General features: G+C 72.7%; 47 protein-coding genes (1 of these 47 running past the window's edge). 19 read left to right on the plus strand and 28 right to left on the minus strand.

The features are described 5' to 3' along the window. Nucleotides 1–112: 112 nt before the first annotated feature. Both ACZ6K0_RS17395 and pulA read left to right on the plus strand, forming a co-directional pair. A complete protein-coding gene (locus ACZ6K0_RS17395; protein ID WP_376412921.1) occupies nucleotides 113–1828 on the plus strand; it encodes a carbohydrate-binding module family 20 domain-containing protein in 1716 nt (571 codons plus the stop codon). An 82-nt stretch (nucleotides 1829–1910) separates the two neighbouring features. Beyond that, entirely contained in the window at nucleotides 1911–7202 is a 5292-nt protein-coding gene (gene pulA / locus ACZ6K0_RS17400; protein ID WP_469228426.1) for a pullulanase-type alpha-1,6-glucosidase, read from the plus strand. Here the strand turns inward: pulA and ACZ6K0_RS17405 are convergent. Next, entirely contained in the window at nucleotides 7189–7707 is a 519-nt protein-coding gene (locus ACZ6K0_RS17405; protein WP_469228425.1) for a GNAT family N-acetyltransferase, read from the minus strand. The two genes, pulA and ACZ6K0_RS17405, sit on opposite strands and share 14 nt — an antisense overlap. A gap of 66 nt (nucleotides 7708–7773) precedes the next feature. On the opposite strand from ACZ6K0_RS17405, the gene ACZ6K0_RS17410 reads away from it, so the two are divergent. Continuing rightward, nucleotides 7774–8106, plus strand: a complete 333-nt coding sequence (locus ACZ6K0_RS17410) for a 5-carboxymethyl-2-hydroxymuconate Delta-isomerase (RefSeq protein WP_469228423.1) — start codon at nucleotides 7774–7776, stop codon at nucleotides 8104–8106. Here ACZ6K0_RS17410 and ACZ6K0_RS17415 read toward each other — a convergent pair. Beyond that, complete coding sequence (locus ACZ6K0_RS17415; RefSeq protein WP_469228421.1) at nucleotides 8091–8831, minus strand: TetR/AcrR family transcriptional regulator; 741 nt, start codon at nucleotides 8829–8831, stop codon at nucleotides 8091–8093. The genes ACZ6K0_RS17410 and ACZ6K0_RS17415 overlap by 16 nt on opposite strands. A gap of 37 nt (nucleotides 8832–8868) precedes the next feature. On the opposite strand from ACZ6K0_RS17415, the gene ACZ6K0_RS17420 reads away from it, so the two are divergent. After that, nucleotides 8869–9315 carry a hypothetical protein gene (locus tag ACZ6K0_RS17420; protein WP_469228420.1) on the plus strand — a complete coding sequence of 149 codons (447 nt, stop codon included), beginning with the start codon at nucleotides 8869–8871 and terminating at the stop codon, nucleotides 9313–9315. A 13-nt stretch (nucleotides 9316–9328) separates the two neighbouring features. On the opposite strand, the gene ACZ6K0_RS17425 is transcribed toward ACZ6K0_RS17420, so the two are convergent. Both ACZ6K0_RS17425 and ACZ6K0_RS17430 read right to left on the minus strand, forming a co-directional pair. After that, nucleotides 9329–10381 carry a PDR/VanB family oxidoreductase gene (locus ACZ6K0_RS17425; RefSeq protein WP_376412903.1) on the minus strand — a complete coding sequence of 351 codons (1053 nt, stop codon included), beginning with the start codon at nucleotides 10379–10381 and terminating at the stop codon, nucleotides 9329–9331. Then, entirely contained in the window at nucleotides 10381–11265 is an 885-nt protein-coding gene (locus ACZ6K0_RS17430) for a metal-dependent hydrolase (RefSeq protein WP_376412900.1), read from the minus strand. Before ACZ6K0_RS17430 ends, ACZ6K0_RS17425 begins: the two co-directional genes overlap by 1 nt. Before the next feature lie 228 nt (nucleotides 11266–11493). Between ACZ6K0_RS17430 and ACZ6K0_RS17435 the strand changes: the two genes are divergently transcribed. Together ACZ6K0_RS17435 and ACZ6K0_RS17440 are read left to right on the plus strand one after the other, a co-directional pair. Next, entirely contained in the window at nucleotides 11494–12216 is a 723-nt protein-coding gene (locus ACZ6K0_RS17435) for a hypothetical protein (RefSeq protein WP_469228418.1), read from the plus strand. Nucleotides 12217–12305: 89 nt separating this feature from the next. Next, nucleotides 12306–13115: a hypothetical protein gene (locus ACZ6K0_RS17440; RefSeq protein ID WP_469228417.1), complete on the plus strand. Its 810-nt coding sequence runs from the start codon at nucleotides 12306–12308 to the stop codon at nucleotides 13113–13115. Between the two features lie 67 nt (nucleotides 13116–13182). Here the strand turns inward: ACZ6K0_RS17440 and ACZ6K0_RS17445 are convergent, their stop codons facing one another. From ACZ6K0_RS17445 to ACZ6K0_RS17455, 3 genes are all read right to left on the minus strand, one after another. Beyond that, the gene (locus tag ACZ6K0_RS17445) at nucleotides 13183–15519 is read right to left on the minus strand and encodes a hypothetical protein (RefSeq protein ID WP_469228416.1); all 2337 of its coding nucleotides are present in this window, start codon (nucleotides 15517–15519) and stop codon (nucleotides 13183–13185) included. An 84-nt stretch (nucleotides 15520–15603) separates the two neighbouring features. Beyond that, nucleotides 15604–16404, minus strand: a complete 801-nt coding sequence (locus ACZ6K0_RS17450) for a tyrosine-protein phosphatase (protein ID WP_376412894.1) — start codon at nucleotides 16402–16404, stop codon at nucleotides 15604–15606. Nucleotides 16405–16474: 70 nt separating this feature from the next. Continuing rightward, entirely contained in the window at nucleotides 16475–17488 is a 1014-nt protein-coding gene (locus tag ACZ6K0_RS17455) for an NAD-dependent epimerase/dehydratase family protein (protein ID WP_376412891.1), read from the minus strand. A gap of 327 nt (nucleotides 17489–17815) precedes the next feature. On the opposite strand from ACZ6K0_RS17455, the gene ACZ6K0_RS17460 reads away from it, so the two are divergent. Both ACZ6K0_RS17460 and ACZ6K0_RS17465 read left to right on the plus strand, forming a co-directional pair. After that, nucleotides 17816–18397, plus strand: coding sequence for a hypothetical protein (locus ACZ6K0_RS17460; protein WP_469228414.1), 582 nt, complete (start codon nucleotides 17816–17818; stop codon nucleotides 18395–18397). 49 nt (nucleotides 18398–18446) lie between these two features. Next, a complete protein-coding gene (locus tag ACZ6K0_RS17465) occupies nucleotides 18447–19883 on the plus strand; it encodes a PepSY-associated TM helix domain-containing protein (protein ID WP_469228413.1) in 1437 nt (478 codons plus the stop codon). A gap of 12 nt (nucleotides 19884–19895) precedes the next feature. On the opposite strand, the gene ACZ6K0_RS17470 is transcribed toward ACZ6K0_RS17465, so the two are convergent. The 4 genes from ACZ6K0_RS17470 to ACZ6K0_RS17485 form a co-directional block, all read right to left on the minus strand. Next, entirely contained in the window at nucleotides 19896–20474 is a 579-nt protein-coding gene (locus tag ACZ6K0_RS17470; RefSeq protein ID WP_376412882.1) for a winged helix-turn-helix domain-containing protein, read from the minus strand. Between the two features lie 384 nt (nucleotides 20475–20858). Next, nucleotides 20859–21890 carry a glutamine synthetase gene (glnII, locus tag ACZ6K0_RS17475; protein WP_469228411.1) on the minus strand — a complete coding sequence of 344 codons (1032 nt, stop codon included), beginning with the start codon at nucleotides 21888–21890 and terminating at the stop codon, nucleotides 20859–20861. Between the two features lie 137 nt (nucleotides 21891–22027). Further along, nucleotides 22028–23200, minus strand: a complete 1173-nt coding sequence (locus tag ACZ6K0_RS17480; protein WP_376412876.1) for an ARPP-2 domain-containing protein — start codon at nucleotides 23198–23200, stop codon at nucleotides 22028–22030. Beyond that, nucleotides 23197–24774 carry a hypothetical protein gene (locus ACZ6K0_RS17485; RefSeq protein ID WP_469228833.1) on the minus strand — a complete coding sequence of 526 codons (1578 nt, stop codon included), beginning with the start codon at nucleotides 24772–24774 and terminating at the stop codon, nucleotides 23197–23199. Before ACZ6K0_RS17485 ends, ACZ6K0_RS17480 begins: the two co-directional genes overlap by 4 nt. A 62-nt stretch (nucleotides 24775–24836) precedes the next feature. Between ACZ6K0_RS17485 and ACZ6K0_RS17490 the strand changes: the two genes are divergently transcribed. Further along, the gene (locus ACZ6K0_RS17490; RefSeq protein ID WP_376412870.1) at nucleotides 24837–25757 is read left to right on the plus strand and encodes a Gfo/Idh/MocA family protein; all 921 of its coding nucleotides are present in this window, start codon (nucleotides 24837–24839) and stop codon (nucleotides 25755–25757) included. On the opposite strand, the gene pdxR is transcribed toward ACZ6K0_RS17490, so the two are convergent. Both pdxR and ACZ6K0_RS17500 read right to left on the minus strand, forming a co-directional pair. After that, nucleotides 25733–27205, minus strand: a complete 1473-nt coding sequence (gene pdxR, locus ACZ6K0_RS17495) for a MocR-like pyridoxine biosynthesis transcription factor PdxR (protein ID WP_376412867.1) — start codon at nucleotides 27203–27205, stop codon at nucleotides 25733–25735. The genes ACZ6K0_RS17490 and pdxR overlap by 25 nt on opposite strands. 37 nt (nucleotides 27206–27242) lie before the next feature. Further along, nucleotides 27243–27602, minus strand: coding sequence for an arsenate reductase family protein (locus ACZ6K0_RS17500; RefSeq protein WP_469228409.1), 360 nt, complete (start codon nucleotides 27600–27602; stop codon nucleotides 27243–27245). 148 nt (nucleotides 27603–27750) lie between these two features. Between ACZ6K0_RS17500 and ACZ6K0_RS17505 the strand changes: the two genes are divergently transcribed. Then, on the plus strand, nucleotides 27751–28026 hold the full coding sequence (locus tag ACZ6K0_RS17505) for a hypothetical protein (protein WP_024758496.1): 276 nt from the start codon (nucleotides 27751–27753) through the stop codon (nucleotides 28024–28026). A gap of 85 nt (nucleotides 28027–28111) precedes the next feature. Here the strand turns inward: ACZ6K0_RS17505 and glnA are convergent, their stop codons facing one another. Further along, complete coding sequence (glnA, locus tag ACZ6K0_RS17510) at nucleotides 28112–29536, minus strand: type I glutamate--ammonia ligase (RefSeq protein WP_376412860.1); 1425 nt, start codon at nucleotides 29534–29536, stop codon at nucleotides 28112–28114. Nucleotides 29537–29757: 221 nt separating this feature from the next. On the opposite strand from glnA, the gene ACZ6K0_RS17515 reads away from it, so the two are divergent. Further along, the gene (locus ACZ6K0_RS17515) at nucleotides 29758–30225 is read left to right on the plus strand and encodes an RDD family protein (RefSeq protein ID WP_469228407.1); all 468 of its coding nucleotides are present in this window, start codon (nucleotides 29758–29760) and stop codon (nucleotides 30223–30225) included. Between the two features lie 71 nt (nucleotides 30226–30296). Here ACZ6K0_RS17515 and ACZ6K0_RS17520 read toward each other — a convergent pair whose 3' ends face one another. The 4 genes from ACZ6K0_RS17520 to lipB form a co-directional block, all read right to left on the minus strand. After that, nucleotides 30297–31001: a DUF4191 domain-containing protein gene (locus tag ACZ6K0_RS17520; RefSeq protein WP_376412854.1), complete on the minus strand. Its 705-nt coding sequence runs from the start codon at nucleotides 30999–31001 to the stop codon at nucleotides 30297–30299. A 10-nt stretch (nucleotides 31002–31011) separates the two neighbouring features. After that, a complete protein-coding gene (locus ACZ6K0_RS17525; RefSeq protein ID WP_141295984.1) occupies nucleotides 31012–31227 on the minus strand; it encodes an SCO2195 family GlnR-regulated protein in 216 nt (71 codons plus the stop codon). Nucleotides 31228–31479: 252 nt separating this feature from the next. Continuing rightward, nucleotides 31480–32448 (minus strand): lipoyl synthase, encoded by a 969-nt coding sequence (gene lipA, locus ACZ6K0_RS17530; RefSeq protein ID WP_469228405.1) that lies wholly within the window; start codon nucleotides 32446–32448, stop codon nucleotides 31480–31482. 113 nt (nucleotides 32449–32561) lie between these two features. Further along, nucleotides 32562–33377 (minus strand): lipoyl(octanoyl) transferase LipB, encoded by an 816-nt coding sequence (gene lipB / locus ACZ6K0_RS17535; protein WP_376412848.1) that lies wholly within the window; start codon nucleotides 33375–33377, stop codon nucleotides 32562–32564. A gap of 357 nt (nucleotides 33378–33734) precedes the next feature. Here lipB and ACZ6K0_RS17540 point away from each other — a divergent pair, with 357 nt between their 5' ends. Next, entirely contained in the window at nucleotides 33735–35285 is a 1551-nt protein-coding gene (locus ACZ6K0_RS17540) for a regulator (RefSeq protein WP_376412845.1), read from the plus strand. A gap of 1 nt (nucleotide 35286) precedes the next feature. Here the strand turns inward: ACZ6K0_RS17540 and ACZ6K0_RS17545 are convergent, their stop codons facing one another. Together ACZ6K0_RS17545 and ACZ6K0_RS17550 are read right to left on the minus strand one after the other, a co-directional pair. Beyond that, nucleotides 35287–36657: an NAD(P)/FAD-dependent oxidoreductase gene (locus ACZ6K0_RS17545; RefSeq protein ID WP_469228403.1), complete on the minus strand. Its 1371-nt coding sequence runs from the start codon at nucleotides 36655–36657 to the stop codon at nucleotides 35287–35289. Between the two features lie 347 nt (nucleotides 36658–37004). Beyond that, nucleotides 37005–37916, minus strand: coding sequence for a TIGR01777 family oxidoreductase (locus tag ACZ6K0_RS17550; protein WP_376412839.1), 912 nt, complete (start codon nucleotides 37914–37916; stop codon nucleotides 37005–37007). Nucleotides 37917–37962: 46 nt separating this feature from the next. Here ACZ6K0_RS17550 and ACZ6K0_RS17555 point away from each other — a divergent pair, with 46 nt between their 5' ends. After that, nucleotides 37963–38511, plus strand: coding sequence for a GNAT family N-acetyltransferase (locus tag ACZ6K0_RS17555; RefSeq protein ID WP_469228402.1), 549 nt, complete (start codon nucleotides 37963–37965; stop codon nucleotides 38509–38511). Here the strand turns inward: ACZ6K0_RS17555 and ACZ6K0_RS17560 are convergent. Next, entirely contained in the window at nucleotides 38500–39180 is a 681-nt protein-coding gene (locus tag ACZ6K0_RS17560; protein ID WP_469228401.1) for a TetR/AcrR family transcriptional regulator, read from the minus strand. The genes ACZ6K0_RS17555 and ACZ6K0_RS17560 overlap by 12 nt on opposite strands. A 120-nt stretch (nucleotides 39181–39300) precedes the next feature. Between ACZ6K0_RS17560 and ACZ6K0_RS17565 the strand changes: the two genes are divergently transcribed. Next, entirely contained in the window at nucleotides 39301–40095 is a 795-nt protein-coding gene (locus tag ACZ6K0_RS17565) for an SDR family NAD(P)-dependent oxidoreductase (RefSeq protein WP_469228400.1), read from the plus strand. After that, nucleotides 40095–40928 carry an SDR family NAD(P)-dependent oxidoreductase gene (locus tag ACZ6K0_RS17570; protein ID WP_376412825.1) on the plus strand — a complete coding sequence of 278 codons (834 nt, stop codon included), beginning with the start codon at nucleotides 40095–40097 and terminating at the stop codon, nucleotides 40926–40928. Before ACZ6K0_RS17565 ends, ACZ6K0_RS17570 begins: the two co-directional genes overlap by 1 nt. Before the next feature lie 101 nt (nucleotides 40929–41029). Here the strand turns inward: ACZ6K0_RS17570 and ACZ6K0_RS17575 are convergent, their stop codons facing one another. Next, entirely contained in the window at nucleotides 41030–41551 is a 522-nt protein-coding gene (locus tag ACZ6K0_RS17575; protein ID WP_376412930.1) for a DUF4240 domain-containing protein, read from the minus strand. Between the two features lie 110 nt (nucleotides 41552–41661). On the opposite strand from ACZ6K0_RS17575, the gene ACZ6K0_RS17580 reads away from it, so the two are divergent. Beyond that, nucleotides 41662–42591, plus strand: coding sequence for an SDR family oxidoreductase (locus tag ACZ6K0_RS17580; RefSeq protein WP_376412822.1), 930 nt, complete (start codon nucleotides 41662–41664; stop codon nucleotides 42589–42591). Here the strand turns inward: ACZ6K0_RS17580 and ACZ6K0_RS17585 are convergent. The 6 genes from ACZ6K0_RS17585 to ACZ6K0_RS17610 all read right to left on the minus strand — a co-directional run bounded on the left by ACZ6K0_RS17585 (nucleotide 42582) and on the right by ACZ6K0_RS17610 (nucleotide 52623). Then, nucleotides 42582–43550, minus strand: a complete 969-nt coding sequence (locus tag ACZ6K0_RS17585) for a helix-turn-helix transcriptional regulator (protein WP_469228398.1) — start codon at nucleotides 43548–43550, stop codon at nucleotides 42582–42584. The genes ACZ6K0_RS17580 and ACZ6K0_RS17585 overlap by 10 nt on opposite strands. Before the next feature lie 271 nt (nucleotides 43551–43821). After that, nucleotides 43822–46527 (minus strand): pyruvate dehydrogenase (acetyl-transferring), homodimeric type, encoded by a 2706-nt coding sequence (gene aceE / locus ACZ6K0_RS17590; RefSeq protein WP_376412816.1) that lies wholly within the window; start codon nucleotides 46525–46527, stop codon nucleotides 43822–43824. Between the two features lie 308 nt (nucleotides 46528–46835). Further along, nucleotides 46836–47459, minus strand: coding sequence for a GntR family transcriptional regulator (locus tag ACZ6K0_RS17595; protein ID WP_150271015.1), 624 nt, complete (start codon nucleotides 47457–47459; stop codon nucleotides 46836–46838). A 162-nt stretch (nucleotides 47460–47621) separates the two neighbouring features. Beyond that, nucleotides 47622–49364 (minus strand): 2-oxoglutarate dehydrogenase, E2 component, dihydrolipoamide succinyltransferase, encoded by a 1743-nt coding sequence (sucB, locus tag ACZ6K0_RS17600; protein WP_469228397.1) that lies wholly within the window; start codon nucleotides 49362–49364, stop codon nucleotides 47622–47624. Between the two features lie 62 nt (nucleotides 49365–49426). Then, a complete protein-coding gene (gene lpdA / locus ACZ6K0_RS17605) occupies nucleotides 49427–50815 on the minus strand; it encodes a dihydrolipoyl dehydrogenase (protein WP_376412808.1) in 1389 nt (462 codons plus the stop codon). Between the two features lie 299 nt (nucleotides 50816–51114). After that, on the minus strand, nucleotides 51115–52623 hold the full coding sequence (locus tag ACZ6K0_RS17610; protein ID WP_376395650.1) for a leucyl aminopeptidase: 1509 nt from the start codon (nucleotides 52621–52623) through the stop codon (nucleotides 51115–51117). Nucleotides 52624–52938: 315 nt separating this feature from the next. On the opposite strand from ACZ6K0_RS17610, the gene ACZ6K0_RS17615 reads away from it, so the two are divergent. The 3 genes in view from ACZ6K0_RS17615 to ACZ6K0_RS17625 are tightly spaced (at most 26 nt apart) and all read left to right on the plus strand, a layout consistent with a single transcriptional unit that may run on beyond the window. Beyond that, nucleotides 52939–55041, plus strand: coding sequence for a hypothetical protein (locus ACZ6K0_RS17615; RefSeq protein WP_469228395.1), 2103 nt, complete (start codon nucleotides 52939–52941; stop codon nucleotides 55039–55041). A gap of 26 nt (nucleotides 55042–55067) precedes the next feature. Beyond that, the gene (pelF, locus tag ACZ6K0_RS17620; RefSeq protein ID WP_469228393.1) at nucleotides 55068–56621 is read left to right on the plus strand and encodes a GT4 family glycosyltransferase PelF; all 1554 of its coding nucleotides are present in this window, start codon (nucleotides 55068–55070) and stop codon (nucleotides 56619–56621) included. Then, nucleotides 56618–57179: the beginning of a hypothetical protein gene (locus ACZ6K0_RS17625; protein WP_469228391.1), read on the plus strand. It continues 956 nt past the right edge of the window; 562 of the gene's 1518 nt are visible here — the first part of the coding sequence; it begins with the start codon at nucleotides 56618–56620; its stop codon lies beyond the right edge, outside the window. The genes pelF and ACZ6K0_RS17625 overlap by 4 nt, the downstream gene beginning before the upstream one ends.

The raw sequence follows: 57179 nt of genomic DNA on the forward strand, positions 1-57179 counted from the left end.
AGCGGCGTCCGGAGGGTTGACCGGGCGTCGGGGCACTCGTACGGTCACGGCTGAAAACAGTTGCTGATACTTTCGGCAACTTCTTGCGACAGTGAAGTCAGCAGGAGGAAACATGGCCAGAAAGACCGTGGCAGCTGCACTCGCCCTCGTGGCGGGAGCCGCTGTGGCCGTCACGGGCAACGCCCCCGCGCAGGCCACCCCGCCCGGCGAGAAGGACGTCACCGCGGTGATGTTCGAGTGGAAGTTCGCCTCGGTGGCCCGGGAGTGCACCGACCGCCTCGGCCCCGCCGGATACGGATACGTCCAGGTCTCCCCGCCCCAGGAACACCTCCAGGGCGGCCAGTGGTGGACCTCGTACCAGCCGGTCAGCTACAAGATCGCCGGACGCCTCGGCGACCGCACCGCCTTCAAGAACATGATCGACACCTGCCACGCGGCCGGCGTCAAGGTCGTGGCCGACTCCGTCGTCAACCACATGGCGAACGGCTCCGGCACGGGAACGGGCGGGACCCCGTTCTCCAAGTACGACTACCCGGGCCTCTACTCCGGCTCCGACATGGACGACTGCCGCTCCTCGATCAGCAACTACCAGGACCGCGGCAACGTCCAGAACTGCGAACTGGTCCAGCTCCCCGACCTCGACACCGGCGAGGAGTACGTCCGCGGGAAGATAGCGGGCTACCTGAACGACCTGCTCTCCCTCGGCGTCGACGGCCTCCGCATCGACGCCGCCAAGCACATGCCGGCCGCCGACCTCGCCAACATCAAGTCCCGGCTGAGCAACCCGAACGCCTACTGGAAGCAGGAGGCCATCCACGGCGCAGGCGAGGCCGTCTCCCCGAGCGAGTACCTCGGCACCGGAGACGTCCAGGAATTCCGCTACGCCCGCGACCTCAAGCGCGTCGTCCAGGGCGAGAAGCTCGCCCACCTGAAGAACTTCGGCGAGGCCTGGGGCTACATGCCCTCCGGCCAGTCCGGCGTCTTCGTCGACAACCACGACACCGAGCGCGGCGGCGACACCCTCAGCTACAAGGACGGCGCGAACTACACCCTCGCCTCCGTCTTCATGCTCGCCTGGCCCTACGGCTCCCCGGACGTCCACTCCGGCTACGAGTGGACCGACAAGGACGCCGGACCGCCCAACGGCGGCCAGGTGAACGCCTGCTACACCGACGGCTGGAAGTGCCAGCACGCCTGGCGCGAGATCTCCTCCATGGTCGGCTTCCGCAACGCGGCACGCGGCCAGTCCGTCACCGACTGGTGGGACAACGGCAACAACGCGATCGCGTTCGGCCGCGGCTCCAAGGCGTACGTGGCGATCAACCACGAGTCCTCGGCGCTCACCCGCACCTTCCAGACGCAGCTCGCCCCCGGCGCCTACTGCGACGTCCAGTCGAACACGCCCGTGACGGTGAACTCGTCCGGCCAGTTCACGGCCACCCTCGCCGCCAACACGGCCCTGGCCCTGCACGTGAACGCCACCGGCTGCGGAGGGGGCACCACCCCCACCACGCCGCCGACGACGCCCCCGGCCACCGCCGGCGCGTCCTTCAACGCCACCGCCACCACGGTGACCGGCCAGAACATCTACGTCACCGGCAACCGCGCCGAGCTCGGCAACTGGGCCCCGGCCTCCGCCCTGAAGCTCGACCCTGCCGCGTACCCCGTCTGGAAGCTCACCGTCGGCCTGCCCGCCGGAACGACCTTCGAGTACAAGTACGTCCGCAAGGACGCCGCCGGAAACGTCACCTGGGAGTCCGGCGCCAACCGCACCGCGACCGTCCCGGCCTCCGGCCAGATCGTCCTGAACGACACCTTCCGCAGCTGACTCTCCCCTCCTCGCAGGGTCGCCCCTCCAACGGGGCGGCCCTCCCACCCGTACCCCCGTCCCTCCTCCAGGGAGCACCCCCGTGACACCCAAGAGAACGGCGGTCGCGCTGGCCGCCGCCCTGTGCGCGGCCCTCGTGCCCGCCGTCCCCGCGGCCGCCGCGCCCCGGCCCCCCGCCCCGCCCTCCGACCGCGCGCTCGCGGCCGAGCCCGCCCGCCAGGACCTCACGCGCGAGCAGTTCTACTTCGTCCTGCCGGACCGGTTCGCCAACGGCGACACGTCCAACGACCGCGGCGGCCTCACCGGCAGCCGCACCCAGACCGGCTTCGACCCCACCGACAAGGGCTTCTACCAGGGCGGTGACCTCAAGGGCCTCACCCAGCGGCTCGACTACATCAAGGGCCTCGGGACCACCGCCATCTGGATGGCCCCGATCTTCAAGAACCGGCCCGTACAGGGCGAGGGCAAGGACGCCTCCGCCGGCTACCACGGCTACTGGATCACCGACTTCACCCAGGTCGACCCGCACTTCGGGACCAACGAGGACCTGGAGAAGCTGATCGCCGCCGCCCACGCCAAGGGCATGAAGGTCTTCTTCGACGTCATCACCAACCACACCGCCGACACCGTCGACTACGCCGAGAAGAAGTACGGCTACCGCCCCAAGGGCGCCTACCCGTACCTCGACAAGGACGGCCGCCCCTTCGACGACCGGACCGCGATCGGGAAGACCGACGCCGGCTCCTTCCCGTACACGCCCGTCGAGAAGGCGAACACCAAGGTCCCCGCCTGGCTCAACGACCCCACGATGTACCACAACCGGGGCGACTCCACCTGGGCCGGCGAGTCCGCCGAGTACGGCGACTTCGTCGGCCTCGACGACCTGTGGACCGAGCGCCCCGAGGTCGTCGAGGGCATGGAGCGGATCTACGAGAAGTGGGTCCGCGACTTCAAGATCGACGGCTTCCGCATCGACACCGTCAAACACGTCGACCTGGACTTCTGGACCCAGTGGGCCACCGCCCTCGACACGTACGCCAAGAAGCGCGGCCGCGAGGACTTCTTCATGTTCGGCGAGGTCTACTCCGCCGACACCACCGTCACCGCCCCGTACGTCACCCGGGGCCGCCTCGACGCCACCCTCGACTTCCCCTTCCAGGACGCGGCCCGCGCCTTCGCCTCCCAGGGCGCCGGCGCCGACCGCCTCGCGAAGGTCTTCGCCGAGGACTACCGGTACACCACCGACAAGGCCAACGCCTACGAGCAGGTGACCTTCCTCGGCAACCACGACATGGGCCGCATCGGCACCTTCCTCAAGCAGGACAACCCGAACGCCTCCGACGCCGAACTCCTCCGCCGGGCCGAGCTCGCCAACGAGCTGATGTTCCTGTCCCGCGGCAACCCGGTGATCTACTCCGGCGACGAGCAGGGCTTCACCGGCGCCGGCGGCGACAAGGACGCCCGCCAGCCCCTCTTCGCCTCCCGGGCCGCCGACTACCTCGACGACGACCAGCTCGGCACCGACCGCACCCACGCCACCGACGCGTACGACACGAAGCACCCCGTCTACGCCTCCGTCGCCGAACTGTCGCGCCTCACGAAGACGCACCCGGCCCTCCGGGACGGCGTCCAGCAGGAGCGGCTCGCCGAAGGCTCCGTCTACGCCTTCTCCCGTACGGACACGAAGACGCGGACCGAGTACCTCGTCGCCACCAACAGCGCCACCACCGAGAAGACCGTCACCGTCCCCGTCGACTCCGCGGCCTTCCACGCCCTGTACGGGGGTCAGGGCGCCGTCGCCGCGAAGGACGGCAAGGTCACCGTCACCGTCCCGGGGCTCTCCTCCCTGGTCCTCAAGGCCGACCGCGCCCTCCCGGCCCCGGCCACCGGGCCCAGCCTGACGCTGGACGCCCCGGCCGCCGGAGCCACCGGCACCGTCGAGCTCACCGCCGACGTCACCGGCGGCGGCCTCAACCGCGTCGTCTTCGCCGCCCAGGTCGGCAACGGCCGCTGGCAGACCCTCGGCACCGCCGACCACGCCCCCTACAAGGTCACCCAGCACGTGACCGCCGCCGCCGGCACGGCCCTGCGCTACAAGGCCGTCGCCGTCGACAGCGCGGGCCGCACCGCGAGCGCCACCGCCACCACCACCGCCGGACAGGTCCCCGCACCCGAGAAGCCCGTCGCCGTCGAGCGCACGTACGCCGTCGTCCACTACCAGCGGCCCGACGGGAACTACGACGGCTGGACCCTCAAGGCCGCAGGCCAGGAGAGCGCGTTCACCGGCCGCGACGCCCACGGCGCCTTCGCCTGGGTCAAGGTCCCCGACGGCGCGTCCACCGTCTCCTACACCGTCGAGAAGGACGGCGCCGCCGACGGCCCCCAGCGGAGCATCACCCTCGGCCGCACCGGCGAGGTCTGGATCACGCAGGGCCAGGACGGCCAGTCCGACACCGCCCCCGCCCCCGCCCCGCAGGACAAGACCAAGGCCGTCGTCCACTACCAGCGGCCCGACGGGAACTACGACGGCTGGGGCCTCCACACCTGGACCGGCGCCGCCCAGCCCACCGACTGGTCCAAGCCCCTCCTGCCGGTCCGCTTCGACGCGTACGGCGCCGTCTACGAGGTGCCGCTCACCGAGGGCGCGACCTCCCTCTCGTACATCCTCCACAAGGGCGACGAGAAGGACCTGCCCACCGACCAGTCCCTCGACCTCGCCACCTACGGCCATGAGATCTGGGCGCTCTCCGGCCAGCAGAAGTACCTGCTCCCGACCGTCGGCGGCGCCCCGAACCTCGACCTCACCAAGGCCGAGGCCCAGTGGATCGACCGGAACACCGTCGTCTGGAAGGTGAAGACCACCGACGCCACCAGCCAGCAGCTGGTGTACGCGAAGGACGGCGGGATCACCGTCACCGACGGGGCCCTGAACACCGAGGGCCAGTGGCTCCGGCTCACCCCCTCCTCCCTGAGCGACGCCCAGAAGGCGAAGTACCCGCACCTCAAGGAGTACCCGGCCTTCACCCTCGACCCGCGCGACGCCGACCGCGTCCGCGCCTCCCTCCGCGGCCAGCTCGTCGCCACCCAGCGCGCGGCCAACGGCGCCCTGCTCGCCGCCACCGGAGTCCAGACCGCCGGCGTCCTCGACGACCTGTACGCGACGAAGGCCACCGGCGCGAACCTGGGGCCGACCTTCCGCGACGGCCGCACCAGCCTCTCCCTCTGGGCCCCCACCGCCCGGTCCGTCAGCCTCGAACTCGACGGCCGGACCGTGCCCATGCGCCGCGACGACAGCTCCGGCGTCTGGTCGGTCACCGGCCCGAAGTCCTGGACCGGCAAGCCGTACCGGTATGAGGTCAAGGTCTGGGCCCCCAGCGTCCAGAAGGTCGTGGTCAACAAGGTCACCGACCCCTACTCCACCGCCCTCACCACCGACTCCGCCCGCAGCCTCGCCGTCGACCTCACCGACACCCGGCTCGCACCCCAGGGCTGGAAGAACCTGCGGAAGCCCGCCGCCGTACCGCTGCGGGACGCCCAGATCCAGGAACTCCACATCCGCGACTTCTCGATCGCGGACCCGACGGCGAAGGCCGACCACCGCGGCACCTACCTCGCCTTCACCGACAAGGGAAGCAAGGGCTCGCAGCACCTCCGCGACCTCGCCGCCTCCGGCACCTCCTACGTCCACCTCCTCCCGGCCTTCGACATCGGCACCATCCCCGAGAAGAAGTCGGACCAGACCACCCCCGCCTGCGACCTGAAGGTCTACGCCCCCGACTCCGAGGAGCAGCAGGCCTGCGTCGCCGCCGCCGCGGCCAAGGACGCCTACAACTGGGGCTACGACCCCCTGCACTACACCGTCCCCGAGGGCTCCTACGCCACCGACCCCGAAGGCACCCGCCGCACGGTCGAGTTCCGGCAGATGGTCCAGGCCCTCAACGGCAACGGCCTGCGCACCGTCATGGACGTCGTCTACAACCACACCGTCGCCGCAGGACAGTCCGACAAGTCCGTCCTCGACAAGATCGTCCCCGGCTACTACCAGCGCCTCCAGGCCGACGGCACCGTCGCCACCTCCACCTGCTGCGCCAACACCGCGCCCGAGAACGCCATGATGGGCAAGCTCGTCGTCGACTCGGTCGTCACCTGGGCCCGCGACTACAAGGTGGACGGCTTCCGCTTCGACCTCATGGGCCACCACCCGAAGGCCAACATCCTGGCCGTACGGAAGGCCCTCGACGCCCTGACCGTCGCCAAGGACGGCGTCGACGGCAAGGCGATCGTCCTCTACGGCGAGGGCTGGAACTTCGGCGAGATCGCCGACGACTCCCGCTTCGTCCAGGCCACCCAGAAGAACATGGCCGGAACCGGCGTCGCGACCTTCTCCGACCGCGCCCGCGACGCCGTGCGCGGCGGCGGCCCCTTCGACGAGGACCCGGGCGTCCAGGGCTTCGCCTCCGGACTCTTCACCGACCCCAACTCCTCGACGGCCAACGGCACCCCGGCCGAACAGAAGGCCCGCCTCCTGCACTACCAGGACCTGATCAAGGTCGGCCTGACCGGCAACCTTGCCGCGTACACCTTCACCGACACCTCCGGGCGTACGGTCAAGGGCTCCGAGGTCGACTACAACGGAGCCCCGGCCGGCTACGCCGCGGCCCCCGGCGACGCCCTCGCCTACGTCGACGCCCACGACAACGAGGCCCTGTACGACGCGCTCGCGTTCAAGCTCCCGGCCGGCACGCCGGCCACGGACCGGGCCCGCATGCAGGTCCTCGCCATGGCGACGGCCACCCTCTCCCAGGGCCCGGCGCTCTCCCAGGCCGGCTCGGACCTGCTGCGCTCCAAGTCCCTCGACCGCAACTCGTACGACAGCGGCGACTGGTTCAACGCGATCCACTGGGACTGCCGCGACGGCAACGGCTTCGGCCGCGGCCTGCCCCCGGCCCCCGACAACAAGGCCAAGTGGTCCTACGGGAAGCCGCTCCTCGTGAACCCGGCCCTGACGGCCGGCTGCGAGCAGATCGACGGCGCCTCCGCCGCCTACCGCGACCTCCAGAAGATCCGCACCACCGAGCCGGTGTTCTCCCTGGCCACGGCCGGTCAGGTCCAGTCCGCCCTGTCCTTCCCGCTCTCGGGCAGCGAGGAGACCCCCGGCGTCATCACCATGCGCCTCGGCGACCTGGTCGTCGTCCTCAACGCGACCCCGGGGCAGCGGACGCAGAAGGTCGCGGACCTGGCGGGCAAGGGCTACCGCCTCCACCCGGTCCAGGCGAACGGCTCGGACCCCGTGGTGAAGTCCGCGTCCTACGAGGCCGGTTCGGGCACCTTCACGGTCCCGGCCCGGACGGTGGCGGTCTTCACGGCCGGGTGAGCGCCTTCTCCCACAGGATGACCCCGTAGCGCGTGCCGTCGGCGGCGACCTTTCCCGGTTCCTCGCCGACGGCCCGGTAGCCCGCGGCTTCGTAGTAGGTACGGAGCCGCGGGTTGCTCGTCATGGAGTCGAGACGCGCGACCTCCCGCCCGCGGGCCGCGATCCGCTCCTCCGCGTGGGCGAGCAGCACCCGCCCGGCCCCGGCGGGCGCCGCCTCCCGGTCGGTCATCAGCCGGTGCACGTACCCGGCGACCGGCGGCTGCGGGCCCCAGGCCTGCTCGTCCTCCCACCACAGCTCGTACGCGCCGACCGCCCGGCCCCCGTCGAGGGCCAGCCACACCTCACCGTCGGCGATGCGCCCCCGGAAGTGCTCCGCGCCCTTCGCACCCGGTTTCCACTGGTCGATCCCGTTCCGCACCATCCAGTGGGCCAGTCCGTCGAACAGCCCCACCAGAAGGTCCAGATCGCCGTCGTCCGCCTGCCGGAAGGTCACTTGTGTCGTCATGCCGATCACCGTAAAGGTGTGGCCAGACATTCGACATCCGCACCCCTACCGTCCGGGAGTGACCCCATGCCGCAGATCACCGTGGACTACTCCGCGCCCCTCGACCGGCGCGGCTTCGCGCTCGCCCTGCACCCGCTCGTCGTCGAGACCGTGAACGCCACGCTCGACGCCTGCAAGACCCGCTTCCGCGAGGTCGAGGAGACGGTCGTCGGCGACGGATCGACCGAGGACGTCATCGTCCACGTCGAGATCGCCCTGCTGCACGGCCGCACCGACGACACCAAGATCCGGCTGTCGAAGGCCGTCCTCGCCCTCCTGCCGAAGTACGTCAAGGCGACCGAGAACGTCCGGCTCTCCGTCGAGATCCGCGACCTCGAAGTGTCCTACCGCAAGCGCTGATCGGGCACGGCGGACACGGCGGGCGCCGCCCCGGCCGCCGGCACGAGCGCGGCGAGCCGGGCCACCAGGTCCCCGAAGGGGCCGTCGGCCGGCTCGTCGGCGAGGATGCCGACCAGGATCTCCGCCATCTCCGGGTCGTACGCGGCGCTCACCGCGGCCAGCGCCGCGAAGTCGTGCACGAGCTGCAACTCCAGCTCCGCGCGCGGGATCCGGCGGCCGTCCAGCCAGAGCAGGGCCGTCGACTCGGCGAGCGACACCCAGGAGCGGACGACCAGTTCGAGCCGGGCCGAGGGCCGGTCGACCTTCAGATGGGCCAGGATCTGCTCGTACGCGGCCTGCCGCACCTCGTCGATCATCGCGTTCGTCGTGGAGGAGCCCACCGCGGGACCGCCGCGCATCAGCGCCGCGAAGCCCGGCCCGTGCTCGTCCACGAAGTCGAAGAACCGGCCCATCACCCGTAGCAGCCGCGCCCCCAGCGGGCCCTGCGGCGGCTCCACGAACCGGGCCGCCAGCTCGTCGGCCGCCCGCCGCAGCGCCGCCTCGTAGAGGCTCTGCTTCCCGGGGAAGTAGTGGTAGACCAGCGGTCGCGAGATCCCCGCGGCGGCGGCGATCTCGTCGATGGACACCTCGTCGGGAGAGCGGTGGCTGAAGAGTTCGAGAGCCACCCCGATCAGCTGCTGCTTGCGCTCCTCGACGCCCATCCTGCGGCGTACCCCGGTCGTCATACGAACAGCCTAACGGGGTCCGTTACGCTCCTGCTCCATGACCGCTTCCGACCAGGACACCCCGGCCGCCGAGGCCCCCGAGGCACCTGAGGCCCCCGAGACCGACGAGACCTCCGAAGAGGCCATCGAGGAGACCGACGAGGAGACCGACGAGATCCTCGAAGAGGACGCCGAAGAGGACGCCGACGAGATCCTCGACGAGGACGCCGACGAGGCGCCCTTGGCGGGCGGCCTCACGCCCAAGCAGGCGCGACGGCTCCGCGTGGCCGCCGCGTCCGTCCTGCTCGTCGCCCTCGCCGTGGTCCTGGTGATCCGCCTCGCGAGCCGTACGTCCGTCCTGGTCGTCGGCGTGTACGGCCTCGCGATGATCCTCTGCGGCGTCGTGATCGAGCTCTCCCGCAACGGCCGTACGCGACTGGCCACCTGGCTCCTGGTGAGCGGCCTGCTCGCCGCCCTCGCCTTCGACTGGCTGATCCTGCCGTAAGCCCTGAGAGGGCCTACAGGTCCAGGACGAGCCGCTTCCCCGCGCAGCGCGAGACGCAGATCAGCATCGAGTCGTCCCGCTCCGCGTCGGTGAGCAGCTCGTCCCGGTGGTCGATCTCCCCTTCCAGGACCCGCTGTTGGCAGGTCCCGCAGAAGCCCTGCCGGCAGGAGTACATGAGGCCGGGCACCTCCTCGCGGACCGCGGCGAGCACCGACTGGTCGGCCGCCACCGTCACCGTCCGCCCGGAGCGGCGCAGTTCGACCTCGAAGGCGGTGCCGCCGGCCGGCGCGGCGGCGGAGAAGCGCTCCAGGCGCGGCACCCGGCCCTCGGGCATCGCCGCGCCCACCGCGTCCATCAGCCCGTCGGGACCGCAGCAGTAGACGAGGGTCTCGACGGGCACGTGCGCGAGGAAGTCCAGCTCGGGAAAGCCGGACTCGTCCTCGGCGACGACCGTGACGCGGTCGCCCCCGAGCCGTTCGATCTCCTCCGCGTACGGCATCGTGGCCCGGCTCCGCCCGCAGTACACGAGCCGCCAGTCCGCCCCGGCCGCCTCGGCGGCGCGCACCATCGGCAGGACCGGGGTGATGCCGATGCCGCCGGCGAGGAAGACGTACGCGGGGGCGTCGACCAGCGGGAAGCGGTTGCGCGGCCCGCGGATCTCGACCTCCGTGCCCTCGTGGAGCTGCTCGTGGACCTCGCGCGAACCGCCCTGGCCGTCCTCGATGAGGCGCGTCGCGACCGTGTACGAGCCGGTGTCGGCCGGGTCGCCGCAGAGCGAGTACTGCCGCACGAGCCCGGAGGGCAGGACGAGGTCGACATGCGCGCCCGGCTGCCACGCGGGCAACCCGGAGCCCTCCAGGCGCAGTTCGACGACACCGTCGGCGGGCGTGGCGCGCCCGGTCACGAGGACCCGGCGGGGGACCGTGCTGCCCCGGCCGTACCCGGACACGGGCACGTCGAGGGCGGGCATCGGCCACAGCGGGGCCGTGGACATCCGGCTGCGCACGGCGCGCCGGACGAGCAGCGCGGCGCCGGCGACGAGGGCGACGGTGGCCAACCGCGGCATCAGTGGCCTCCGTTGGCGCCGGGGGAGGAGGCGAGGTAGGCCAGCGCCTGCGCGGTGTCACCCTCCTGGGAGGGGTGGTAGGCGCGGCTGAGGTAGCGGGGGACGGAGCGCAGCATGGACGGGGTGGAGGGCAGCATGCCCTGCCGGCCCTTGCGGTAGAACTGGCCGAAGGAGGCCTTGCCGTCGAGGAGGCTCGGGTCGTTCTCCATGAAGAAGCGGGCGCCCCGCTGCCAGAGGAAGACGAGCGCGGAGAAGGCCAGCGCCCAGGTGCGGGCGCGGCGCCGGTAGCCGCCGTCGAGGTGCATGAAGAGCTCGAAGGCGACCGAGCGGTGCTCGACCTCCTCCGCCCCGTGCCAGCGCAGCAGGTCGAGCATGACGGGGTCGGCGCCGCGCCGGTCGAGCTCGTCGGCGTTGAGGACCCAGTTGCCGAGGAAGGCGGTGTAGTGCTCGATGGCGGCGATGATCGCGACCCGCTCCATCAGCCACCAGCGGCGCGGCCGGCCGGGCGGCAGGGTCCGGTCCCCGAGGAGCTTCTCGAAGAACCAGTCGACCTGCGCGGTGTACGGGGTCGGGTCGAGGCCCAGCTTCCTCAGGTGGGGGAGGACGTCGTCGTGGGCCTGGGAGTGGATGGCCTCCTGGCCGATGAAGCCGATGACGTCCTCGCGCAGCCGGTCGTCGGTGATGTACGGCAGGGCCTGCTTGTAGACGTGCACGAACCACCGCTCGCCCGCCGGGAGCAGCAGGTGCAGCACGTTGATCGTGTGCGTGGTGAAGGGGTCGCCGGGAACCCAGTGGAGGGGGGTCTCCGCCCAGTCGAAGGAGACCTTGCGGGCCTTGAGCTCGACGTGTTCCGACGCCACCGGTGCAGGCTGCGTATTAGACATGCCGTCAATGTACTGAGGGGTAGGCGTTACGAGAAGGGGTGTGTGTCGAGTTGTTCGCGGCGGGCTGCCCGTGAGCGAACCAGTGCGGTTGCCCGACCGGGTGAAGCCGATGCCACACAGACGTCGGGCGGGGTGCGCCCGTCGAGCGGCGCCAGCGGCACACAAGTCCCTTCTATCTGGGCCAAGTTGTCGGTAGCTCGACAAGTCGCGCTCGGCTATCATCCGGGGATGTTGGGGGATCTGTTCGAGAACATCACGGGAGCAGTGGGGGACCAACTGCTTTCGCTGATCGTCGGCGGTGCTGCAGCCGCTGGGGTGGCCTACGTGCGGTGGCTGGTGCTCCGCCAATGGCCCGCCCGAAGGATCTGGCGATACGAGGACGGCAACAGGCTCGTGGTCGTCGTCGCGGCGTCCGCCGAGGTGCATACGGGAGAGTACTCGCGGCCGACCACGGGCATCGGTCAGGTGCGAGCCATGTCCCTGCTGGTACCGCTGCTCGCCCGGGCCTATCGGGGCATCGACCTGGAGCAGGTGCTGCTCTCGTCCCAGACGCCGGGAAGGGACCTCGAAGCGGACGTACTCACCCTGGGCGGGCCGAAGAACAACGCTGTCACCTCCAAGCTGTTGGAAGCCGTGCCGCAGCTCCCCTTCACCGTCGACGGCAGCTCGATCCGCTGGCAGGGAACCGTCTACGAAGGGCGTGCGATCGGGGAGCGGGTGGTGCACGACTACGGATACGTCGTGCGTGCGCCGAATCCGTTCGCCCACGACAAGCGCATCGTGTTGGTCGGCGGTTCTCATACCTTCGGCACGGTGGCGGCGGCGCGCTGGCTGGCGGAAAACGGTGACGCCAGGAGCTTGCCCGCCGACTTCGCGGTGCTCGTCGAGGCGGAGGTCCTGCAGGACGGTCACGTTGTCAGGCCGAGGATGCTGTACACCGTGGAGATCTGACTCTTTCCGTGCTGCACCACATCGGGGGGTGTGCCTGCGTACGGCAGGTATGCATGCCCGAAGGGTCCATCGGTGTCATCCTGTTCGGCGTGAAGATCCTCGAGCGGTCGGTGATTCCCAAGAGCGGCAACCTCGACGAATGCGAGGACGGCATCGTGGTCTGCGACGGGTACGTTGCCGTCATCGATGGCGCGACCGATAAGACCGGGACGCGATACCGGGGCCTGACGGGCGGCCGCCATGTGATGCTCGTCCTGGCCGACGTGATTCCTCGACTGCCTCCGTCTGCTGATGTGTACGCCGCGGCAGGAGCCCTCACCGCTGCCGTCGCCGATGGCCTTCCGCCGGAATTGGCCGCGGAGTTGCGTCCGAGCGCGTCGGTCACCCTGTTCTCGGCCGCGCGTCGACAGTTGTGGCAGATCGGTGATGTGGGGTTCTGGTATGAAGGCCTCGCTCATCGGCAGTCGCGCAAGCAGGTGGATCTGATCAATACGGCCATGCGCGTGGCGGTCCTCAAAGCGGAGATGCTGGGCGGCACCTCGGCGGAACAGCTGGCGGCACACGACCCCGGCCGTGAAGCGATCATGCCTCTCCTCACCCGACAGTCGCTGTTCGTCAACAACCTTCAGGCGGGGAATCTCGCCTACGGCGCGTTCGACGGTCGCCCCGTACCTCGTGAGTTGATCACGGTGGCCGACGTACCCTCGCGAGTCACGGACCTCGTCCTTGCCAGCGACGGCTATCCCGCGATCCTGCCGTCCCTCGCCGATTCCGAATCCCACCTCAAGACGCTCCTCACCGCGGACCCTCTGTGTGTCGACGAACTGGCGGGGACCAAAGCTGTCAAGCCTGGGCACAGCAGCTACGACGATCGTTCCTATCTGAGGCTGGAGCTCTGAAGGCGGTGAAACGAGCGGCGGTACGGGACGAACCGACTGCAGGTCCCGTCTGCCCTGGGTGCGCGCCCTAGCGCAGCGCGGCCACCCGCGTGCCGTCCCGCAGGGTGCCGTCCAGATCGGCCCGCGCCCCTGCCGTCGCCTTCACGGCGAGCACCGGACCGGCCGCACGGCCCTTCACCCCGCCGGAGGTCTCCAGGGAGGCGACGTCCGGGCTGCCCGCCGCCAGGACGTACCACCCGCCGCCCGGCGCCCGCCACAGCACGCCCGCGAGGACCCGGGGATCCCGCACCCCGCACGCGGGCGAACCCTCGGAGCGGGCCGCGAGCGCCGCCGGCGCCTTCGGCGACGGCACGAGGAACTGGGCGAGGACCCGGCTGCCCGTGCCGCGCCAGGTCTCGGCGCGCGTGCACACCCAGGTGCCGCGCCCGGCGCCCTCGGGCAGCGGCTGCGTCGCGAACCGCCAGGCGTTCACCGACCGCACCCCGTGCGCCCGTACGGCCGTCAGCTGGCAGGCCGTCCGCGCCCACGCCTCGCGCGCCTCCTTCGCCGTCACGTCCGCCGGCGCGTCCGGCGGCCCCCACAGGAGCCGGGCCGGCGCCAGCTCGCCCAGGTCCGTGAGCAGCCGGGTGCCCGAACCGTCCCGCACCTGGAGGGAGTTCCAGCGCTCGCACCCCTGCGCCTGCGCGGGACTCGGCACCGGCTCGGTCACCCCGTACGCGTCCCGGGCCAGCGGCCACGGCTCCTTCGCGGGCGCGAGCAGGTCCCGCACGCCCGCCTCCCGCACCCAAGGGGCCGTCAGATAGCGGACGTTGCCCGAGGCCCGGGAGACCACGAGAGCGGCCGCACCGACGGCGTCGGCCGCGTCCGTCCGCGCGAAGTCCAGCGCGGCGCCCGAGGCCCCCGCCACCGGCTCCGCGTACCGCACGGCCCGCAGCCCGTCGTGGAAGAGCACCACCCGGACCCCGTCCACCAGCCCCGCGAACAACAACTGCGGCGGCCCCATCGGCGGCCCCACGGGCGTCCCGGGCGTCGCCGAGGACTGCACGGAGAGCCCGGGCCGCGCCCACACGGCGAGCGCCCGCCGCAGCAGCGCACGGTCCCCGGTGAGACCGCCGCGCGCGGGCCACACCGAGAAGTCCTGCCGGGTCGACGCGGGCCAGGCGGCGGGCGGCACGCGCTTGACGGCACCCGGGTCGAGCGCGGCCTCGGCGGCGGGGTTACGGGCGTACGAGGGGGCGGCAGCACCGTTTCTGCCCCAGCCGTCCCCGGGCAGGCCGAGCAGCGTCCCGCACACGACGAGCGCGGCGACGGCGACGAGCGCGGCCCGCGCATGCTGCCGCCGCCGCAGCAGATCGGTCGGCCGGGCCTGCAAGGAGCAAGGGTCGAACTCGGCCGACTCCAACAGAGCGGCGCCGCTGACCCGCACCCCCCGCCGCCCGCCGTACCCGGCGGCGGCACCACTGCCGCCGTCCCTCCCGGAGGCTCCGGGCCCTCCGTCGTCCCGGGTGTCCTCGCCGTAGCCGGGCCCGTCGCCGGGCCCTCCGGCGGGGCCGTTCTCCTCGCGGCGCCAGGCGTCCGCGAGCCGGGCGCGGTCGCCCGGCCTGCCCGGGGTGCCCGGGGTGCCGGTCCTGCCGGGCCCGGCCTGCTCGCCGACCCTCTCGGCGCGGCCGTCCCCGCCGGGAAGGGCCGGTTCGCCGGGCCGGCGCGCGCTCCCGGATCCGGCCGGGCCTCCGGTCCCGCCCAGGCCTCCGGTGCCGCCCGGGCTCCCGGTTCCGCCCACGCGGCCGGTCCCGTCGGCGGTACCCGGCGAATCCGACGGGTCGTCGTCGTACTCCTCCGCCGCGTCGACCGCGTCCGCCTCCGCCAGGGCCGCCGCCGGGTCGGTGACGCCCGCCGCGGCCAGGACCCGCAGGACTTCCGGGTCGCCCTGGCGCTCCAGGCCGCGGAGCACGTACGCCGCCCGGCCGGCGCCCGAGAGGGCGGACAGGCGCTGGTCCAGGGCGAGTTCGTCCGCGCCGCCCACCCTCGGGAAGACCCGCAGCCCCCACACCTGCGGCAGCAGCGGCGGGAACTGGGCCCGGCGCGGCAGCGCGCGGCGCCGCAGCGGCAGCCCGGCGATCAGGGCCTGCCGCAGCACCTCGCCCCGCACGTACGCGTAGCCGGGATCGACCGCGTCCTCGGTGCGCCGGGGACCCGGGACCGCGGGACCCGGCACCCGGCGGCGCGGCAGCGAGCGCTGGACGAGCGCGTGCGCGGTCAGCACCCGGCGGTTGCGGCCGAGCGTCGGCGGCAGCACGAGATAGGCGATGCGCACGAGGCGCGGATACCGCTCGACGAGCGCGGCCTCGGCCTGCTCGACGTCGACGGGGCCCACGGGCGAGGGGTCGAGATCCTGGGTGCTCACGTTCAGCAGAACGAGCGATTCTTCCGATGGTCACCCCGGCGCCCGGTGCCGCCCGGAAGTCCCGGCGGCGGCCCGGGCGGCGGCTCAGGCCGAGTGGACCGTCAGTCGCTCGCGGATCAGCTCCGTCACCTCGTCCGGAACGCCCAGACCCTCCCGTACGTACTTCTCCATCGAGCCGTGCCGGACCGCCACCTCGTCGAGCCCCGCCGCCAGGTACTCCGGCAGGACGCCGATCAGGTCCAGCGCCAGCTCGGGGTCCCCGCCCTGGGCCGTGAACCCCTCGATCATCGGCGCGAACGCCTGCCGTACCGCCGTATTCACCGACAGGTACTCCGTCCGTACCGTCTCCTCGTCCGCGCCCAGCAGCGACAGGACGACCGTCGCCGCCCACCCCGTCCGGTCCTTGCCCGCAGAGCAGTGGAAGAGCACCGGCCCGGCCCCCGGCGTTCCCAGCTCCGTCAGCAGGGCGCGGTACGCGGCGCGGGCGGAGTCGCCGGACACGAAGGTCCGGTAGGTGCGCGCGAAGGCCGCCCGCACCCGGCCCCCGCCGAGGTGCTCCTCGGCGAGCGCGGGGTCGGTGAGCAGCATCTTCAGCCGCGCGGCGGGCGGCAGCCCGCTGACGGCCAGATGGTCGGCGAGGACGTCCGCGACGAGCAGCCGCGCGCCGGCCGGCAGGTGGTCCGGCCGGTCGCCGCGCTCGCTCTCCGTCCGGAGGTCGACGACCGTACGGATGCCGAGGTCCGCCACCACCGGCTCGGCCGGGTCGAGCCGGTCGAGCTGCGCGGAGCGGAGGGCGAGACCGGACCGGACGGCGCGCCCGTCACCGAGGGGCAGGCCGCCGAGGTCGCGGAGATTGGCGACGGAGGCTGCGGGGATGGCGGGCATGGGCGTCGACTCCTCCGATTCGTCCACTTTCCTGTCGACCGTAGTGGATCGTCCGAAGTGGGGCAGTTCGTCAGTGGCTTTCGACGCCGAGGGCGTGCTTCGCCAGGAACTCCGCCTCCCGCTCGGGGGAGAGTCCGACCTCCGGCCGGTCGGGGCGCCTCGGCGCGACACCGCCGAGCGATTCCAGCCACGCCCAGGTGTCCGCGACGGTCTCCTCGACCGGCCGGCAGCGCAGCCCGGCCGCGACCGCCCGGGAGACGTCGGCGGTGTGCATCGCGTCGTACATCTCGCCCGGCGGCAGCCACACGGGCAGCTCCGACCAGGGCTCGATCCCGGCCGCGAGGAGCGCCTCCGGCTCCGCCCACCGCAGCTCGACCTCCGCGCCCGTCGCCCGCACGCACGCGTCGAGCAGCTCGCCCATGGTGGTGTGCCCGGGCGGCGACACGAGGTTGTACGGCCCCGAGAGCCCGGCCGCCACCGCGTCGAGCGTCCACTCGGCGAGGTCGCGGGCGTCGACGTACTGGAGGGGGAGGGTGCTCGGCCCGGGCGCCAGGACCGTCCCGCCGCGGGCGATCCGGCCCAGCCACCAGGGGAGCCGGCCGACGTTCTCGTACGGGCCGATGATCAGGCCCGCGCGGACGTGCAGCGTCCGCTCCGCCCCGAAGGCGGCCGTCGCGGCGAGCTCGCCGCCCCTCTTGGACTCCGCGTACGGCATGTCCCCGTCGTCGGGCGATCCCTCCACCAGGGGGCCGTCCTCGCCGAGTCCGGCGGCCGGCGGCCAGGAGTAGACGGAGCGGCTCGACACGTACGCGTACCGCCCGACCCGGTCCGCGAGCAGCCGGGCCGCGTCCCGGACCGCCGAGGGCGCGGCCGACCAGGTGTCCACGACGGCGTCCCAGGAGCCGGTGGCGAGGGCGGCGAGACCGTCCGGTCCCGCGGTGCGGTCGCCGTGCAGGGAGTGGACTCCGGCCGGAGGCGCGTGGCGGCCCCGGTGGAAGACCGTCACCTCCCAGCCCCGGCCGAGCGCCGCCTCGACGACCGCGCGACCCACGAACTCCGTACCACCGAGAATCAGCAATTTCATGATCGAAGAGTGCCCGGCGGCGGCGGGCGGGGCCAGGGGATTCCGCTCCGGGAGGATTCCGCCGGGGGAGGAACGCACCGGACCGGGGGAGGAACGCACCGGGCGGGCGAGGAACGCAATGGGCCCACGAGGAACGCGCCGGACCGGGGGAGGAACGAGTCGGGCCCAGGAGGAACGCGCGAGCCCGGGGGGAGGGGGTCTGTTCGGCCAGATGGCGGGATGGCACCATGGCGGGCGATGACGGATGCCCGGTCGCCGCTGCGCGCCCTGCGAGCCGCGCTTTTCGCGGTGGTGTGCGTGACCTTGGCCGCCGTGGGGCATTCGTCCATGTCTGCGCATCAGCTCCCGGCGTCCGGCCTGCTCGGCGCCCTCGCCGCGACGGCCGTCGCCGCCTGGGCCGCCGCCGGCCGCCGCCGGGGCGTGCCGACGATCGCGGGCGCCATGCTCGTCCTCCAGGGCGCGCTGCACCTGCTCTTCTCGATGGCCGGTTCTCACCCGTCGGCGCACACCGCGAACGACGCGATGCACATGCCGGGCATGACGACCCCGCACGTCATGGCGGGCACGACAGGCGCCCATGACGCCGCCATGAGCGCGGGCGCGGCCATGGACTCCGACCCCGGCATGCTCGCCGTCCACCTCCTCGCCGCACTCCTCTGCGGCCTCTGGCTCGCCCACGGCGAAGCCGCGTTCTTCACGCTCGCCGAGGCGGCCCTCGCGTACGCCTTCACCCCGCTGCGCCTGCTGTGCGCGCGCGTCCGCGTCCCCGAGGCCCCGTGCGGCCCGGTCCGCAGGACGCGAGGCCACGCCCACCGTCCCCACACCGTCGTCCTCGCGCACACCGTCTCCCGGCGCGGGCCGCCCCGGCCGTCCGTACCCCGCGCCACGGCCCTCGGAGCACACGTCTGACACCGGGGGTCTCCTCCCGTTGTCCCACCGACTCCAAGGACGGTCAGCCATGACCATCGACGATCCCGCACGCCCCGACACCACCGAGGCGCCACCGTCGGAGACGCCCGACACCACCGCTCCGCGCAAGGCGGGCACCTGGAGCGCCCTGCGCCCCCTCGTCCTGCGGCTCCACTTCTACGCGGGCGTCCTCGTCGCCCCGTTCCTCCTCGTGGCCGCCGCCAGCGGCCTGCTCTACGCGCTCTCCTTCCAGGCCGAGAAGGTGATCTACGCGCACGAGCTGGAGGTCCCCGTCGGCGACACCGCCCTGCCGCTCTCGCAGCAGGTGAACACCGCCCGCAAGGTCAACCCGAACGGCACCGTCACCGCCGTCTGGCCCGGCGCCGAACCGGGCGCCACCACCCGGGTCCTGATGGCCGACCCGGATGTCCCCGAGGGCACCTCGCTCGCCGTCTTCGTCGACCCGTACACCGGGGACGTCCGCGGCCAGCTGCCCAGCTTCGGCAGCTCCGGCGCCCTCCCGCTGCGCACCTGGATCGACGGACTCCACGCCGATCTGCACCTCGGCGAGCTCGGCCGCAACTACAGCGAGCTGGCCGCGAGCTGGCTGTGGGTGATCGCCCTCGGCGGTCTGGCGCTCTGGCTCGGCCGCCGCAGGAAGAACCGCCGCGCGCTGTTCGTCCCCGAGGGCGGCCCGAAGTCCCGCCGCCGCACGCTCTCCTGGCACGGCTCGGTCGGCCTGTGGGCCGTGACCGGACTCGTCCTGCTCTCCGCGACGGGCCTGACCTGGTCGCGGTACGCGGGCGAGAACATCGGCACCGTGCAGGACGGTCTCGGCGGCGCGACCCCCACGCTCACCGCGACGCTCGACGGCGCGGCCGGCGCCGGCTCGGAGCACGCGGGCCACGGCGGCGGCCACCCGCAGGGCGGCACCACCGCCCAGGGCCCGGACATCGGCGTCGACAAGGCGGTCGAGGCGGCCCGCGCGGTCGGCATCGACAGCCCGAGGATCTCGGTCGTCCTGCCCGCCGAGGGCAAGGGGTACGTGGTCAAGGAGACCGACACGCAGTTCCCGCTGGAGCTGGACTCGGCGGCGGTGAACCCGGCGGACGGCACGGTCCTCGACCGCCTCGCCTTCGCCGACTACCCGCTCCTCGCCAAGCTGACCCGCATAGGCATCGACGCGCACACCGGAGTGTTCCTCGGCCTGTTCAACCAGCTGGCGCTCGCGGCCCTCGCGCTCGCCCTGATCCTGCTGATCCTCTGGGGCTACCGCATGTGGTGGCAGCGCCGCCCGGGCCGCCCGGTGGCGCGCGGGGCCTGGCGCAAGGTCCCGGTGACGATGCTGCTGCCGCTCGCGGCGGTCACGGCCCTCGTCGGCTGGTTCGTCCCGCTGCTCGGCCTCAGCCTGCTGCTGTTCCTCGCGGTGGACCTCACCCTCGCCCTCGTGGCGAGGCTGAGGGCGAGGTCCACGCGGAACGCCTGATCAAGTCCGGGATCAGGGCGTGTACTTGTAGCCGACCCGCCGCACGGTCTGGATCGTGTGGCGGTGCTCGGCGCCCAGCTTCCGGCGCAGCCGGGCCACGTGCACGTCGACCGTACGGCCGTCGCCCACGTGCCCGTACCCCCACACCGTCGTGACCAACTGGTCGCGGGTGTGCACCCGGTGGGGGTTCGCCACCAGATGGGCGAGGAGCTCGAACTCCAGATATGTCAGGTCGAGCTCCTCCCCGTCGACGACGGCGATCCGCCGGACCCCGTCGATGGTCACCGGCCCCTGCTCCTCCGCGGCCGAGGACGGCGCGGGGACGGGGGCGGCCACGGGCGCCGGGGGCTGCTGATCGGCCGGTACGAGCACGAGGTACCCGACCATCGGCGGGCGCCCCGGCAGCGTCGGCAGCGCGTGCTGCGGCGCGGGCAGCAGGGTGGCACCCGGCGGCAGCAGGTCGGCCACCTGGGAGAGCTGGGCGAGCGGCGAGAGCGGCGGGAGACCGACGACCTCGTTGGGGTCGACGGCGCGCAGCCGGTGGCGCCCGGGGCGGACGGCGGCGAGGGGGGCAGTCTGGATGTGGGCCATGGAAGGTCAGCTCTTTCGCGCGGAGAAACGAACGGACAGGCGTCGTACGTCATTCGTCGTGCGCGTCGGCCGAAGGCCGGGATCGGACCGAACCGATCGGGGGCTTTAGAGGGCCGACGCGTTCCTCGCGCGGCAACAGACTCGGTCGAAGTCGTCGTGCTGCCGGGAAGGCCAGAACGGCTCAAGGTCGCAGCGACCTGTCGCGGTCTCGTTCTTCATCGTGGCCATATCCCTATTGAACCAGAAGGGAATGCCCTCGACGAGTCATTCCCCGGCCAAACCCCGTGTCGTCCATCCCACATGACGGAAGAGGCGCCCACCGTACGAAACGGTGGGCGCCTCTCCGGAGGTGCGCGTGCGGCGGTCCGGGACGGGACCGGAGGGTCAGACCTGGCCGGCCTTCTCCAGGGCCTCGCAGCAGGTGTCCACCAGCAGGCGGGTCACCACGTACGGGTCCACGTTCGCGTTCGGGCGACGGTCCTCGATGTAGCCCTTCTGGTCCTGCTCGACCTGCCACGGGATGCGGACCGAGGCGCCGCGGTCCGAGACGCCGTAGGAGTACTCGTCCCACGGGGCGGTCTCGTGCAGGCCCGTCAGGCGGTCGTCGATGCCGGCGCCGTAGTTCTTGACGTGGTCGAGCGGCTTCGAGCCCACGCCGAGGGACTCGGCGGCGGTGATGATCGCGTCGTAGCCCTCGCGCATCGCCTTGGTGGAGAAGTTCGTGTGCGCGCCCGCGCCGTTCCAGTCGCCCTTCACCGGCTTCGGGTCCAGGGTCGCGGAGACCTTGAAGTCCTCGGCCGTGCGGTACAGCAGCCAGCGGGCCACCCACAGCTGGTCCGAGACCACGAGCGGGGAGAGCGGGCCGACCTGGAACTCCCACTGGCCCGGCATGACCTCGGCGTTGATGCCGGAGATGCCCAGACCCGCGGTGAGGCAGTTCTCCAGGTGCGCCTCGACGATGTCACGGCCGAAGATCTCGTCGGCGCCGACACCGCAGTAGTAGCCGCCCTGCGGGGCCGGGAAGCCGCCGACCGGGAAGCCGAGCGGACGCTCGCCGTCGAAGAAGGTGTACTCCTGCTCGATGCCGAAGATCGGCTCCTGCGCGGCGTACTTCGCGGCCACCTCGGCGAGCGCGGCACGCGTGTTGGAGTCGTGCGGCGTCATGTCCGTGTTGAGGACCTCGCACAGCACCAGGATGTCGTCGCCGCCGCGGATCGGGTCCGGGCAGACGAAGACCGGCTTGAGGACGCGGTCCGAGGCGTGGCCCTTGGCCTGGTTCGTGCTGGAACCGTCGAAGCCCCAGATCGGCAGCTCGTCGAGCGAGGCGCCGCCGCCCACGATGATCTTCGTCTTGGAGCGGAGCTTCGCGGTCGGCTCGGTGCCGTCGATCCAGATGTACTCAGCCTTGAAGGTCACGGGCGTCATCCTTTGTGCGTGCTGCTGCGGGTGCGCGGCGGCTCGCTGCGCTGCGAGAAGCTGCGGTGTCGGTGTCCGGTCGCAGCTTCGCAACACGGGATTTCCCGTCGGTTGCCCGTTTGTGAACCCCGTGTTACTCAGCCTTCCTCTTTTTCCCGCAGGCGCCGTGCGACGACGTGCGCGTCGAGCAGCGCCCCGAGCCCCGCCGCCTCGATCCGCCGCACCACCTCCGCGTACGAGGTGCCGAGGGCCTCCGCCGTCCGCTCCAGGTGCCAGTCGCGGTCCGCGAGCACCCGCAGCAGGTGCCCCTTGCGGATCTGCTTCTCGGAGAGCCGGAAGGTCTTCAGATAGGCCGCCCGCCCCTTGTGGTCGGTGATCAGCTCGCCGATGTGCTGCTCCCGCCCGTCCCGCAGGAACGGCGGCAGGAACCGGTGCAGGTCGAAGCCCCCCATCCGGTACACCCGCTCGAAGGCGTACGAGGTCTCCAGGAGGTCCCGCGCCATCAGCCCGTCGTGCGCCTCGACCCAGGCCCGCTCCTGCGCGCGCGCCGCCGCCCGCAGGTCCGCGAGCGTACGGATGCCGCCGGCGCCGTCCCGGATCCGCGCCGTGAACTCCGGCACCGGACCGCCGTAGTACGCGTACTGGTGGACCAGCTCCCCGTACAGGTCCTCCACGAGCGTCGGGTGCAGCAGGCGGTAGTCGTCCGGGTGCGGGACGACGAAGGCCGCGGCCAGGGCGTCGGCCACGTACAGGAGCAGCCCGCACTGGCCCGGATGGAGCTCGAAGATCCGCAGGGCCTCCGCGAGCCCGGGCACCGTCCACCCCGCGTACGCCGCCTCGGCGCGCGGCGAGAGACCGTGCCCGAGGGCCTTGCGCGACCAGTCGTCCCAGACCACGGACGGCCCGCCGAAGTGCAGCGCGAGATACCCCTCAAGGGCGAGGTGGAGCGGCAGGAAGCGCAGCCGCCGCTCGGCGGGCCGCCGCTTCGCCAGCCGGTGCAGGCGGCGCACGGGCACGCACGAGGACGGCGCGCCCTCGCCGCCGAGCAGGGTCCCGTACACGGCGGACTCCGCTCCGGCCCCGGCCGCCGCCCCCGGCGCCGTCCAGTCGGCGACGAAGCCGTGCGGGACGTACGAGGTGTACGTCGTCCGGTCGCCGAGGTCCACGGCGCCGAGGCCCGAGCCCTCGTACACCTCCCGGCGCAGCCGCAGCCCGGGCACCGGTTCGTCCCGCACCAGCGGCACGATCCGCACCCCGCCCCACACCTGCGCCGGCCGGACGTCGAGCCCGGTCAGATCGATCCGCGTCATCCCCCGGCCTCCTTCGGACCGGCCGGCAGGAACAGCTCCACGCGCCGGTCCAGATACGCCCGCAGCTCGGCGAACCCCGTCCGGCCCTCCGCGAACTGCGCGATCTCCACCAGGGCCGCCAGGTCCTCCGCGTCCCGGATCCCGGCCGTCGGCACGCTCGGCGCCAGCCGGCGCACGTCGAAGCCCTCCGCGTCGTATACGGGGTTGAGGTGCACGACGCTCGTCCGGCGCCCGGGATCGAGCCGCGCGCGCCACACCCGCAGGACCTCGCCCGCGAGCCCCGGCGGCGCGTTGTCCCAGCCGTCCGAGACGATCACGACCCGGTCGGGGCCGGTCTCCAGGGCGTCCAGGATCCGCAGGCCGAGCGGCGTCGGCCCGTACGGCCGGACCAGCAGCGGATCGGAGCCGCCCGAGGTCCAGAGCGCGGTGTACGCCCCCGGCGCCGCGAGGGCCTCCAGGAGGAAGTGGCAGCCCAGCGCGACGGCCAGCGGACGGCGCCGCTTCACCGTCGAACCGGACGACGAGAAGCTGTCGTCGAGCACGGCGGCGACCCGCCCCCAGCTCCCCGCGTACGGCCCGGCCGCACGCCGGGCGGCGGCCCGCAGCGCACCCGTCAGCTCGGCCCGCCGCGCCACCCGCTCGCCGAACGGCAGCGCGAGGACGTACAGCGCGAGCCGGGTGAGCGGCATGACGGACAGGTCGGCCCCCGCCCCGGTGACCGCGCGCGTCGTCCGGTCCGCCCGGAGCCGCTCCAGCCGGGTCATGCGGGGCGCGATCCGCTCCAGGAACACCGCGCGGGGCACCTTGTGCCGCGCGGCGAAACCCTCGGCGACCGTGAACGGCAGCTCGTACAGGGCGGTCTGCTCGTAGTGCGCGCGGCGGTACGCGTCGAGGGTGGCGCTCTCGTACCGGACGCGGCGGCCCGGCGCGAAGAGGAAGTCGCCCGTCTCGGGGTCGGCCGGCCGCCCGTGGACGTGCCGCAGGGCGGCCTTCATCCCGGGCCGGTACTTCACGGCGTCCAGCGTCGGATCGGGCCGCGCGGCGAGCCACGCGCGCACGATCGCGCGCGTGCGGCGGTTGTTGACCCCGGCGGCGCGCAGGGTGCGGAACAGCCGGTAGACGCGCTGCGGCGGCAGCAGCGCGAGCCGCGCGGCGATCAGCCGTCCCTCGGCCCGCTTCGCCTCGGGCCCGCCGGCGTCGTGGGGCGTGCGCAGGAGCTGCTCGACGATCAGGGCGGCGTTGTGGTGGTTGATGTCGAGGGCGAGCGCGGCGGCGTACACGGGCCGGTAGTTGACCCGTACGTACTCGTGGACGAACCGCAGCGAGAAGTGCTGCGCGGCGGCGGACGAGCGGAACTCGCGCTGGCCGGTGGCGGTCACGGCGGCGTTGACGAAGAGGAGCACGTCCTCGGCGGCGACGAGCTCGGACAAGGCTCTCCCCTTCTCGTGGGCGCCGGCCGGGGAATGGGGGCACGAACAGCGAAGACGTTGCTTCATAGGCAGGTTCCGGAAGTCGCACCGAAGTCCCGCGGCCGGCCGTCGAACGCTAACACCGGGGAGGGGGAGCCCCGCCAGCGGATTACGGGCCCGGGCGGCCCGGACCCCTCGCTGTCGGTGGCACCCGGCAGACTGGGGGCATGGCGAAGCACCCGGGCGCGAAGCCCCGTATCGGACTCCTCGGCACCGGCCCCTGGGCCGCCCGCACGCACGCGCCCGCGCTCGCCGGGCATCCGGGCATCGAGTTCAGCGGCGTGTGGGGCAGACGCCCGGAGGCGGCCGCAGGGCTCGCCGCCGCGTCCGGCACGCGCGCGTACGACGACGTGGACGCCCTCTTCGCGGCGAGCGACGCCGTGGCCTTCGCGCTCCCGCCGGACGTCCAGGCCCCGTTGGCGGTGCGGGCGGCGCGGGCCGGCTGCCACGTCCTGCTCGACAAGCCGGTCGCCACGACGGTCGAGGGGGCCCGCGAGGTCGCCGAGGCGACGGAGAAGGCCGGAGTCGCCTCCGTCGTGTTCTGCACCCTCCGCTTCGCGGAGACGACGGCCCGCTGGATCGAGGAGCGGGCGGCGGCGGGCGGCTGGTTCCTTGGCGAGGCGCACTGGCTGGGCTCGCTCTACGGCCCCGGCTCCGCCAGCGCGTACGCGGCCTCGCCCTGGCGGCGGGAGAAGGGCGGGCTGTGGGACGTCGGCCCGCACGTCCTCTCCGTCTACCTGCCGGTCCTCGGCGACGTCACCGCGATCACGGCCGTGCCGGGCCCGGAGGACACCCACCACCTGGTCCTGCGCCACAGCTCGGGCGCGAGCAGCACGGCCACCCTGACGCTCAGCGCCCCACCGGAGGCGGCGGAGGTGACGCTCTCCCTGCACGGCACCGCCGGCCGGGCCGAACTGCCCCGCTGGGGCGGCGCGGTGGACGCCTTCGGCGCGGCCGTGGACGCCCTGCTCACCGCGGCCCGCACCGGCGAACCGCACCCCTGCGACGCCCGCTTCGGCCTCCGGCTGACCGAGATCCTGACGGAGGCGGAGCGGCTCGCCGCTCAGAGCGCGGCGGACAAGGCCTGACAGAGCGCGTCCAGGGCGGCCGGGTACAGCCGGTCCGGGGGCGTGGCGTAGCCGACGACGAGGCCGTCGGGGAGGGCCGGGCCCAGGGCCTCCGGGTGCCGGTAGTCCGCGAGGCCCTCCACGGCGACCCCGTGCCGGGCCGCGGCGGCGACGGCCGCCCGCTCCGTGCCCGGGGGCAGTTCCACGAGCGCGTGCAGCCCGGCGGCGAGACCGGTCACCCGGACGGCCGGCACGCGCTCCGCGAGCACCGAGACCAGCCGGTCGCGCCGCACGCGGTGGTGCTGGCGCATCCGACGGACGTGCCGGTCGTACGCGCCGGAGTCGACGAACTCCGCGAGCGTGAGCTGCTCCGTCGCCGACGTGTGCGGTTCGCGCACGCCCTTCGCCTCGACGACCCCGTCCACCAGGGCCTCCGGCAGGCACATCCAGCCGATCCGCAGCGCGGGGGAGAGGCTCTTGCTGACGGAGCCGAGGAGGACGGTCCGGTCGGGGTCGAGGCTCTGGACGGCGCCCACCGGCCGCCGGTCGTAGCGGAACTCGCCGTCGTAGTCGTCCTCCACGACGAGCCCGCCGGAGCGCCGCGCCCACTCCAGGACGCCGGCCCGGCGTTCGGGGTGGAGCGGCCCGCCGGTGGGGAACTGATGGGCGGGGGTGAGCAGGACGGTGCCCGCCTCCGGGGGGATCTCCGCGACGCGCGCCCCGTCCTCGTCGACGCCCAGGGGCAGCGTGTGGATGCCCGCCTCGCCCAGCAGCCCCTGGTGGTAGGGGAGTCCGTAGGCCTCGACGGCCCAGGGACGGGGCGGCGCCTTGTGGGCGGCCGTCTGGCGGGCGGGTTTCTCGCGGGCGTGCGTCGCCAGGGGAACGCGCGCGAGGAGCCGCAGGGCGTGCGCGGTGCCGGAGCAGATCACGATCCGGTCCGGGGTGGTCCGTACGCCCCGGACCCGGGCCAGGTACGCGGCGAGGGCCCGGCGCAGTTCGATCCGGCCGCGCGGGTCCCCGATGCCGAAGGCCTCGTGGGGCGCGGCGGTCAGCGCCCGCCGGGCGGCCGCCAGCCAGGCCGCGCGCGGGAAGGCGCCGGGGTCCGGCTTGCCCTGGACGAGGTCGTACGGGAGCGCTGCCGGCGCGGCGGGCCGTGCCGGTCCGGGGGCCGGAGCGAGGACCCGCTCGGCCACCCGCGTCCCGGAGCCCTGGCGGGAGGTCAGCCAGCCCTCGGCGACGAGCTCGGCGTAGGCGTCGGCGACGGTGTTCCGGGCGATCCCGAGGTCGGCGGCGAGCGACCGGTAGGGCGGCAGCAGGGTCCCGGGCGCAAGGCGTCCGCCGCGGACGGCCTCGCGCAGCGCCTCGGCGAGCACGGCCCGCCGGCTGCCGCCCGCACCGAGCTCCAGATGCAGATCGACCCCGAGCCCGCCGGGCCCTCCGTCCACCGTCCCGCTCACCGTCCCGCTCACCGCACTCCCTCCCGGCCCTGCCCGTGTCCCCGACGGCTCAACGGGACAGGGCGTCCCGCACGGCCTCCTCCGACCGGCCCACGACGGCCGTGCCGTCCTCCGCCGTGATGATCGGCCGCTGGATCAGCTTGGGGTGCCCGGCGAGCGCCTCGATCCACCGGTCCCGGTTCGCCGCGTCCCGGGGCCACTCCTTCAGCCCGAGCTCCTTGGCGACGGCCTCCTGCGTCCGCGTGATGTCCCACGGTTCGAGCCCGAGCCGGTCGAGCACCTGCCGGATCTCCTCGGGCGAGGGCACGTCCTCCAGGTAGCGCCGCACGGTGTAATCGGCGCCCTCGGCGTCGAGCAGGGTGAGGGCGCTGCGGCACTTGGAACAGGCGGGATTGATCCAGATCTCCATGCCCCCACGGTACCCCCCAGGCCTCCCGCCACCACCCCCCAAACCCTGTCTGGCCAGGGGCGATTGTCAGTGGGGGCCACTAAAATAAGGGGTGAAGGTGAGGGTCCCGGGGAGGGCCCGCACCCCATCGTTCGCCAGGAGGTAGCCCATGGCTCTCGCCGTGATCCGGACACCGTCCCTCGAACCCTGGAAGCCCCTCCAGAGGAAGCCGCTCCCGGCGGGCCGCCCCCGCGAGTGGTACGTGACGCACAACCGCCGCCTCAAGGCCATGCGTCTCGCGATCGCCCTCCTCGACGCCGGCGTCTACGTCCCGTCGAAGGCCACGAACGCGACGATACGCACGACGGCCGCCGACATCGGCATCCACCCGCCCTCCGACACCACCTGCCGCATGGTCCGCGCCCTGATCCGCTACGGCCGCTGACCCCGGGCGGGACCGAGGAGACGGCGAAGGCCGTCGCACCCGGAGCTCCGGGTGCGACGGCCTTCGTACGTGAGGCGCGTCCGGCTTAGAGGTCGAAGTAGAGCTCGAACTCGTGCGGGTGCGGGCGCAGCTGGATCGGGGCGATCTCGTGGGTGCGCTTGTAGTCGATCCACGTCTCGATCAGGTCGGACGTGAAGACGCCACCGGCCTGGAGGTACTCGTTGTCGTCCTCGAGGGCGTGGAGGACGGCCTCCAGGTTGGTCGGGACCTGCTGGACGTTCGCGTGCTCCTCGGGAGCGAGCTCGTACAGGTCCTTGTCGATCGGCTCCGCCGGCTCGATCTTGTTCTTGACGCCGTCGAGGCCCGCGAGGAGCAGCGCCGAGAAGGCGAGGTACGGGTTCGAGGACGGGTCCGGCGCGCGGAACTCGACGCGCTTGGCCTTCGGGTTCGAGCCCGTGATCGGGATGCGCATGGCGGCGGAGCGGTTGCGCTGCGAGTACACCATGTTGACCGGGGCCTCGAAGCCCGGGACCAGGCGGTGGTACGAGTTCACCGTCGGGTTGGTGAAGGCGAGCAGCGACGGGGCGTGCTTGAGGATGCCGCCGATGTAGTAGCGGGCGGTGTCCGAGAGGCCGGCGTAGCCCGTCTCGTCGTAGAACAGCGGGTCGCCGTTGGCCCACAGCGACTGGTGGACGTGCATGCCCGAGCCGTTGTCGCCGAAGATCGGCTTCGGCATGAAGGTCGCGGTCTTGCCGTTGCGCCAGGCGACGTTCTTCACGATGTACTTGAAGAGCATCAGGTCGTCGGCCGCGGCGAGCAGCGTGTTGAACTTGTAGTTGATCTCGGCCTGGCCGGCGGTGCCGACCTCGTGGTGCTGGCGCTCGACCTGGAGGCCGACGTTCTCCAGCTCCAGGGAGATCTCGGAGCGCAGGTCGGCGAAGTGGTCGACCGGCGGGGCCGGGAAGTAGCCGCCCTTGTAGCGGACCTTGTAGCCGCGGTTGTTCTCCTCCGAACCGGTGTTCCAGGCGCCGGCCTCGGAGTCGATGTGGTAGAAGCCCTGGTTCGCCGAGGTCTCGAAGCGCACCGAGTCGAAGACGTAGAACTCCGCCTCGGGGCCGAAGTAGGCGGTGTCGGCGATGCCGGTGGAGGCGAGGTACGCCTCGGCCTTCTTCGCGATGTTCCGCGGGTCACGGCTGTACTGCTCGCCCGTGATCGGGTCGTGGATGAAGAAGTTGATGTTCAGCGTCTTGTCGCGGCGGAAGGGGTCCACGCGGGCCGTCGACAGGTCGGCGCGGAGCGACATGTCGGACTCGTGGATCGCCTGGAAGCCGCGGATCGACGAGCCGTCGAAGGCGAGCTCCTCCGCCGGGTCGAAGGCCGTCGCCGGGATCGTGAAGTGCTGCATCACGCCCGGAAGGTCGCAGAACCGGACGTCGACCATCTTGACGTCGTTGTCCTTGATGAACTTGTTGACCTCGTCGGCGTTCTGGAACCCGTGCTTCTCGGACATCCAACTCCTCCTACTCCCGGCCCGGGGAGGGGCGGGGTTGCAGCTCGGTCGTGCGGCCAGTGCGGTGGCACACGCTGGACCCGACCATAGGCAGACGGGATTTCTCAAGCATGACCCATTTGTTTCGTCGAAGTTAACCGGAGCGGGTGTGCGGCGCGCTGCGACGTGCCTGGGCCGACCCGGCCGGAAGTGATCGAAAACGGGCGCAGTACGGTGGTCGGGTGGACAACAGGCAAGCACTCGGATCGTGGCTCTCCGGCCCCCGCGCCGCGGCGGAGCAAGCAGGCGTGGACTTCGGATACCGGGGTCAGCAGCTGGGACTGCCCGAGGAAGGGCCCGGCTCGATCGCCCGCCCCGGCCGCCGGCTGGGCGCTCTCGCCGCCGACTGGGCCCTCTGCCTGTTGATCGCATACGGCCTGATCACCGACGGCTACAACCAGGCCACCGGCAACTGGGCCCTGGTGCTCCTGCTCGTCCTGAGCGTGCTGACCGTCGGCACGATCGGCTCGACTCCCGGCAAGCGCCTCTTCGGTCTGCGGGTCGTCTCGGCGAACGGCGGCCGGCTGAGCCTGCCGCGCGTGGCGATCCGCTCCGTGCTCGTCTGCCTCGCCATCCCGGCCCTCATCTGGGACCGCGACGGCCGCGGCCTCCACGACCGCCTCTCCGGCGCCGTCCAGGTCCGCATCTGAACCCCCGAGTACGTGAGAAGGGCCCCGGACCGTGTGGTCCGGGGCCCTTCTCACGTACGGGGTCGGGCGCGTCAGCGCGTCTTTCCGCCGCGCGGCATCCGCATGCCCTTCGGCATCGGACCCTTCGGCAGCGGCATGTTGCTCATGAGGTCGCCCATCGCACGCAGCCGGTCGTTGGCCGCGGTGACCTGCGGGCCGGTGAGCACGCGGGGCAACTTGAGCATGGTCGTGCGGACCTTCTTCAGCGGCACCTGGCCCTCGCCGTCGCCGACGATGATGTCGTGCACCGGCACGTCCACCACGACACGGCTCATGCGCTTCTTCTCGGCCGCGAGCAGAGTCTTCACCCGGTTCGGGTTGCCCTCCGCCACCAGCACGATGCCCGCGCGGCCGACCGCGCGGTGCACGACGTCCTGGCTGCGGTTCATCGCGACCGCGGGGGTCGTCGTCCAGCCGCGCCCGACGTTCTGCAGCACCGCCGCCGCCGCGCCCGGCTGGCCCTCCATCTGCCCGAAGGCCGCGCGCTCGGCGCGCCGCCCGAACACGATGGCCGCCGCCAGGAGCGCCAGGACGAAGCCCAGGATGCCCAGATAGACCGGATGACCGATGAGGAAGCCGATCGCGAGGAGGACACCGAGTACGACGATGCCCACGCCTGCGACGACAAGTCCGACCTTAGGGTCAGCCTTTCGGGTCATCTTGTACGTGAGGGCGATCTGCTTGAGCCGCCCCTGGTTCGCAGCGTCAGCGCTGCCCGTGTTTGCCTTCCTCGCCATGTCCTGAAGTTTACGTGGCTCGCGAGGCGTGGCCAGACGCGGCCTCCATCACATGCTGGGCCTCGACCCGGTCCTTGGCGTGGCGGCGGTCCTCCAGGACGGAGGTCCAGGCGTTGCGGCGGGCGGTGCGCTGCCCGGCGCCGAGCAGCAGGGCCTCCACGGCCTTCAGGGCGTCGGTGACGGACGGGATCGCGGTGACGCGGACGTGCGTCGATGCGGCCGGCATGTCGGGGTCCTCCCTCGATTGCGGATGAGAGGTGGGGGGATGCGAGCGGGTGGTGGCGGTGAGTGAAATCAGGCTCACAGATCGGTGTTACCAGGGCGTGACCCGCTGGTCAAACACTGATGAAACGTTGATGCGGCCATGTGCGCGACGCCGCATACGCCGACGCGGCCCGCACGTCCCCGCTGAGCTGCGGGGCCGTACGGGCCGCGTCGAATCCGGCCACTACCGGCCGGTAACTACTTGTGCTCCGATTCACACAGCCTGTGTGGCGTTGTCCACCGCGCCGCGCTTCTCGATCGCCTGCTGGAACAGACGCCCCGCACGGTACGACGACCGGACCAGCGGGCCCGACATCACACCGGAGAAGCCGATCTCGTCGGCCTCCTCCTTGAGCTCCACGAACTCCTGCGGCTTCACCCAGCGCTCGACGGGGTGGTGCCGGACGGAGGGGCGCAGGTACTGCGTGATCGTGATGAGCTCGCAGCCCGCGTCGTGCAGCTGCTGGAGCGCCTCGCTGACCTCTTCGCGGGTCTCGCCCATGCCGAGGATCAGGTTCGACTTCGTGACCAGACCGTAGTCACGCGCCTGCGTGATGACGTCGAGCGAGCGCTCGTAGCGGAAGCCCGGACGGATCCGCTTGAAGATCCGCGGCACCGTCTCGACGTTGTGCGCGAAGACCTCGGGGCGCGAGTCGAAGACCTCCTTCAGGAGCTCCGGCACCGCGTTGAAGTCGGGGGCGAGCAGCTCGACCTTGGTCCGGCCGTCGGCGCGCTCCGCCGTCTGCTGGTGGATCTGGCGCACGGTCTCCGCGTACAGCCAGGCGCCGCCGTCCTCCAGGTCGTCGCGCGCGACGCCCGTGATCGTGGCGTAGTTCAGGTCCATCGTGACGACCGACTCGCCCACGCGACGCGGCTCGTCACGGTCCAGCGCCTCGGGCTTGCCCGTGTCGATCTGGCAGAAGTCGCAGCGCCGGGTGCACTGGTCGCCGCCGATGAGGAAGGTCGCCTCGCGGTCCTCCCAGCACTCGAAGATGTTGGGGCAGCCCGCCTCCTGGCAGACCGTGTGCAGGCCCTCGCTCTTCACGAGGCTCTGCATCTTCGTGTACTCGGGACCCATCTTGGCGCGGGTCTTGATCCACTCGGGCTTGCGCTCGATGGGGGTCTGGGCGTTCCGGACCTCCAGGCGCAGCATCTTGCGTCCGTCGGGTGCGACTGCGGACACATCGGCTCCTGTAGCTTCGATTCTTCGGCGCACACCAGGGTACGCCCGTTGCTTCCCATGCCTTTACGTCTGGCCAACCTGTGGCCAGAGCCATGCATTCCTCGGGGGCGGTCTCAGGGCGAGACCGGCGCCGGCTCCGCCGGACGCTCGATCTCGCGGGGCCTCAGCTCCGCCTGCTCCAGGACCTCCCGCAGATGGCGCTCCACGACCGGGAGCACCTCCTCGATCGTGAGGTCCCGGCCCAGTTCGTTGGCGAGCGAGGTCACACCCGCGTCGCGGATGCCGCACGGGATGATCCGGTCGAACCACGCGTTGTCCGGGTTCACGTTGAGCGCGAAACCGTGCATGGTGACGCCCTTGGCGACCCGGATGCCGATGGCGGCGAGCTTGCGGTCCTCGCGGCGCTGGCCGGCGTTGGACGGGGCGTACTCGGGGCCGTTCAGCCGCGGATCGAACTCCTCGTCGGTGAGCCGGGGGTCGAAGTCGAGGGAGAGCCCGCCGAACGACGGCCGGTCCTCCACCGGGTCCCCGAGGACCCAGACGCCGCTGCGGCCCTCGACCCGGCTCGTCTCCACGCCGAACTCGGCGGCCGTACGGATCAGGGCGTCCTCCAGGCGGCGGACGTGCGCGACGACGTCCACCGGGCGGGGCAGCTTCATGATCGGGTAGCCGACCAGCTGGCCGGGGCCGTGCCAGGTGATCTTGCCGCCGCGGTCCACGTCCACGACGGGCGTGCCGTCCAGCGGCCGCTCGTTCTCCGCCGTGCGCCGGCCCGCGGTGTAGACCGGCGGGTGTTCGAGCAGCAGACAGGTGTCGGCGGTCTCGTCGGCGAACCGTGCGGCGTGCACTTCGCGCTGCTTGTCCCAGGCCACCTGGTAGTCGACGGCATCAGCGCCGAATCCAAGGCGGACGAATCGCAGCTCACTCACGGCCATGCCTCCTCCTGGGTGCCGCGGCCGGGTTCCGGGGATCATCCCGGGCCGGCGGGGCACCACGCGTCATTCGCGCCCATGCCACTGTACGGCGACACCACGGACACCTGTACGGGGGTGCCGGGGACGCGTGTAGATGCGCCGCCGGGGGTCCGTCTACGGGCGGTGCCGGGTCACCCCCTCCGTCAGATGGACCGAGACGGCTACGTCAGCGACGCCGTCAATCCTCACACGATCGGATGAATGTGGGGCGAAGGTGGCGGTACGGGCCGTGAGGACCGCTAAATTCGCGCCGTTCCATGAGGGTCCGAACGGGCTGCACCTGGGCCCGGAAGGCAGGAGACCGCACAGCTGATGACGGAACGACCACCGCAGCGCATCCCGAACCGCCAGCTCGCCGCGCTCATCGCCGAAGCCGGGTTCTCCAATGCGGGCCTCGCCAGACGGGTGGACCAGCTCGGTCTGGAACACGGCCTCGACCTGCGGTACGACAAGACCTCCGTGACCCGCTGGCTCCGCGGCCAGCAGCCGCGCGGCACCACCCCCGCCCTCATCGCCGAGGTCTTCACCCGGCGCCTCGGCCGCCGGCTCTCCGCGCAGGACCTCGGTCTCGACGCCTGCGCGCCGGTCTACGCGGGCCTGGAGTTCGCGGCGACCCCCGAGGAGGCCGTCGACATCGTCAGCGGGCTCTGGCGCAAGGACTCCGGCAGCCACGCCGAACTCCGCAAGATCGCCTTCACCCCGGCGGGACTCGTCGTCCCCAGCCGCGACTGGCTCATCGGCCGCGCCGACGACCGGGTGGCCCGCGGCGAGCTCGCCCCCGGCCCGCCCGGCTCCCGGGCGCCCGGCGGGGCGGCCGGAGACCCCCGAGCGCCGCACGACCTCCGCTCCCCGCACGAACCCCGCGTCCCGCACGACCCGCGGATCACCGGCGACCCGCGCGTCCCGACGCAGGGCCGCTTCTCCGTGCCCCGGCAGCGCGGCACGGACCGGGGGCCCGGCCAGCGGGTCTCCAGCGGGGACATCGCCGCCCTCCGCTCCGTCGGCGAGCTCTTCCGCACCCTCGACCACGCCTACGGCGGCGGCCACGCGCGCCAGGCCCTCGTCCGCTACCTGGAGCACGAGACCGAGCCGATGCTGCGCGGCACCTACGGCGAGGCCGTCGGCCGCCGCCTCTTCGCCGCCGCCGCCGACCTCACCCGGCTCGCCGGCTGGACCTCGTACGACATCGCCGCCCACGGCCTCGCCCAGCGCTACTTCGTCCAGGCCCTGCGCCTCGCCCAGGCCGCCGGGGACCGGGCCTACGGCTCGTACGTGCTCCTCACCATGAGCTGCCAGGCCGTCTACCTCGGCCACGGGCGCGAGGCCGTGCAGCTCGCCCGGGTCGCCCAGCAGGGCGTCGGGCCCGCCGCGCCGCCCGTCGTCCAGGCGATGCTGCACGCCATCGAGGCCCGCGGGCACGCCGTCCTCGGCGAGGCCCGCGCGTGCAGCGCCTCCCTCGTACGGGCCGAGCGGGCCCTCGAAGCGGCCCGGCCGGGCGACGAGGTGCCCTACTGGGCGAGGCTCTTCGACGAGGCCCAGCTCGCCGACGAGCTCGGGCACTGCCACCGTGACCTCCAGCAGTACCGGCCCGCCGCCCAGCACGCCGAGCGCGCGCTCCAGCTCCGCGCGCCCGGCTTCGCCCGCAGCCGGCTCTTCTGCCGGGTCGTCCTCGCCACCTCGCGCCTCGCCCTCGGCGAGCTCGACCAGGCCTGCGCGCTCGGTGCGGAGGCCGCCCAGCAGGCCTCCGAGATGCGGTCGGCGCGCGCCGTCGAGTACGTACGCGACTTCGAGCGCCGCCTGGAGCCGTACCGCGACGCCGCGGCCGCCCGCACCTACCGCGACCGCGTCGCCGCCATCGGCTGAGTCACGCGGCCTCCTCCGCCGGCTCTTCGTCCTCCTTCGGGAGCCGGAAGCCCAGGTCGCCGAGGAGCGCGCGGGCCGCACGTGCCCCCGAGGCGAGGGCGCCGTGCGGCGTCCCCGCGTCCCGGTGGTCGCCGCACACGTACAGGCCCGCGAGCAGCCGGACCGGGCGGCGGGCGTCGTGCGGGGGCGGCATCGCCGGCACGGCGTCCGGGGTGTGGTGCAGGGCGAGCAGCTCCCACTCGTCCGTCGACGTCCCGTACAGCGTCGCGAGGTGCTTGCGGACCCGGCGCTCCGTGTCGTCCGGCGGCGCCCCGAGCACCGTCGAGGTGATCAGGACCCGGCCCTCCGGGGCGCGGGCCGGGTCGACCGCGCTCATCACGGCCGTGTGGGCCACCGGCCCGCCCGGGTCGGACTCCAGGAGCAGCGCAGGGTCCGCGGTGGGCGCCGCGGGCGCCGTGTGGTGGAGGACCGTCACCGCGTGGAAGGCGGGCGTCCGCAGGCCCGGCAGCAGCTCGGCCGCGCTCCGCGCCCCCGTCGCGAGCAGCACCGCGCGGCAGCCGACGACCCCGTGCTCGGCGGTCGTGACCCGGGAGACGGACGCCTCCGTCACCCGGACGCCGGTACGGACCGTGCCGGGCGGCAGCGCGGCGGCGAGCCGTTCCGGAAGGGCCGCCGCACCGCCCTCCGGTACGGCGAGCCGGCCCCGGGCGAAGGCGCGCAGCGCCAGATCCGCCCGCCGGCTCGACGTACCGAGGTCCGGGTCGCCCAGGAGCGCCGCGAGCAGCGGCCGCAGCACGCCCTGCACGGTCCGGGCGGGCAGCCGGGCGCTCAGGGCCTCGCGCGCGGTCCGCTCGGGGCGGGCGAGCAGCCGCTGGGACGGGGTCGCGGCGAGCCGGACCAGGGACGCGCCGAGCCGTGCCTGGTCGAGCGAGGCCGCCGGACGCCGGGGGGCGCTCGCGAGGGCGCGTGCCATGCTGAACGCTCCCCCCACGCTCCGGTGACCGCCGCCGCGGTGCGCACCGGCCGCCCGGCGCGGGTGCGGGGCGCCCCACCGCGCGTACCGGCCGTCGCTGTGCACGAGCACGCCAGGGGCGAAGGGGCGCAGCACGAGGCCGTCGAGCCCCGGCACGGCCCGCAGCTCCTCGGGCGACAGGGTGAGCAGGGGCCCCACCCGGTCGAGCAGGAAGCCGTCGACGGCGTCGGTGGCCATCCGGCCGCCGACCCGCGGCTCGGCCTCCAGGACGGCGACCGAGAGCCCGGCCCCGGTCAGCCGGTGGGCGGCGGCGAGTCCCGCGATCCCGGCCCCCACGATGACGACGTCGACGACCTCCGCGACGTCCGTTCGCTGTGCGGTACTTGAGCTGCTGAGCACGTGCCCCTCCCCAGGATCGGCGCGGCTGGTGGGAGGCTCATGCCCCCCACAGTGGGAGGCCTATGCCCCCAACAGGCCCCCGGAATGCCCGAGTTCGCCACGATCCTAGGCAGCGCTCCCACGGAAGTCGGCCCGCGCGCACCGGTGCGCGCGCAGCACGGGGGAGCGCAGGGGGAGGCCGGGGAGGCGGGAGGGCGGAGAGAGGGGCGCGGGCGGGGGTACGGAGGGCGGGGGGCCGAGCGGGTTCGGCAGATGCGGCGGTCTCGGCGGGCTCGGCGGGCTCGGGCTCGGCGGGCTCGGCGGGCTCGGCGGGCTCGGCGGGCTCGGTCTCGGCGGGCTCGGCGGGCTCAGCGGGCGGCGGCGCGGATCGCGTCGTCGATCGTCGGGAAGGCGAAGTCGAAGCCGGACTCCAACAGCCGCCCCGGCAGGACCCGCTGACTGCCCAGCACGTCCTGGGCGAAGTCCCCGAGCACCAGCTTCAGGGCGGGCGCGGGCACCGTGCACAGCGTCGGCCGCCGCAGCACGCGGCCCATCGCGGCCGTCACCTCGCGGTTGGTGACCGGTTCGGGGGCCGTGAGGTTGACCGGCCCCGACAGGGACGGGGTGTCGACCAGGTGGCGCAGGGCGGCCACCTCGTCGTGCAGGGAGATGTGGGACCAGTACTGGCGGCCGTCGCCCATCCGCCCGCCGATTCCGGCGCGGAAGACCGGGAAGAGCCGCCCCCAGGCCCCGCCCTCGCGGGCCACGACCAGGCCGGTGCGGGCGTAGGCGACACGGATGCCGGCCTCCTCGGCGGGGGCCGCCGCGGCCTCCCACTCCACGCACACCGAGGGCAGGAAGCCCGTCCCGGCGGGCGCGCTCTCGTCGACCGCGCGGCTGCCGGTGTCGCCGTACCAGCCGAGCGCCGTGCCGCACACGAGGACCTCCGGCGGCTCGGCGAGCGAGGCGAGCGCCTGGGCGATCGCCGTCGTGCCGAGGACCCGGCTGTCGCGGATCTCCCGCTTGTACGCCTCGGTCCAGCGGCGTTCGCCGACGCCGGCGCCCGCGAGGTGCACGACGGCGTCCACCCCGACGAGCCCCGCGGCGTCCACGTACAGCCGTTTCGGGTCCCACTCGACCTCGTCGGCGGTCGCGGCTGGCCGCCGGACGAGGCGGAGGACGTCGTGGCCGTCGGCGCGCAGGGAGCGGACGAGGGCCTTGCCGATGAGTCCGGAGGCGCCGGTGACGGCGATGCGCTTGCGGGTGGCGGAACGCTGCATACGCCCATCCTGCCCTCCCGGTGCCGTGCGTGGCACAGTGGCCGTCATGATCGTGCCGGAGACGCAGATACGTATCGCCGAACCCGGGGACGAGGACGTCCTCGCCGCGCTCGACCGGGCCGCCTGGTCGCCCCTCCACGCGGTGCTGCCCGCCCCCACGGAGCCGTACGAGCCCTTCTTCGACGCCCGCCACCGGCCCGAGGACTACCTCGTCGCGGAGGTCGCCGGCGCGACGGCCGGCGGAGCGCCCGGAGGGGCGCCCGGCGAAGCGCCCGGCGAGGTCGTCGGCTACATCCGGCTCGCCCTGCCGACCCCGCTCGCCGCCACCGCCCACGTGCGCCAGATCCAGGGCCTCGTGGTCGCCGAGTCCGCCCGGGGCCGGGGCGTGGCGCGAGCCCTGCTGCGGGCGGCCGTGGAGCGGGCCCGCGCGGAGGGCGCCCGCCGGATCACCCTGCGGGTCCTCGGCCACAACGCACCGGCGCGCGCGCTCTACGCCTCCGAGGGCTTCGCGGTCGAGGGCGTCCTGCCGGGCGAGCTGCTGATCGAGGGGGAGTACGTGGACGACGTCCTGATGGGCCGCTCGCTACTGGACTGAGCCGTCCCCTGAGCCGTCCCCCGAGCCGCCCCCGGCACCCGCGTCCCCGAGCAGCCGCATCCCGCCCATCAGCTCGCGCAGGCAGCGGACCGCGAGAGCGGCCGGCGAGCCCTCGCCGCGGACCGGCGCGTCCGACTCCGCCCAGCTCTCCAGGGCGATCCGGATGGCGTCCGTGGCCGCCGCCGCCGCGAGCCGGAGCTCCAGCGGGTCGGCCTCAGGGCCCGCGAGCCCGGCCAGGACCTCGCGCAGCTTCTCCTCGGATTCCTGATTGACCCGGTACCAGACGGCCCGCAGGGCGGGGTCCTCGGCGGCCGCCCGCAGGAGCCCGCGCGTCCAGAGCAGCCCCTCGGCCGCCGCCTCGTCCTCCGGGGTCAGGGACGCGGCGATCGAGCGTTCCAGCGCCTCGGGGAGCCCGGCCCCGGGACCGGCCGCCGAGAGCTGCTCGCGCCAGCGGTCGGCGCCGCCCGCGAGGAGCGGGGCCACGGCGTCCTGCTTGGAGCGGAAGTACCGGTAGAAGGTGCGCAGCGCGACCCCGGCCCGCTGGGCGATGTCCTCGGCCGTGGTGCCGTCGGGGCCGCGCTCGGTGAAGAGCTCGGCGGCGGCGCGGGCGATGTCGAGCTGGGTCGCGGCCTTGCGGCGCTCCGTCAGGGAGGGGGGCTTGGTGCTCACCGTACGAAGCGTACGCCCGCGGCTGCCGGAAGTGCATGACGTGCATCTCTGGCAAAACGTGCCACTCGGGCGTACGGTGGCAGCGTTCCACGGAAAGCTTGACATCGAGAGGTTGCCACCATGAACCAGCTGACCCGTTACGAAGGACGCCGCGCCCTCATCACCGGCGGTGGCTCCGGCATCGGCCAGGCCACCGTGCTCCGCGTGCTCGCGGAGGGCGGCCGGGTCGTCGCCGCCGACATCAGCGAGGACGGCCTCAAGGACACCGTCGCCAAGGCCGGCGACGCCGTCGACCGCCTCACCACCGTCGTCGTGAACGTCGCCGACGAGGCCTCCGTACGGGCCGGCGTCGCCGCCGCCGTCGGGGCGCTCGGCGGCCTGGACGTCCTGGTCAACGCGGCCGGCGTGCTGCGCTCCTCGCACACCCACGAGACGAGCCTCGACTCCTTCGAGCAGGTGATCCGGATCAACCTCACCGGCACCTTCCTCATGATCCGCGAGTCGATCCCCGCCCTCCTGGAGGGCAACGGCTCCGCCGTCGTGAACTTCTCCTCCACCTCCGCGATGTTCGCCCACCCCTACATGGCGGCCTACGCGGCCAGCAAGGGCGGCATCCAGTCCATGACCCACGCCCTCGCCGCCGAGTACGCCAAGCAGGGCATCCGCTTCACCGCCGTCCAGCCCGGCTCCATCTCCTCCGGCATGACCGACGGCACCGGCGCCAGCCGCCAGAGCGTCGGCCCCGGCCTCCCCGAGGACGCCGACCTCTCCCTCTTCATGAAGCTCGCCCCCGCCCTCGGTCAGGGCTTCGCCGGCCCCGAGACCGTCGCCGGCGTCGTCGCGATGCTCGCGAGCGAGGACGGCAGGTTCATCACCGGCACCGAGGTCCGCATCGACGGCGGAACGCACTTCTGATGAGCGCCCGGGACGTGTTCGGCGGCCGCACGGCCGTCATCACCGGCGCCTCCTCCGGCATCGGCGCCGGCCTCGCCCGGCACGCCGCAGGACTCGGCATGAAGCTGGTCCTCGCCGACGTCGCCGCCGAGCGGCTCGCCGCCTTCGCGGAGGAACTGCGCGCCACCGGAGCCGAGGTCGAGGCCGTGGTGACCGACGTCGCCGAGCCCGCCTCCGTCGAGGCCCTCGCCGACCACGCGTACACCCGCTTCGGCACGGTGGACCTGCTGGTCAACAACGCCGGGATCATGGCCATGGGCTACTCCTGGGAGATCCCGGCCGAGCGCTGGGACGCCATGCTCCGGATCAACATCGGCGGCTACGTCAACGGCATCCGCGCCTTCGTCCCGCGCATGCTGGAGCGCGGCGAGAAGGCCTGGGTGGTGAACGTGTCGTCCATCGGCGGCATGCTGCCGAGCCCGCTGATGGCCCCGTACAGCGTCACCAAGTTCGGCACGCTCGCCCTCACCGAGTCGCTCCACTACGAGATGCTCATGAAGGGCGCGCCGATCCAGGTGTCCGTCGTGACCCCCGGCTCGGTCAAGAGCGAGATCTTCAAGGCGGCCAGGCCCGGCGAGGGCACCCCGCCCGAGATCGCGGCCTTCAACGAGCACCTGCAGACCCTCGCCGACGAGCACGGGCTCACGCCCGAGGAGCACGCCGAGCGCGTCTTCGAGATGGTCGCCGAGGGGAAGTACTGGGCGATCCCGCAGCCGGAACAGCTCTTCCCGGCGCTCCAGCCGCGCACGGACATGATCCTCGGCCAGGAGAACCCGCAGCTCCAGCAGGGCTGACGGGCGGCAGAGCCGGTACGGACCCGGGGTGGGGGTCCCCCCTGGACGAAGTCTCGGGGGAGGACGGCCCCCGGGTCCGTACCTCTGCCGTCCCTCACCGTCTACGCGGCCCCGAAGCGCTCCCACAGCCGCGGGAACCGGGCCGCGAGCACGTCGTCGTCCTCCAGGTCGAAGGGCGCGCCCAGCGGCTCCCCGCCCGGCACCGGAATGCCCAGGTCCGGGGTCTCGGCGCCGGTCAGCTGCTCGTACGCCTCGTCCGCCGCGAAGCCGATCTCCTCGCCGTCCCCGTCGATCTCCGTGTCGAAGTCGTCGAGGAGCTCCGCCAGCCCGTCCGGATCGTGCACCGCGCCCTCGTAGACCTCCCGGCCCTGGCCGATGAGCCAGCAGCGGAAGAAGTCGAAGGTGTCGTCGCCCGCCCCGCCGAGGAGCACGGCCGCCGCGCCCCAGAGATCCCAGAGGTACGCGCGGTTGTAGCGGGCCTCGAAATGGCGGGCGTAGTCGAGCACGGAGTCGGGATCCAGCCGGGTCAGCCGCTCCACAAGCAGATCGGCGTGTTCCTCGGGGTCGCCCTCGGCGGCCTCGCGGGTGGTGTCGATGATCTCCCAGAACTCCGTCTCGTCCATCACGGGACCAGCATCCTGTCTCGGCGAGCGCGACGCACCCGGAATGCCCGAAGAATTCCGGAAATGAATCCAGACAGAAGATGTCGCACTTCCCTGCCAGTCTGGATTCCATGACGACGGAGACACACGAGAAGAAGCCGCTGCACGGACGCGTCTGCCTGGTCGCGGGAGCCACCCGGGGCGCCGGACGGGGCATCGCCGTCCAGCTGGGGGCGGCCGGAGCCACGGTGTACGTCACCGGGCGCACCACCCGCGAGAAGGTCAGCGAGGTCGGCCGGGCCACCGAGACCATCGAAGAGACCGCCGAACTGGTGACGGCCGCCGGCGGCGAGGGCATCGCCGTGCCCACCGACCATCTGGAGCAGGACCAGGTCCGGGCGCTCGTCGACCGCATCGACCGCGAGCGGGGCCGCCTCGACGTCCTCGTCAACGACGTGTGGGGCGGCGAGCACCTCCTCGTCTTCGGCAAGAAGACCTGGGAGAACGACCTCACCGGCGGCCTCCGGATGCTCGAACTCGGCATCCGGACGCACGTCATCACCTCGTACACGGCACTGCCGCTGCTCATCCGGAACCCCGGCGGACTCGTCGTCGAGCTCACCGACGGCACCACCGAGTACAACGGCACCCGCTTCCGCGAGAACCTCTTCTACGACCTCGCCAAGAACGCCCCGCTCCGGATGGCCTTCGGCCTCGGCAAGGAACTGGAGGAGTACGGCGGCACGGCGGTCGCCCTCACCCCCGGCTGGCTCAGGTCCGAGCAGATGCTCGCCGCCTTCGGCGTCACCGAGGAGAACTGGCGCGACGCCGTCGAGAAGATCCCCGGCTTCGCCGTCGCGGAGTCCCCGGTGTACGTGGGACGGGCCGTCGCCGCTCTCGCCGCCGACCCCGACCGGCGCCGCTGGAACGGCCTGTCGCTGTCGAGCGGTCAGCTCGCGGGGGAGTACGGCTTCACCGACGCGGACGGCTCGCAGCCGGACGCCTGGGGCTTCATGCTCGCGGACGAGAAGGGCGACCCGGACGTGAACGACTACCGGTAGAGGTCCCCAAGGCCTCGGGCCGCCTCCCGGAAGCGGGCGCGGAGGGAGTCCGGGGCCAGGACCTCGGCCTCCGCGCCCAGACCGAGCAGCTGGGAGAAGGCGACCTCCTCGCTCTCGACCCGGAGCCTCACGGTCGTCCGGCCGGTCGCCTCGTCCCGCTCCCCGGCGGCCAGGGCCTCCTCGGCCGCAGCGCGGTCCGTCACGTACGGCAGCCGCCGCGCACCCGCCTCCGAGACGCGCAGCACGACCTCGGCGCGCAGCAGGGAGCGGGCGAACTCCGCCGCCCGCTCCTCCCAGAACGACGGCAGGTCGAAGTCCTCGTCCCGGACGAAGCGCTCCTCGCCCACGGCGACCGCCGTGAACCGGTCCACGCGGTACGTGCGGACGGAGGAGCCCGCCCGTGCGCACACGTACCAGACACCGGCCTTCAGGACGAGGCCGTACGGACACAGCTCCCGCTCCACCTCCTCGCCGTCCCCGCGCAGATAGCGGGCGGAGAGCAGCCGGTCGTCCCAGACCGCCTCCGCGACCGGGGCGAGCAGCTCCGGGGTCTCCGGCTCCTGGTACCAGCCGGGCGCGTCCAGATGGAAGCGCCGGCCCACCGCGTCGGGGGCGTCCCGCAGCGAGGGCAGCAGCGCCGCCGACACCTTCAGCCGGGCCGCCGAGGCCGCGTCGGCGAGCCCCAGGTCGCGCAGCGCGCCCGGCAGCCCGGACAGGAACAAGGCCTCGGCCTCGCCGCGCGCGAGCCCCGTGAGCCGCGTCCGGTAGCCGCCGATCAGCCGGTAGCCGCCGGCCCGCCCCCGGTCCGCGTAGACGGGAACCCCCGCCTCGGAGAGGGCGAGCGCGTCACGGGTGATGGTCCGCTCCGACACCTCCAGCTCGGCGGCGAGCTCGGCCCCCGTCATCGACGGACGGGACTGGAGCAGCAGGACCAACTTGATGAGGCGGGCGGCACGCATGAAGCCCATTCTCGGGGCTCGGTTTCGCCTCCGGGGCGCTCCAGCCGGACTCACGACCCCGACCGTGCTCGCCTCCTTCGTTCCTCAGGAGGCTCCGCGCGCTCGGGGTCGTTCCCCCGGCCGCGCCCCTTCGGCTCACTCGCCAGGCCCCAGGGCTGGACGGCCCAGGCCCCGGCCAGGCCCCGGCCAGGCCCCGGCCAGGCCCCGGACGCTCCGAGGGGCCGTGCCCGTACGAGAAGTACGGGCACGGCCCCTCGGGACGTGAGGGCCCTTACAGGCCGTAGCGCTCGCGCGCTTCCTTCACGGCCGTCGCCTGGACCTCGCCGCGCCGCGCCAGCTGCGCGAGCGCCGCGACGACGATCGACTGGGCGTCGACGCCGAAGTGGCGGCGGGCCGCCGCGCGGGTGTCCGACAGGCCGAAGCCGTCGGCGCCCAGCGAGGACCAGTCCTGCTCGACCCACTGCGCGATCTGGTCCGGGACCTGGCGCATGTAGTCGGAGACCGCGAGGACCGGGGACGTGATGCCGTCCAGGGCCTGGCGGATGTACGGCACCTGCTCCTCGCCGCGCAGCAGCGCCGCGTCGGCTTCCAGGGCGTCGCGCCGCAGCTCCGTCCAGGAGGTCGCGGACCACACGTCGGCGGCCACGCCCCACTCGGCGGCCAGCGTCTTCTGCGCCTCGAGGGCCCAGTGGATCGCCGTGCCGGAGGAGAGGAGCTGGATGCGCGAGGCGTTCGCGGGCAGGTCGAGACCGGCCGACTCCGCGGTGTTGAAGCGGTAGAGGCCCTTGACGATGCCCTCGTCGATGCCGGACGGCTTGGCCGGCTGCGGCATCGGCTCGTTGTAGACCGTCAGGTAGTAGAAGACGTTCTGGTCCTCGCCCTCGGCGGCCTCGCCGTACATGCGGCGCAGACCCTCCTTGACGATGGCGGCGACCTCGTAGGCGAACGCCGGGTCGTACGTCAGCGCCGCCGGGTTGGTGGCCGCGATCACCGGCGAGTGGCCGTCGGCGTGCTGGAGGCCCTCACCGGTCAGGGTCGTACGGCCCGCGGTCGCGCCGACGAGGAAGCCGCGGCCGAGCTGGTCGCCGAGCTGCCACATCTGGTCGGCGGTCCGCTGCCAGCCGAACATCGAGTAGAAGATGTAGAACGGGATCATCGCTTCGCCGTGCGTGGAGTACGCGGTGGACGCGGCGATGAAGTCGGCCATCGAGCCGGCCTCGGTGATCCCCTCGTTGAGGATCTGGCCGTTCTTGGCCTCCTTGTAGTACATCAGCTGGTCGCGGTCGACCGGCTCGTACGTCTGGCCCTTCGGCGAGTAGATGCCGAGCGACGGGAACAGCGACTCCATACCGAAGGTACGGGCCTCGTCCGGGACGATCGGGACCCAGCGCTTGCCGGTCTCCTTGTCGCGGATCAGGTCCTTGATGAGTCGCACGAACGCCATCGTCGTCGCCATCGACTGCGAGCCGGAGCCCTTGTCGAAGGCCGCGAACGCCTTGTCGGCCGGGGCCGGCAGCGGGGCGAGCGGGTGGGTGCGGCGGGTCGGGGCCGGGCCGCCGAGGGCCGCGCGGCGCTCCTGGAGGTAGCGGACCTCGGGGGAGTCGGCGCCGGGGTGGCCGTAGGGCACCTGGCCGTCGACGAACTGCGCGTCCGAGATCGGGAGCTCAAGAAGGTCACGCATGTTCTTGAACTCGTCGGTCGTCAGCTTCTTCATCTGGTGGTTCGCGTTCTTCGACGCGAAGCCCTCACCGAGGGTGAAGCCCTTGACGGTCTGCGCGAGGATGACCGTCGGCGCGCCCTTGAACTCCAGGGCGGCCTTGTACGCGGCGAACACCTTGCGCGGCTCGTGGCCACCGCGGGAGAGGTGGAAACACTCCAGGATCTTGTCGTCGCTCAGCAGCTGCGCCATCGCGACGAGCGCCGGGTCCTTGCCGAAGAAGTCCTGGCGGATGTAGGCGGCGTCGCGGGTCTGGTACGTCTGGACCTGCGCGTCCGGCACCTCGCGGAGGCGGCGGACGAGGGCGCCGGTGGTGTCGAGCGCGAACAGCTCGTCCCAGGCGTTGCCCCACAGCGACTTCACGACGTTCCAGCCGGCGCCGCGGAACTGGGCCTCCAGCTCCTGCACGATCTTGAAGTTGGCGCGGACCGGGCCGTCGAGGCGCTGCAGGTTGCAGTTGATGACGAAGGTCAGGTTGTCCAGACCCTCGCGGGCGGCGAGCGCGAGGGCTGCCGTCGACTCGGGCTCGTCCATCTCGCCGTCACCGAGGAAGGCCCACACGTGGGAGGCCGAGACGTCCTTGATGGAACGGTTCGTCAGGTAGCGGTTGAAGCGCGCCTGGTAGATCGCGGAGAGCGGGCCGAGACCCATGGAGACGGTGGGGAACTCCCACAGCCAGGGCAGCCGGCGCGGGTGCGGGTAGGAGGGCAGGCCGTTGCCGCCGGACTCCTGCCGGAAGTTGTCGAGCTGGGCCTCGTCGAGGCGCCCGTCGAGGAACGCGCGGGCGTAGATGCCGGGGGAGGCGTGGCCCTGGATGTAGAGCTGGTCGCCGGAACCGTCGGCTTCCTTGCCCTGGAAGAAGTGGTTGAAGCCGGTCTCGTAGAGCCAGGCCGCCGAGGCGAAGGTGGCGATGTGGCCGCCGACGCCGTACTTGGAACCACGGGTGACCATCGCGGCCGCGTTCCAGCGGTTCCAGGCGGTGATCTTCCGCTCCATCTCCTCGTCGCCGCCGAACTCGCCGATCGACGGTTCCGCGGAGGTGGGGATGGTGTTGACGTAGTCCGTCTCCAGGAGCTTGGGCAGGGCCAGGCCCGCGCCCTCGGCGTGCTGGAGCGTACGACGCATCAGGTAGGCGGCCCGGTGAGGGCCGGCGGCCTTGGTGACGGCGTCCAGGGAGGCCGCCCATTCGGCGGTCTCCTCGGTGTCACGGTCCGGGAGCTGGTCGAGCTCGCTCGGAATCTTGCCTACGGGATCGGTCATGATCGCCGCCTTCCGGACAGGTGGGGTAGAGATGGGGGCCATGTCTGGCAGGACAGGGCGAAGGGCCGGGTGAGGCCCGCGGAAGACTGTAAGCCAGCGATCGATGATCGATCAAAGGGTTGAAGGGGAAAACCTCTTCAGATCGAGAAAGTCGGCACAGGGTGCCAGGCGCGAGGGCACCGGGTGCCTCGAATTTGCCTTGTTTTCGCCTTGTTCTCGCAGGTGGGAGCGGCTGTCTGAGGGCGTGCTCGCACGAATGAGCGGGCCCACCCGGGGGTGGACCCGCTCACTGTGCGTGACGTCAGGGGTCAGGCTCGGGGCGCGCAGCCCAGCACGTGGGCCTTCACGAGCGCACCGATGTTCGGGTCGCCCCGGCGGAAGGCCTCCACGAGCTCCTGGTGCTCCTCCGCGTACGACTTCTGGACCGTGCCCAGCCAGCGGATCGACAGGGCCGTGAAGACCTCGATGCCGAGCGTCTCCCAGGTGTGCAGCAGGACGCCGTTCCCCGCGGCCTTCACCAGCTCCCGGTGGAAGGCCACCGTGTGCCGCACCTGCGCCGTGCCGTCGGCGGTCGCGTCCGCCTCGTAGAGGGCCGCCACGTGCGGCTCCAGGGCCGAGCAGTCCGCCGCGAGCCGCCCGGCCGCCAGCTCGGCCGCGATCTGCTCCAGACCGGCCCGTACGGGGTAGCTCTCCTCCAGGTCGGCCGCGGTGAGATTGCGGACCCGGACGCCCTTGTTGGGCGCCGACTCGATCAGGCGCAGCGACTCCAGCTCGCGCAGGGCCTCGCGGACCGGGGTCTGACTGACCTCCAGCTCGGTCGCGATCCGGCGCTCCACGATGCGCTCGCCCGGCTTCCAGCGGCCGCTGACGATCCCCTCCACGATGTGCTCGCGGATCTGTTCGCGCAGCGAGTGGACGACGGGGACGGTCATGAAGGCTCCTCGGGGAGTGTTGACCCTTAGACAATACGGCGGCGCCCCCGTCCGGAAACACTTCCGGACGGGGGCGCCGCAGGTGAGGCTCGTTACGTTGCCGACCGGCGGGCCGGCCCTCACGTGGCCTCGCAGGGCCCTTCACGGGGGCCCGACGGGTCCTTACAGGCCGAGGTCGACCTCGAACTCGCCGGCCTCCAGGATCGCCTTGACGGCCGTCAGGTAACGGGCGGCGTCGGCGCCGTCCACCAGACGGTGGTCGTAGGACAGGGCGACGTACGTCATGTCGCGGACCGCGATCGTCTCACCCAGGTCCGGGTGGTTGATGACGACCGGACGGCGCACGGTGGCGCCGATGCCCAGGATGGCGACCTGGTTCGGGGGCACGATGATCGTGTCGAACAGCGCGCCGCGCGAACCGGTGTTGGAGATGGTGAAGGTCGCACCGGCCAGGTCGTCCGGGGTGATCTTGCTGGCGCGCACGGCGCCGGCCAGCTCCGCGGTCTTCTTCGAGATGCCGGCGATGTTGAGGTCGCCCGCACCCTTGATGACCGGGGTCATCAGACCCTTCTCGGAGTCCACCGCGATACCGATGTTCTCGGTGTCGAAGTAGGTGATCGTGCCCTCGTCCTCGTTGATCCGGGCGTTGATGACCGGGAAGGCCTTCAGCGCCTGGGCCGCCGCCTTGACGAAGAACGGCATCGGGGAGAGCTTGACGCCCTCACGAGCCGCGAACGCGTCCTTGGCGCGGGCGCGCAGCTTCATCAGCTTGGTGATGTCGACCTCGACGACCGAGGTCAGCTGGGCCTGGCCGTGCAGCGCCTTCATCATGTTGTCGCCGATGACCTTGCGCATGCGGGTCATCTTGACGGTCTGACCGCGCAGCGGGGAGACCGCGAGGGCCGGAGCCTTCGCGGCGGCCGGAGCGGCCGGAGCGGCGACGGGGGCGGCAGCGGCGGCCTTCTTGGCCTCGGCGGCCGCGAGGACGTCCTGCTTGCGGATGCGACCGCCGACGCCGGAGCCCTTGACGGCCGCCAGGTCGACACCGTTCTCGGTGGCGAGCTTGCGGACCAGCGGGGTCACGTACGCGCCGTCCTCGGCCGGAGCCGGGGCGACGGGGGTGACCAGGGCCGGAGCGATCGACGGGGCGGCCGGCGCGACCGGGGCCGGAGCGGCCACGGGAGCGGCCGGAGCCACCGGAGCGGGAGCCGCGACCGGGGCGGCCGGAGCCACCGGGGCCGGGGCCGCGACGGGGGCGGCCGGAGCCGGGGCAGCGGGGGCGGGGGCGGCCGGAGCGGCACCCGCGACGCCGATGACGGCCAGCTTGGCGCCGACCTCGGCGGACTCGTCCTCGGCGACGGTGATCTCCAGGAGGACACCCGAGACGGGGGCCGGGATCTCGGTGTCGACCTTGTCCGTGGAGACCTCGAGCAGCGGCTCGTCGGCCTCGACGGTCTCGCCGACCGACTTCAGCCAGCGGGTCACGGTGCCCTCGGTGACGGACTCGCCCAGCGCGGGCAGCACGACGTCGGTGCCGGCGGCACCGCCCGCCGGGGCGGCGGCGGGGGCCTCGGCGACCGGCGCCGGAGCGGCCGGAGCCTCGGCCACGGGGGCCGGGGCGGCGACGGGCTCGGCGGCCGGGGCCGGAGCCGCGGCCGGGGCGCCGGTGCCGTCGTCGATGATGGCCAGCTCGGCGCCGACCTCGACCGTCTCGTCCTCGGCGACCTTGATGGAGGCCAGGATGCCCGAGGCGGGGGCGGGGATCTCGGTGTCGACCTTGTCGGTCGAGACCTCGAGCAGCGGCTCGTCGGCCTCGACACGCTCACCCTCGGCCTTGAGCCAGCGGGTGACGGTGCCCTCGGTGACGCTCTCGCCGAGCGCCGGCAGGGTTACGGAAACCGACATGGTTTCAGTTGCTCCTAACGAATTGCGGAAAGTGGTCGTCGCGCCCTGTGATGACGTCAGCGTCAGTCGTGGGAGTGCAGAGGCTTGCCGGCCAGGGCCAGGTGGGCCTCGCCGAGCGCCTCGTTCTGCGTCGGGTGGGCGTGGATGAGCTGCGCGACCTCGGCCGGCAGCGCCTCCCAGTTGTAGATCAGCTGTGCTTCGCCGACCTGCTCGCCCATGCGGTCACCGACCATGTGGACGCCGACCACGGCACCGTCCTTGACCTGGACGAGCTTGATCTCGCCCGCGGTCTTGAGGATCTTGCTCTTGCCGTTGCCCGCGAGGTTGTACTTGAGGGCGACGACCTTGTCCGCGCCGTAGATCTCCTTGGCCTTGGCCTCGGTGATGCCGACGGAGGCGACCTCGGGGTGGCAGTACGTCACCCGCGGCACGCCGTCGTAGTCGATCGGCACGGCCTTCAGGCCGGCGAGACGCTCGGCGACGAGGATGCCCTCGGCGAAGCCGACGTGCGCGAGCTGGAGGGTCGGGACGAGGTCGCCCACGGCCGAGATCGTCGGCACGTTGGTACGCATGTACTCGTCGACCAGGACGTAGCCGCGGTCCATCGCGACGCCCTGCTCCTCGTAACCGAGGCCGGCGGAGACCGGGCCGCGGCCGATGGCGACGAGCAGCACCTCGGCCTCGAAGGTCTTGCCGTCGGCCAGCGTGACCTTGACACCGCTGTCGGTGTACTCGGCGGACTGGAAGAAGGTGCCGAGGTTGAACTTGATGCCGCGCTTGCGGAACGCGCGCTCAAGAAGCTTCGAGCTGTTCTCGTCCTCGACCGGGACGAGGTGCTTCATGCCCTCGATGACCGTCACGTCGGTCCCGAAGGACTTCCACGCCGAGGCGAACTCGACGCCGATGACGCCGCCGCCGAGGATGATCGCCGACTCCGGGACCCGGTCCAGGTTCAGCGCGTGGTCCGAGGTGATGATCCGGTTGCCGTCGATCTCCAGGCCGGGGAGCGACTTCGGCACGGAGCCGGTGGCCAGGAGCACGTGACGACCCTCGACGCGACGGCCGTCCACGTCGACGGAGGTCGGGGAGGACAGGTGACCGGTGCCCTCGATGTAGGTCACCTTGCGGGAGGCGACGAGACCCTGCAGACCCTTGTACAGGCCCGAGATCACGTCGTCCTTGTACTTGTGCACGCCCTTGATGTCGATGCCCTCGAAGGAGGCCTTGACACCGAACTGCTCCGCCTCGCGCGCCTGGTCGGCGACCTCGCCGGCGTGGAGCAGGGCCTTCGTCGGGATGCAGCCGTTGTGCAGGCAGGTGCCGCCGAGCTTGTTCTTCTCGATCAGTGCGACGTCCAGGCCCAGCTGCGCTCCGCGCAGCGCCGCGGCGTAACCGCCGCTACCGCCGCCGAGGATCACTAGGTCGAAAACGGTGCTGGCGTCGTTCGCCACGTCACGTCCTCCATGCATGTGCGCTCGTCGCCGGTCTTCGATGACCGGGCGGCGGCTGGTGTTCGGCCGCTTTATTTCGGCCCTGTGGTGGGGGCCCTGTCCTGCCGAGAACCCATCTTCGCACTTGTTGACGGATGGCGGGACGCGGGGCCGTGCTCTGAGACGGCCGATCGTCCGTACGGAGCGATCGCCGCAGCGTACGAACCTACGGATTTCGTCGCGAGCGAACAGTCGCTGAGAGCCGCGAACAGGGGCGGCCCCGGGCGCGAGGCCCGGGGCCGCCCCTGTCACGGGTGTGCTCAGAGCTCGCCGGCGGCGGTGAGCTCGGCCAGCTTCACCAGGGTGCGCACCGAGGAGCCGGTGCCGCCCTTCGGGGTGTACCCGTACGGGGCGCCCTCGTGGAAGGCCGGGCCCGCGATGTCCAGGTGGGCCCAGGTGATGCCCTCGCCCACGAACTCCTGGAGGAAGAGACCGGCGACCAGGCCGCCGCCCATCCGCTCGCCCATGTTGGCGATGTCGGCGGTGGGGGAGTCCATGCCCTTGCGCAGGTCCGCCGGGAGCGGCATCGGCCAGGACGCCTCGCCGACCTCCTCCGCGGCCTCGTGGATCGCGGTGCGGTAGTCGTCGTCGTTGGCCATGATGCCGAAGGTGCGGTTGCCCAGGGCCAGGACCATGGCGCCGGTCAGGGTCGCCACGTCGACGATCGCGTCCGGGTGCTCCTCCGAGGCCTTGGTCAGCGCGTCGGCGAGGACGAGCCGGCCCTCGGCGTCGGTGTTGAGGACCTCGACGGTCTTGCCGCTGTACATGCGCAGCACGTCACCCGGGCGGGTGGCGTTGCCGGACGGCATGTTCTCGGCGAGGGCGAGCCAGCCCGTGACGTTGACGGCGAGACCGATGCGGGACGCGGCGACGACGGCGGCGAACACGGCGGCGGCACCGCTCATGTCGCACTTCATCGTCTCGTTGTGGCCGGCCGGCTTCAGCGAGATGCCGCCGGAGTCGTAGGTGATGCCCTTGCCGACCAGGGCGAGGGTCTTCTCCGCCTTCGGGTGGGTGTAGGCGACGCGGACCAGGCGCGGGCCGCGGACGGCGCCCTTGCCGACGCCCAGGATGCCGCCGTAGCCGCCCTTGTCGAGCGCCTTCTCGTCGAGCACCTGCACCTTGAGGCCGTGCTCCTTGCCGGCGGCCGCGACGATGGCGGCGAACGACTCGGGGTAGAGGTCGTTCGGCGGCATGTTGATGAGGTCGCGGGAGCGGTTCATCTCCTCGGCGACGGCCAGGGCGCGCTCGACCGCGGCCTTGTAGGCCTTGTCGCGCGGCTTGGCGCCGAGCAGGGCGACCTCGGCCAGCGGCTTCTTCGCGTCCTTGGCGCTCTCCTGGTACGCGGTGTAGGCGTACGCGCCGAGCAGGGCGCCCTCCGCGACGGCGGCGGCGTCCTCGGCGGAGGAGATCGGCAGCGCGAAGGCGGCCTTCTTCGCGCCGGTCAGGGTGCGGGCGGCGGTGCCGGCGGCACGGCGCAGGGTCTCCGCGCCGAACGGCTCGCCGTCCTCGGGGGCGGTGCCCAGGCCGACGGCCAGGACGACGGGGGCCTTGAGACCGGCGGGCGCGGGCAGCTTCGTCGCCTCACCCTCGGAACCCGAGGCGCCCAGGGTCTCCAGGACGGCGGCGAGCCGCCCGTCGAAGGCCTTGTCGACGGCCTCGCCGCCCGGGGCGACGACGAGCGTCTTCCCGGACTTGGCGACGCCGACCACGAGGGCGTCGGCGCGCAGCGTCGCCGCACCGGCAGTGCTGAGAGTGAGAGCAGTCACGGTGGTGAATTCTCGCTTCCATTGAGTTCTGTGGCGGTCGAGGGATGGGCCGACCGTGCCCGCCGCATCGTATTTCGGCCCGGAGAGCGCCGAGAACGAGCCTACGCTCGCTCACCGCGTTCGCTCACGGCGGCAGTGATTCACTCATCCGTGGTGTCTCTTTCATGTTTACCGTTCAGGGTCGGAGAGCTCGTCCACACTCGCCTCATTCCCGCAAGGGTGACGCTCGCGCCTTTGCATCATCTGCATCATCTCCACAGGTCCCGCCGGTCCGGCCTCGGCCCGGGACGGGCCTGCAGAGGGGGGACACCACCGATGGACTCCGGCCGAATCCGCACGCCCAGAACCGCCCGCCGCACCTCGTCCCGCACCGCCCCGCGCCCCGCGCCCCGCACCGCGCGCGTCGCCGTGCTCGCCGCCGCCGCGCTGCTCGCCACCGTCGTGCCGTCCGCACAGGCGGTGGCCGCCCCGGCGCCCCGCGTCGACCTGACGGTCCTCGTCGTCGACGACGGCGGCAGCGCCGTCGAGGCCATCACCGCCGAGCTGAAGGGCTCCGGCGTCCCGTACCGCAGGATCGACCTCAACGACCCGAACCGTCCGGTCCTCGACCCGGCCTTCCTCAGCGACACGCTCGACGGGCGCCCCCGCGCCAAGTACCAGGGCGTCGTCCTGCCCCACGAGAGCGCCTTCGGCCCCGACTCCGCCGAGCACACCGCGCTCCAGGCGTACGAGCGGACCTTCGGGATCCCGCAGGTCGACGCCTACACCTGGTCGCACCCCGGCGTCGGCCTCGACTACACCAACGAGGGCGGCTGGTCCGGCGTCCTCGACGGGACCACGGCCGGCGTCACCGCCGCGGGGAAGACGGGCCCCTTCCGCTACCTCGCGGGCGCGCTCACCTTCGAGGACAACGACCCGGCGATCGCCGAGAGTTACGGCTACGCGGGCCGCCCCCGCGCCGGCTTCACCAGCTACGTCGACATCCCCGTCACGGGCGGCGGCCGGGCCAGCCTCATCGGCGAGTACACCGCCGACGGGCGCCGCGAGCTCGTCGTCACCTTCGCCTACAACCAGTACCAGCGGCAGTTCCGGGCCCTCGCGCGCGGCATCGTCGAATGGCTCACCCAGGGCGTCCACCTCGGTCAGAGCCGCAACTACCTCTCCGTCCACGTCGACGACGTCTTCGCCCCCGACGCCCGCTGGGACCCCGCGCTCAACTGCACCCCCGGCGACTTCGACTGCGTCGAGGACGACGGCGAGGGCGTCGACCCCATCAGGATGACCGCCGCCGACGCCCAGTACGCCGCCGCCTGGCAGAAGGCCTCCGGCTTCACCCTCGACATGGTCTACAACGGCGGCCAGGGCGAGCAGTGGAAGACCGAGCACGGCGGCACCGACCCGCTCACCACGCAGCTCGTCGCGGACCGCGCCCAGTACCGGTGGATCAACCACACCTACACCCACCCCTTCCTCGGCTGCGTCCAGGACAACACCACCGTCCCCTGGCGGTGCGCCAAGGACCTCGCCGGCAACACCCTCTGGGTCAGCCGCTCCGAGCTCTCCGGCCAGATCAGGAACAACCACAACTGGGCCGTCGGCAAGGGCATCTCCGTCGACCGCTCCGAACTCGTCACCGGCGAGCACTCCGGTCTGAAGACCCTGCCCCAGCAGCCCGCCGACAACCCGAACCTTTCCGGCGCCCTCGCCGACAACGGCGTGAAATGGACCGCGAGCGACAACTCCCGCGAACCGCAGCAGCGTTCCGTCGGCACGGGGAGCAGCGCCGCGAAGACCGTGCCCCGCCACCCCATGAACGTGTACTACAACGTGGGCACCGCCGCCGAGATGACCGACGAGTACAACTGGATCTACACCTCCCGCGCCGACGGCGGCAGCGGCGCCTGCGAGGACAACCCCCTCTCCACCTGCCTGCCCGCCCCGCTCCCCACCACCACCGGATACGCCGGGCGGATCGTCCCGCAGGAGGCCCGCACGGCCCTCTCCCACGTCCTGGGCAACGACCCCCGGCCGCACTACGTCCACCAGTCCAACCTGGCCGAGGAACGGCTCCTCTACCCCGTACTCGACCGCGTACTGTCCGACTACCGGGCCCTGTTCGCACCCAGCGCACCCCTGGTGAACCCGGCCCAGAGGGACGTCGGTACGGAGCTGAACCGCCGCGCCGCCTGGGACCAGGCGATCGCCGCCGGAAAGGTCACCGCCTACCGCATCGGCACCACGGTCACCGTCAAGGCCCCGGCCGGCCTCACCGCGCCCGTCACCGCGCCCGAGGGCACCCGCAAGCAGGCCCTGCTCGGCTCGACCGTCTTCGGCTCGGCCTACGCGGGCACCCGCTCGGCCTGGACCGCGCCCGAACTGCTCCAGACCGCCGTCACGCTCACGCTCCCGACCGCCTGACCAGCACGTCCTGGGGGGAAACGCACATGCCGAGCAGTGGCCGTCATGTCACCATGCTCACCGAAGGCACCTATCCACATGTCCACGGCGGCGTCAGCACCTGGTGCGACCAGCTCGTCCGCGGCATGCCGGAGGTCGACTTCGAGATCCTCGCCCTCACCGGCAGCGGCCGTGAACCCGTCACCTGGGAGCTGCCGCCCAACATCACCCGGCACACCGCGTTCCCCCTCTGGGGCCACCCGCAGGGGCCGGCCGCGCCCGGCTTGTTCGCCGGAGCGCGCCGGTCCCTGCGGGGGCGTGAACGCCGCCGCTTCCTCGACGCGTACGAACGCCTGCTCCTCGCCCTCCTCGACCCGGAGGCGGGCTGCGACTTCGGCACGAGCCTGTACGAACTGGCCGAACTGGCCCGGCAGGGACGGCTGACCTCCGCCCTGCGCTCCGAACCGGCCCTGCGCTCCCTGATGTGGATCTGGACCATGCCGCACCTGCCGACGCTTGCGGCCCGGCCCACCGTCCACGACGCGCTCACCGCCACCGACCTGCTGGAACACGCCCTGCGCCCGCTCGCCGCCCGGATAGCCACCGGCAGCGTGGCCCACGCCGTCTCCAGCGGCCTCGCCACGCTGCCGGCCCTCGCCGCGCAGCACTTCGAAGGGGTGCCCTTCCTGCTCACCGAACACGGCATCTACCTCCGCGAGCGCTACCTCGGCTACCGCACCGACGCGCAGCGCTGGCCCGTCAAGGCCCTCATGCTCGGCTTCTACCGCGAGCTCAACACGCTCGGCTACCGCAAGGCCGACCTCATCACCCCCTGCAACCAGTACAACCGGCGCTGGGAGGAGCGCGGCGGCGCCCCCGCCGACCGCATCCGCACCGTCTACAACGGCGTCGACCCGGCCCTCTTCCCCGAGGCCGGACCGGAACCCGAGACCCCCACCCTCAGCTGGTGCGGGCGGGTCGACCCCATCAAGGACCTGGAGACCCTGATCCGGGCCTACGCGATCAGCCGCGCCGAACTCCCCGAGCTGCGGCTGCGGTTGTTCGGCCCGGTCCCCGCCGGGAACGAGGACTACCGCACCCGCCTGGAGAAGCTCGCCGCCGAGCTGGGCGTCACCGACGGGATCACCTTCGAGGGCCGCGTCTCCGAGGTGCCGCGCGCCTACGCGGCCGGCAGCGTCGTCATGCTCTCCTCCATCAGCGAGGGCTTCCCCTTCTCCCTCATCGAGGCCATGTCCTGCGGCCGGGCCACCGTGTCGACGGACGTCGGAGGCGTACGGGAGGCCGTCGGCGACGCCGGGATCGTCGTCCCGCCCCGCGAACCGGCCGTCATGGCCGCCGCCGTCACCGAACTGCTCCGGGACGGGGCCCGGCGCGCCGAACTCGGCCGCCTGGCACGGCAGCGGGTCATCGACCGGTTCACCCTGAACCGCTCCGTGGACGGCTTCCGCCAGATCTACCGCGAACTGGCCGGCGAACGCCCGGCCCCCCGCCCCCGCCTCGACCCGAAGGCCTGGACGATCCGCCTCCCCGCCCCCCGCCGCACCCCGACCGTCCTCGTCGCAGGAGGCACCCCGGCATGAGCGGCTCCCTCTGGCTGAAACCGCCGACCGCGGAGACCCCGCTCCCGGCGATCCCCCGCCCCCGACGCGAGGGCTCCACGGCCCTCCGGGCCGACGCCCCGTCCGCCCCCGCCCGTGCCGGCGACGCCCCGTCCGTCCCCGCCCGTGCCGACGACGCACCCGCCGACGACGCTCCCGCCGACGACGGCCTCGCCGTCGACCCCCTCGACGCACTCGCCGAGCGGCTGGACGCGTTCGTCGCCGTCGCCGTGCACCCGGACGAGATCGCCGCGCTCCTCGAATCCGACGGCATGACCGACGACCACATACGCCTCACCTACGGCCGCGCCGACTCCTTCGCCCTCGCCGAGGACCTCTACGCGCGCGGGGAACGCCGCCACCCCGCACCGGAGGCGCCGCCCACCGGGCCCTGGCACGGCGAACTCGCCGGCTGTCTCCTGCGCGGGCTCGTCTTCGCCCTGCCCGGCCTCGCGTACGTCCTCGCCGCACCCCTCCTCGCCGGCGAGCCCGGCCGGTTCGGGCTCCCCGGCGGAACGATCCCGCTCCTCGCCGGGGCCG

It is taken from the genome of Streptomyces sp. NPDC042346, from assembly GCF_055581845.1.

Coding starts and splice junctions, on each gene's coding strand:
- ACZ6K0_RS17395 (WP_376412921.1), top strand. CDS start 113: ATGGCCAGAAAGACCGTGGCAGCTGCACTCGCCCTCGTGGCGGGAGCC.
- ACZ6K0_RS17405 (WP_469228425.1), bottom strand. CDS start 7,707: ATGACGACACAAGTGACCTTCCGGCAGGCGGACGACGGCGATCTGGAC.
- ACZ6K0_RS17410 (WP_469228423.1), top strand. CDS start 7,774: ATGCCGCAGATCACCGTGGACTACTCCGCGCCCCTCGACCGGCGCGGC.
- ACZ6K0_RS17415 (WP_469228421.1), bottom strand. CDS start 8,831: ATGACGACCGGGGTACGCCGCAGGATGGGCGTCGAGGAGCGCAAGCAG.
- ACZ6K0_RS17420 (WP_469228420.1), top strand. CDS start 8,869: ATGACCGCTTCCGACCAGGACACCCCGGCCGCCGAGGCCCCCGAGGCA.
- ACZ6K0_RS17425 (WP_376412903.1), bottom strand. CDS start 10,381: ATGCCGCGGTTGGCCACCGTCGCCCTCGTCGCCGGCGCCGCGCTGCTC.
- ACZ6K0_RS17430 (WP_376412900.1), bottom strand. CDS start 11,265: ATGTCTAATACGCAGCCTGCACCGGTGGCGTCGGAACACGTCGAGCTC.
- ACZ6K0_RS17435 (WP_469228418.1), top strand. CDS start 11,494: ATGTTGGGGGATCTGTTCGAGAACATCACGGGAGCAGTGGGGGACCAA.
- ACZ6K0_RS17450 (WP_376412894.1), bottom strand. CDS start 16,404: ATGCCCGCCATCCCCGCAGCCTCCGTCGCCAATCTCCGCGACCTCGGC.
- ACZ6K0_RS17455 (WP_376412891.1), bottom strand. CDS start 17,488: ATGAAATTGCTGATTCTCGGTGGTACGGAGTTCGTGGGTCGCGCGGTC.
- ACZ6K0_RS17460 (WP_469228414.1), top strand. CDS start 17,816: ATGTCTGCGCATCAGCTCCCGGCGTCCGGCCTGCTCGGCGCCCTCGCC.
- ACZ6K0_RS17465 (WP_469228413.1), top strand. CDS start 18,447: ATGACCATCGACGATCCCGCACGCCCCGACACCACCGAGGCGCCACCG.
- ACZ6K0_RS17470 (WP_376412882.1), bottom strand. CDS start 20,474: ATGGCCCACATCCAGACTGCCCCCCTCGCCGCCGTCCGCCCCGGGCGC.
- ACZ6K0_RS17480 (WP_376412876.1), bottom strand. CDS start 23,200: ATGACGCGGATCGATCTGACCGGGCTCGACGTCCGGCCGGCGCAGGTG.
- ACZ6K0_RS17490 (WP_376412870.1), top strand. CDS start 24,837: ATGGCGAAGCACCCGGGCGCGAAGCCCCGTATCGGACTCCTCGGCACC.
- ACZ6K0_RS17500 (WP_469228409.1), bottom strand. CDS start 27,602: ATGGAGATCTGGATCAATCCCGCCTGTTCCAAGTGCCGCAGCGCCCTC.
- ACZ6K0_RS17505 (WP_024758496.1), top strand. CDS start 27,751: ATGGCTCTCGCCGTGATCCGGACACCGTCCCTCGAACCCTGGAAGCCC.
- glnA (WP_376412860.1), bottom strand. CDS start 29,536: ATGTCCGAGAAGCACGGGTTCCAGAACGCCGACGAGGTCAACAAGTTC.
- ACZ6K0_RS17520 (WP_376412854.1), bottom strand. CDS start 31,001: ATGGCGAGGAAGGCAAACACGGGCAGCGCTGACGCTGCGAACCAGGGG.
- ACZ6K0_RS17525 (WP_141295984.1), bottom strand. CDS start 31,227: ATGCCGGCCGCATCGACGCACGTCCGCGTCACCGCGATCCCGTCCGTC.
- ACZ6K0_RS17540 (WP_376412845.1), top strand. CDS start 33,735: ATGACGGAACGACCACCGCAGCGCATCCCGAACCGCCAGCTCGCCGCG.
- ACZ6K0_RS17550 (WP_376412839.1), bottom strand. CDS start 37,916: ATGCAGCGTTCCGCCACCCGCAAGCGCATCGCCGTCACCGGCGCCTCC.
- ACZ6K0_RS17555 (WP_469228402.1), top strand. CDS start 37,963: ATGATCGTGCCGGAGACGCAGATACGTATCGCCGAACCCGGGGACGAG.
- ACZ6K0_RS17565 (WP_469228400.1), top strand. CDS start 39,301: ATGAACCAGCTGACCCGTTACGAAGGACGCCGCGCCCTCATCACCGGC.
- ACZ6K0_RS17570 (WP_376412825.1), top strand. CDS start 40,095: ATGAGCGCCCGGGACGTGTTCGGCGGCCGCACGGCCGTCATCACCGGC.
- ACZ6K0_RS17575 (WP_376412930.1), bottom strand. CDS start 41,551: ATGGACGAGACGGAGTTCTGGGAGATCATCGACACCACCCGCGAGGCC.
- ACZ6K0_RS17580 (WP_376412822.1), top strand. CDS start 41,662: ATGACGACGGAGACACACGAGAAGAAGCCGCTGCACGGACGCGTCTGC.
- ACZ6K0_RS17585 (WP_469228398.1), bottom strand. CDS start 43,550: ATGCGTGCCGCCCGCCTCATCAAGTTGGTCCTGCTGCTCCAGTCCCGT.
- aceE (WP_376412816.1), bottom strand. CDS start 46,527: ATGACCGATCCCGTAGGCAAGATTCCGAGCGAGCTCGACCAGCTCCCG.
- ACZ6K0_RS17595 (WP_150271015.1), bottom strand. CDS start 47,459: ATGACCGTCCCCGTCGTCCACTCGCTGCGCGAACAGATCCGCGAGCAC.
- sucB (WP_469228397.1), bottom strand. CDS start 49,364: ATGTCGGTTTCCGTAACCCTGCCGGCGCTCGGCGAGAGCGTCACCGAG.
- ACZ6K0_RS17615 (WP_469228395.1), top strand. CDS start 52,939: ATGGACTCCGGCCGAATCCGCACGCCCAGAACCGCCCGCCGCACCTCG.
- pelF (WP_469228393.1), top strand. CDS start 55,068: ATGCCGAGCAGTGGCCGTCATGTCACCATGCTCACCGAAGGCACCTAT.